At 64.1% G+C, this 57,671-nt stretch carries 50 protein-coding genes and 1 pseudogene (2 of these 51 only partly in view); 32 read left to right on the plus strand and 19 right to left on the minus strand.

The genetic code is table 11. From position 1 onward, the window contains the following. A protein-coding gene (locus ASG57_RS28010; RefSeq protein ID WP_024339900.1) for an ABC transporter substrate-binding protein crosses the window boundary here: on the minus strand, positions 1-8 show its 5' end (the start). It extends 1,252 nt beyond the left edge of the window; the window shows 8 of its 1,260 coding nt (coding positions 1-8); the start codon lies at positions 6-8; the stop codon falls past the left edge of the window. A gap of 169 nt (positions 9-177) precedes the next feature. Here ASG57_RS28010 and ASG57_RS28015 point away from each other — a divergent pair, with 169 nt between their 5' ends. The 3 genes from ASG57_RS28015 to ASG57_RS28025 are packed head-to-tail and all read left to right on the plus strand — an operon-like array spanning position 178 to position 4,249. Beyond that, entirely contained in the window at positions 178-1,671 is a 1,494-nt protein-coding gene (locus ASG57_RS28015; protein ID WP_057198538.1) for an AMP-binding protein, read from the plus strand. Continuing rightward, positions 1,668-2,315 carry a TetR/AcrR family transcriptional regulator gene (locus ASG57_RS28020; RefSeq protein ID WP_024339898.1) on the plus strand — a complete coding sequence of 216 codons (648 nt, stop codon included), beginning with the start codon at positions 1,668-1,670 and terminating at the stop codon, positions 2,313-2,315. Before ASG57_RS28015 ends, ASG57_RS28020 begins: the two co-directional genes overlap by 4 nt. Then, positions 2,312-4,249 carry a flavin-containing monooxygenase gene (locus tag ASG57_RS28025; RefSeq protein WP_024339897.1) on the plus strand — a complete coding sequence of 646 codons (1,938 nt, stop codon included), beginning with the start codon at positions 2,312-2,314 and terminating at the stop codon, positions 4,247-4,249. Before ASG57_RS28020 ends, ASG57_RS28025 begins: the two co-directional genes overlap by 4 nt. 117 nt (positions 4,250-4,366) lie before the next feature. Here the strand turns inward: ASG57_RS28025 and ald are convergent, their stop codons facing one another. Continuing rightward, entirely contained in the window at positions 4,367-5,482 is a 1,116-nt protein-coding gene (gene ald / locus ASG57_RS28030) for an alanine dehydrogenase (protein ID WP_024339896.1), read from the minus strand. 143 nt (positions 5,483-5,625) lie between these two features. Between ald and ASG57_RS28035 the strand changes: the two genes are divergently transcribed. The 6 genes from ASG57_RS28035 to ASG57_RS28060 all read left to right on the plus strand — a co-directional run bounded on the left by ASG57_RS28035 (position 5,626) and on the right by ASG57_RS28060 (position 12,993). Further along, positions 5,626-6,105 carry an Lrp/AsnC family transcriptional regulator gene (locus ASG57_RS28035; protein ID WP_024339895.1) on the plus strand — a complete coding sequence of 160 codons (480 nt, stop codon included), beginning with the start codon at positions 5,626-5,628 and terminating at the stop codon, positions 6,103-6,105. 138 nt (positions 6,106-6,243) lie between these two features. Continuing rightward, positions 6,244-6,735, plus strand: coding sequence for a (2Fe-2S)-binding protein (locus ASG57_RS28040; protein ID WP_024339894.1), 492 nt, complete (start codon positions 6,244-6,246; stop codon positions 6,733-6,735). Continuing rightward, positions 6,732-7,748 carry an FAD binding domain-containing protein gene (locus ASG57_RS28045; RefSeq protein ID WP_024339893.1) on the plus strand — a complete coding sequence of 339 codons (1,017 nt, stop codon included), beginning with the start codon at positions 6,732-6,734 and terminating at the stop codon, positions 7,746-7,748. The genes ASG57_RS28040 and ASG57_RS28045 overlap by 4 nt, the downstream gene beginning before the upstream one ends. 7 nt (positions 7,749-7,755) lie before the next feature. Next, complete coding sequence (locus ASG57_RS28050) at positions 7,756-9,957, plus strand: xanthine dehydrogenase family protein molybdopterin-binding subunit (RefSeq protein WP_024339892.1); 2,202 nt, start codon at positions 7,756-7,758, stop codon at positions 9,955-9,957. A 96-nt stretch (positions 9,958-10,053) separates the two neighbouring features. Further along, positions 10,054-12,411, plus strand: a complete 2,358-nt coding sequence (locus ASG57_RS28055) for an Orn/Lys/Arg family decarboxylase (protein ID WP_024339891.1) — start codon at positions 10,054-10,056, stop codon at positions 12,409-12,411. 6 nt (positions 12,412-12,417) lie between these two features. Continuing rightward, positions 12,418-12,993, plus strand: a complete 576-nt coding sequence (locus ASG57_RS28060) for a GNAT family N-acetyltransferase (protein WP_024339890.1) — start codon at positions 12,418-12,420, stop codon at positions 12,991-12,993. 3 nt (positions 12,994-12,996) lie between these two features. Here the strand turns inward: ASG57_RS28060 and ASG57_RS38470 are convergent, their stop codons facing one another. Together ASG57_RS38470 and ASG57_RS28070 are read right to left on the minus strand one after the other, a co-directional pair. After that, positions 12,997-13,209, minus strand: coding sequence for a hypothetical protein (locus ASG57_RS38470; protein WP_024339889.1), 213 nt, complete (start codon positions 13,207-13,209; stop codon positions 12,997-12,999). Positions 13,210-13,319: 110 nt separating this feature from the next. After that, on the minus strand, positions 13,320-14,369 hold the full coding sequence (locus ASG57_RS28070; RefSeq protein WP_024339888.1) for a hydroxyacid dehydrogenase: 1,050 nt from the start codon (positions 14,367-14,369) through the stop codon (positions 13,320-13,322). A gap of 232 nt (positions 14,370-14,601) precedes the next feature. Here ASG57_RS28070 and ASG57_RS28075 point away from each other — a divergent pair, with 232 nt between their 5' ends. From ASG57_RS28075 to ASG57_RS28085, 3 genes are all read left to right on the plus strand, one after another. Continuing rightward, the gene (locus ASG57_RS28075) at positions 14,602-15,168 is read left to right on the plus strand and encodes a thiamine pyrophosphate-binding protein (RefSeq protein WP_024339887.1); all 567 of its coding nucleotides are present in this window, start codon (positions 14,602-14,604) and stop codon (positions 15,166-15,168) included. A 10-nt stretch (positions 15,169-15,178) separates the two neighbouring features. Further along, complete coding sequence (locus tag ASG57_RS28080) at positions 15,179-15,787, plus strand: thiamine pyrophosphate-dependent enzyme (protein WP_024339886.1); 609 nt, start codon at positions 15,179-15,181, stop codon at positions 15,785-15,787. Between the two features lie 77 nt (positions 15,788-15,864). After that, complete coding sequence (locus ASG57_RS28085; protein ID WP_024339885.1) at positions 15,865-16,242, plus strand: VanZ family protein; 378 nt, start codon at positions 15,865-15,867, stop codon at positions 16,240-16,242. 43 nt (positions 16,243-16,285) lie between these two features. On the opposite strand, the gene ASG57_RS28090 is transcribed toward ASG57_RS28085, so the two are convergent. From ASG57_RS28090 to ASG57_RS28110, 5 genes are all read right to left on the minus strand, one after another. Further along, a complete protein-coding gene (locus tag ASG57_RS28090; protein ID WP_024339884.1) occupies positions 16,286-16,669 on the minus strand; it encodes a DUF1236 domain-containing protein in 384 nt (127 codons plus the stop codon). A gap of 235 nt (positions 16,670-16,904) precedes the next feature. After that, positions 16,905-18,374, minus strand: coding sequence for a tripartite tricarboxylate transporter permease (locus tag ASG57_RS28095; protein ID WP_196232378.1), 1,470 nt, complete (start codon positions 18,372-18,374; stop codon positions 16,905-16,907). Positions 18,375-18,403: 29 nt separating this feature from the next. Further along, positions 18,404-18,889, minus strand: coding sequence for a tripartite tricarboxylate transporter TctB family protein (locus ASG57_RS28100; RefSeq protein ID WP_024339882.1), 486 nt, complete (start codon positions 18,887-18,889; stop codon positions 18,404-18,406). Further along, positions 18,886-19,854, minus strand: a complete 969-nt coding sequence (locus ASG57_RS28105) for a Bug family tripartite tricarboxylate transporter substrate binding protein (RefSeq protein ID WP_024339881.1) — start codon at positions 19,852-19,854, stop codon at positions 18,886-18,888. The genes ASG57_RS28100 and ASG57_RS28105 overlap by 4 nt, the downstream gene beginning before the upstream one ends. A 305-nt stretch (positions 19,855-20,159) precedes the next feature. Next, positions 20,160-22,289: an acetate--CoA ligase family protein gene (locus tag ASG57_RS28110; RefSeq protein ID WP_024339880.1), complete on the minus strand. Its 2,130-nt coding sequence runs from the start codon at positions 22,287-22,289 to the stop codon at positions 20,160-20,162. A gap of 348 nt (positions 22,290-22,637) precedes the next feature. Between ASG57_RS28110 and ASG57_RS28115 the strand changes: the two genes are divergently transcribed. From ASG57_RS28115 to frc, 3 genes are all read left to right on the plus strand, one after another. Then, positions 22,638-23,333: a GntR family transcriptional regulator gene (locus tag ASG57_RS28115; RefSeq protein ID WP_162250091.1), complete on the plus strand. Its 696-nt coding sequence runs from the start codon at positions 22,638-22,640 to the stop codon at positions 23,331-23,333. A 74-nt stretch (positions 23,334-23,407) separates the two neighbouring features. Next, positions 23,408-25,141, plus strand: a complete 1,734-nt coding sequence (gene oxc, locus ASG57_RS28120) for an oxalyl-CoA decarboxylase (protein WP_024339878.1) — start codon at positions 23,408-23,410, stop codon at positions 25,139-25,141. A gap of 61 nt (positions 25,142-25,202) precedes the next feature. Next, entirely contained in the window at positions 25,203-26,480 is a 1,278-nt protein-coding gene (gene frc / locus ASG57_RS28125) for a formyl-CoA transferase (protein ID WP_024339877.1), read from the plus strand. 777 nt (positions 26,481-27,257) lie between these two features. Here the strand turns inward: frc and ASG57_RS28130 are convergent. The 3 genes and pseudogenes from ASG57_RS28130 to ASG57_RS37245 form a co-directional block, all read right to left on the minus strand. Beyond that, on the minus strand, positions 27,258-29,207 hold the full coding sequence (locus ASG57_RS28130) for a TRAP transporter permease (RefSeq protein WP_024339876.1): 1,950 nt from the start codon (positions 29,205-29,207) through the stop codon (positions 27,258-27,260). A gap of 121 nt (positions 29,208-29,328) precedes the next feature. Then, positions 29,329-30,489, minus strand: coding sequence for a TAXI family TRAP transporter solute-binding subunit (locus ASG57_RS28135; RefSeq protein WP_024339875.1), 1,161 nt, complete (start codon positions 30,487-30,489; stop codon positions 29,329-29,331). 285 nt (positions 30,490-30,774) lie between these two features. Further along, positions 30,775-30,991, minus strand: a pseudogene (locus ASG57_RS37245) (integrase core domain-containing protein); the annotation flags it as partial. Between the two features lie 325 nt (positions 30,992-31,316). Between ASG57_RS37245 and ASG57_RS28140 the strand changes: the two are divergent. The 4 genes from ASG57_RS28140 (at position 31,317) to ASG57_RS28155 (ending at position 34,768) form a co-directional block, all read left to right on the plus strand. Next, on the plus strand, positions 31,317-32,006 hold the full coding sequence (locus ASG57_RS28140; protein WP_024339874.1) for a hypothetical protein: 690 nt from the start codon (positions 31,317-31,319) through the stop codon (positions 32,004-32,006). A gap of 226 nt (positions 32,007-32,232) precedes the next feature. Continuing rightward, complete coding sequence (locus ASG57_RS28145) at positions 32,233-32,676, plus strand: SRPBCC family protein (protein WP_024339873.1); 444 nt, start codon at positions 32,233-32,235, stop codon at positions 32,674-32,676. Between the two features lie 257 nt (positions 32,677-32,933). Next, positions 32,934-34,193, plus strand: a complete 1,260-nt coding sequence (locus ASG57_RS28150) for a serine hydrolase domain-containing protein (RefSeq protein ID WP_230646502.1) — start codon at positions 32,934-32,936, stop codon at positions 34,191-34,193. A gap of 125 nt (positions 34,194-34,318) precedes the next feature. Further along, entirely contained in the window at positions 34,319-34,768 is a 450-nt protein-coding gene (locus tag ASG57_RS28155; protein WP_024339871.1) for a c-type cytochrome, read from the plus strand. Positions 34,769-34,813: 45 nt separating this feature from the next. Here ASG57_RS28155 and ASG57_RS28160 read toward each other — a convergent pair whose 3' ends face one another. Beyond that, entirely contained in the window at positions 34,814-36,118 is a 1,305-nt protein-coding gene (locus tag ASG57_RS28160; protein WP_028145911.1) for an Hsp70 family protein, read from the minus strand. Between the two features lie 345 nt (positions 36,119-36,463). On the opposite strand from ASG57_RS28160, the gene ASG57_RS38860 reads away from it, so the two are divergent. The 4 genes from ASG57_RS38860 to ASG57_RS28175 all read left to right on the plus strand — a co-directional run bounded on the left by ASG57_RS38860 (position 36,464) and on the right by ASG57_RS28175 (position 40,187). Further along, positions 36,464-36,601 (plus strand): hypothetical protein, encoded by a 138-nt coding sequence (locus tag ASG57_RS38860; protein WP_196232374.1) that lies wholly within the window; start codon positions 36,464-36,466, stop codon positions 36,599-36,601. Positions 36,602-37,058: 457 nt separating this feature from the next. Beyond that, positions 37,059-38,066, plus strand: a complete 1,008-nt coding sequence (locus ASG57_RS28165) for a Bug family tripartite tricarboxylate transporter substrate binding protein (protein ID WP_024339870.1) — start codon at positions 37,059-37,061, stop codon at positions 38,064-38,066. A gap of 86 nt (positions 38,067-38,152) precedes the next feature. Beyond that, positions 38,153-38,644 (plus strand): tripartite tricarboxylate transporter TctB family protein, encoded by a 492-nt coding sequence (locus ASG57_RS28170; protein WP_024339869.1) that lies wholly within the window; start codon positions 38,153-38,155, stop codon positions 38,642-38,644. Between the two features lie 43 nt (positions 38,645-38,687). After that, positions 38,688-40,187 (plus strand): tripartite tricarboxylate transporter permease, encoded by a 1,500-nt coding sequence (locus ASG57_RS28175; protein WP_024339868.1) that lies wholly within the window; start codon positions 38,688-38,690, stop codon positions 40,185-40,187. A 259-nt stretch (positions 40,188-40,446) separates the two neighbouring features. Here ASG57_RS28175 and ASG57_RS38200 read toward each other — a convergent pair whose 3' ends face one another. Then, positions 40,447-40,605: a hypothetical protein gene (locus ASG57_RS38200; RefSeq protein WP_155248477.1), complete on the minus strand. Its 159-nt coding sequence runs from the start codon at positions 40,603-40,605 to the stop codon at positions 40,447-40,449. Here ASG57_RS38200 and oxlT point away from each other — a divergent pair. From oxlT to ASG57_RS28220, 9 genes are all read left to right on the plus strand, one after another. Then, positions 40,595-41,884 (plus strand): oxalate/formate MFS antiporter, encoded by a 1,290-nt coding sequence (gene oxlT, locus ASG57_RS28180; protein WP_024339867.1) that lies wholly within the window; start codon positions 40,595-40,597, stop codon positions 41,882-41,884. The two genes, ASG57_RS38200 and oxlT, sit on opposite strands and share 11 nt — an antisense overlap. Before the next feature lie 222 nt (positions 41,885-42,106). After that, positions 42,107-42,532, plus strand: coding sequence for a CBS domain-containing protein (locus ASG57_RS28185; protein ID WP_024339866.1), 426 nt, complete (start codon positions 42,107-42,109; stop codon positions 42,530-42,532). Between the two features lie 161 nt (positions 42,533-42,693). Next, complete coding sequence (locus ASG57_RS28190) at positions 42,694-42,945, plus strand: hypothetical protein (RefSeq protein ID WP_024339865.1); 252 nt, start codon at positions 42,694-42,696, stop codon at positions 42,943-42,945. Between the two features lie 186 nt (positions 42,946-43,131). After that, positions 43,132-43,335 (plus strand): hypothetical protein, encoded by a 204-nt coding sequence (locus tag ASG57_RS28195; protein WP_029674103.1) that lies wholly within the window; start codon positions 43,132-43,134, stop codon positions 43,333-43,335. 53 nt (positions 43,336-43,388) lie between these two features. Then, positions 43,389-44,039, plus strand: a complete 651-nt coding sequence (locus tag ASG57_RS28200) for a hypothetical protein (RefSeq protein WP_024339863.1) — start codon at positions 43,389-43,391, stop codon at positions 44,037-44,039. Between the two features lie 222 nt (positions 44,040-44,261). Then, positions 44,262-45,257 carry an NAD(P)H-dependent flavin oxidoreductase gene (locus tag ASG57_RS28205; protein WP_024339862.1) on the plus strand — a complete coding sequence of 332 codons (996 nt, stop codon included), beginning with the start codon at positions 44,262-44,264 and terminating at the stop codon, positions 45,255-45,257. A 25-nt stretch (positions 45,258-45,282) separates the two neighbouring features. Then, positions 45,283-46,251 carry a zinc-binding dehydrogenase gene (locus tag ASG57_RS28210; RefSeq protein ID WP_024339861.1) on the plus strand — a complete coding sequence of 323 codons (969 nt, stop codon included), beginning with the start codon at positions 45,283-45,285 and terminating at the stop codon, positions 46,249-46,251. A 196-nt stretch (positions 46,252-46,447) separates the two neighbouring features. Continuing rightward, a complete protein-coding gene (locus ASG57_RS28215; protein WP_024339860.1) occupies positions 46,448-47,821 on the plus strand; it encodes a cation-efflux pump in 1,374 nt (457 codons plus the stop codon). Positions 47,822-48,035: 214 nt separating this feature from the next. Continuing rightward, on the plus strand, positions 48,036-50,366 hold the full coding sequence (locus ASG57_RS28220) for a PAS domain-containing sensor histidine kinase (RefSeq protein WP_024339859.1): 2,331 nt from the start codon (positions 48,036-48,038) through the stop codon (positions 50,364-50,366). Between the two features lie 161 nt (positions 50,367-50,527). On the opposite strand, the gene ASG57_RS28225 is transcribed toward ASG57_RS28220, so the two are convergent. From ASG57_RS28225 to ASG57_RS28245, 5 genes are all read right to left on the minus strand, one after another. Next, positions 50,528-51,421, minus strand: coding sequence for a LysR family transcriptional regulator (locus tag ASG57_RS28225; protein WP_024339858.1), 894 nt, complete (start codon positions 51,419-51,421; stop codon positions 50,528-50,530). 148 nt (positions 51,422-51,569) lie between these two features. Next, positions 51,570-54,539 carry a bifunctional [glutamine synthetase] adenylyltransferase/[glutamine synthetase]-adenylyl-L-tyrosine phosphorylase gene (locus ASG57_RS28230; RefSeq protein WP_024339857.1) on the minus strand — a complete coding sequence of 990 codons (2,970 nt, stop codon included), beginning with the start codon at positions 54,537-54,539 and terminating at the stop codon, positions 51,570-51,572. Further along, positions 54,536-55,996 (minus strand): sensor histidine kinase, encoded by a 1,461-nt coding sequence (locus ASG57_RS28235; RefSeq protein WP_024339856.1) that lies wholly within the window; start codon positions 55,994-55,996, stop codon positions 54,536-54,538. Before ASG57_RS28235 ends, ASG57_RS28230 begins: the two co-directional genes overlap by 4 nt. Continuing rightward, positions 55,980-56,660 carry a response regulator transcription factor gene (locus ASG57_RS28240; RefSeq protein WP_029674102.1) on the minus strand — a complete coding sequence of 227 codons (681 nt, stop codon included), beginning with the start codon at positions 56,658-56,660 and terminating at the stop codon, positions 55,980-55,982. Before ASG57_RS28240 ends, ASG57_RS28235 begins: the two co-directional genes overlap by 17 nt. Positions 56,661-56,932: 272 nt before the next feature. After that, positions 56,933-57,671 carry the final stretch of a Do family serine endopeptidase gene (locus ASG57_RS28245; protein WP_024339854.1) on the minus strand. Its footprint extends 845 nt past the window's final position, so only the last 739 of its 1,584 coding nucleotides appear in the window; its start codon lies off the right edge, out of view; it ends in the stop codon at positions 56,933-56,935.

A 57,671-nucleotide genomic window follows, 5' to 3' on the forward strand; every position in this document is an offset into this window, starting at 1 on the left:
TTCGTCATTTTCCCCTCCCTCTTTCGGGTCGGCGTTTCCTGATCCCTGTCGGAGATCGTCTCGTCTCCGTGTGTTCAAGGATTTCAGAGGTAGGGGGGTGACGTCAAGCCAAAGATGAATTACGAGTCAGAATTCATCGAGAGCAAATCAGGCCGCTGGACGGCTCGAAAACTGCGCATGATCAACCTGTCGAGCTTCATCGCCTTTCATGCCCGGCGCACGCCAGACCGGCCTGCGCTGAAATATCGCGGCGATCAGATTTCCTACGCGGTGTTCGATGCGCGCATTCGGAAAGTGGCGGGGTGGCTCGCAGCGGAAGGCGTCGGCGCAGGCGATGTCGTAGCCGTTCTGATGAAGAACAGCGCGGCGTTCCTCGAGCTCCTGTTCGCGACCAGTCATTTGGGCGCGGTTTTCTTGCCGATCAACTTCCGCCTCTCGCGCGACGAGGTTGGCTACATCGCAGGCAATGCCGGCGCGCGCCTGCTGATCGTCGACGAGGAGCTAACGGCGAGCGCCGGGGGCGCGCGCACTGTCGTGCTCGATGAAGCCGCCCAGCTCAGCGTCACGGGTCTTGCGAGCAGCGCTGCGCCCGCCCCGATGCATGTGCGCCAGTCATCCGACCTGATGCGGTTGATGTACACCTCGGGTACGACCGATCGACCAAAGGGCGTGATGCTCTCCTACGACAATTTCTACTGGAAGTCCGCCGACCAGACGATTGCGCTCGGGCTTAGCTCCGAGACGCGGCTTCTGGTCGTCGGTCCGCTCTATCATGTGGGCGCACTCGATCTGCCCGGCATCGCCGTGCTCTGGCATGGCGGATTCATCCGCATCGAGCGCAATTTCGAGCCCGAGGCGGCGCTTGCGGCGATCGCGGAGGACAAGCTCGACGCTGCCTGGTTCGCACCGGTCATGACCACGGCGATGCTCACCTGCCCGACCCGTCACGGCTACGACGTCTCCAGCCTGAGATGGGCAATCGGCGGCGGAGAAAAGACGCCGGAGGTGCGCATCCGCGCCTTCTCCGAATATTTCCGCAACGCTCGCTACATCGATGCCTATGGCCTCACCGAAACCGTGGGCGGCGACACCTTCATGGAGGCCGGCCGCGAGATCGACAAGATCGGCTCGACCGGGCGCGCCATCGCCCATGTCGAGATCGAGATCCGCGACGAGAACGGCAAGGTGTTGCCGCCGAACGTCAACGGCGAAATCTGCCTGCGCGGGCCGAAGATCACGCGCGGCTACTGGAAGGCCCCCGAGAAGACGGCGTCGGCCTTCTTCGGCGACTGGTTTCGCAGCGGCGACGTCGGTTACCTTGACGAAGAGGGCTTTCTGTACCTGACCGACCGCAAGAAGGACATGATCATCTCCGGCGGCGAGAACATTGCCTCGTCCGAAGTCGAGCGAGTCATCCACGAATTGCCCGAGGTGCGCGAAGTCGCCGTCATCGGCCTGCGCGATGCGCGCTGGGGCGAGCGGCCGGTCGCGGTCGTCGTGCTGGCGGACGGCGCGAGCCTCGAGCTCGCTGCATTTACCGAGCACTGCCGCGCACGGCTTGCGAGCTTCAAGGTGCCGAAGCAGATCGTCATCCGCGACAGCCTGCCACGCAATCCATCCGGGAAGATCCTCAAGCGCGTGCTGCGCGCTGAATTGGAGGCTGCGGAATGACGCAAAGCTCCGCCACCGCCAAGGTAACAAAGCTCAAGCGCGTCGAGCGCAACGCCTGGACCAAGCAGAGGATTTTTGAGGCGGCCACGAAGGTCGTGGGCAAGCATGGCTATGCGGAAGCTTCGGTGGCGCGCATCACCGAGGAAGCTGGCGTCGCGCAAGGTACCTTCTACAATCATTTCGAGAACCGCCAGGAATTGCTCGACCAGCTCCTGCCCAAGATCGGCCTCGACATGGTCGAGTTCATCCGCGCCCGCACCGGCACGGCGGATGCGGCACGGCAGGAGATCGCGCGGTTCTGCGCCTTCTTCGACTTCATCCGCGAGGTGCCGGAATTCCTGCGCATCCTCAACGAGGCCGAGTTCTTCGCACCGATCGGCTACCAGAAGCATCTCGACAACATCGCGACGGCCTATGTCCGCATCCTGCGCCGCGCCCGGCTTGCCGGCGCGATCGAGGACTACAGCGACGAGGAATTCGAGGCGATCGTTCACATGCTGATGGGCTCGCGCGGCTATCTCAGTCGCCGCTATTCCTATTCCGAAAACGGCGTCACTGCCGTACCGGACCACGTCATCTCCGCCTATCGCAAGCTGATGACGCGCGGCCTCTTCACTGCGTTGGAAGATCAGGACACGCCATGAACATCGTATCACAACACAAGCCGCTTGATCTTGCCTCCGCAATAGCCGAGGGCGATATCCGCTGCCTGCTGATGGTGCTCGTGCACATGACGGGCGACGAGAAATGGCTCGCACCGCTCTATCTGCCCAAGCGTGACATCCGCCTCATTCCTGATCCGGAGGCCGGCGTTCCCCGCGAGATCCAGGACGAAATCCGCGCCGCCGTGGTCAAGCTCTTCGCAGACGGAACGCCGAATCCTGTCATCAACGATCCCGGCGAAGAGCTATTGCTGAGGATGATGCGAGCCTGTCTCGGCGAGAACGTCGCGCCGGAATATGCGCCGCTGATGCGCGAGGAGATGGGCTTCGTGCCGCGCGAGGCGCGCTGGACGACACGCCCTTCCGACCACAAGCTCGCCGACCAACATGTGCTGATCGTCGGTGCGGGCGTCTGCGCGATTGCGCTGGGCGTGGCGCTCGGCCATCTCGGCATCCCCTACACCATCGTGGAGAAGAACGAAGAGCTCGGCGGCACCTGGTGGATCAACCGCTATCCCGGATGCGGCGTCGACACGCCGAACCACTCCTATTCCTATTCATTCGGCTCGCGCAACGCATGGACGCGCTACTTCTGCCAACGCGAGGAGCTGCTCGGCTATCTGCTGAAGGTCGCGGACGAATACGGCATTCGCAATCATCTGCGCGTCAACACCGAGCTGACCTCGTCGCGCTGGGACGAAGGCAAGCGGCGCTGGATCTCGACGCTCAGTACGAAGGATGGCGAGGAAGCCTTCGAATCCACCGCGCTGGTCTCGGCCATCGGCCAGCTCAACGATCCCTCCCGCGCGCACTTCAAGGGCGAGGAGAGCTTCAGGGGCACGATCCTGCATTCGGCGCTGTGGACCGACGACATCAGACTCGACGGCAAGCATATCGCCGTGATCGGCACCGGCGCCACCTCGATGCAGCTCGTGCCCTCGATTGCCGGCCGCGCCGCGTCGGTCACGGTCTATCAGCGCAGTGCGCAATGGGCTCGCCCGGTCAAGGGCTATGCCGATCCGATCAGCGAGGGCGCACGTTGGCTGCTGGCGCATCTGCCATTCTACGCGCAGTGGTACCGCTTCAACATGTTCTGGCGCTACGGCGACGGCCTCCTTCCTTTCCTGCGCAAGGACCCGGCCTGGCCCCATCCCGAGCGCGCCGTCAACAAAGGCAATGACCGGCACCGTCAGGAGCTGACCGACTTCATCCACTCCGAATTGCAGGGCCGGCCGGATCTGATCGAGAAATGCGTGCCGACCTATCCGCCCTACGGCAAGCGCATCCTGCTCGACAACAACTGGTTCAAGACCTTGAGGCGAGACAATGTCGAGCTCGTCACCGATGCGATCGACCATTTCGATGAGAATGGCATCGTCACCGCCGACGGCAAGCAGCGTGGGGCCGACATCATTGTCGTCGCGACCGGCTTCAAGGTGACGGAGATGGCGGCGCGCCTCAACGTCACCGGCCGTCACGGCAAGGATTTGCGTGAGGCCTGGGCCAACGACAATCCGACCGCATTCCTTGGGCTGACCGTACCAGGCTTTCCGAACTTCTTCTGCATGCTCGGTCCCAACTCCGGGCCAGCGCATGGCGGCAGCGTCATCTTCCAGTCCGAATGCCAGAGCCGCTACATCTCCGCGTGTCTGGTCGACATGATCGAGCGAGACATCGCGGCGATCGATGTCCGCCAGGACGTGCTGGACGATTATGTCCAAAAGGTCGACGCCGAGCACGAGGCGATGATTTGGACCCATCCGGGCATGAGCACCTATTATCGCAACAGCAGCGGCCGCGTGTTCTCGGCGATGCCGTGGAGGTTCGTGGATTACTGGCGCATGACTCACGATCCGGACCTGGGGCAGTACAGGCTGACGAAGCGTGACTCCAGTGCCGGCGCGGATCGGCTTTAGGTTCAGAGCAATCCTTGCGCCGCATCGTCATCGCGAGCGGAGCGATGCACTCCGGAATCTTTGCGCGGTGACACTCTGTTGCTTCGCTGCGCTCGCAATGACGGACCGGACGGCTGGTCAGGCCGCGAGCCCGCTCTCCACGGGAGCAAATTCCAGCCCGAGGCTCTCCGCGACTGCCTTGTTCGTGATCCGGCCGCGATGCACGTTCAGCCCGTTCCGCAGATGCGGGTTTTCCAGCACCGCCGCAAACCCCTTGTTCGCGAGCATCAGGCCGAAGGGCAAGGTCGCATTGTTGAGGGCCTGGCTCGATGTCACCGGCACCGCGCCCGGCATGTTGGCAACGCAATAATGCACGACGCCGTCGACCTCGTAAGTTGGATCCGCATGCGTGGTCGGATGCGAGGTCTCAAAGCAGCCGCCCTGGTCGATCGCGACGTCCACCAGCACCGCCCCGGGTCGCATCGATTTCAGCATCGCGCGCGTGACCAGCTTCGGCGCACTCGCGCCCGGCACCAGCACCGCGCCGATCACGACGTCGGCGGCAAACACTTCGTCCTCGACCGACTCGATGGTCGAGAAACGCGTGCGCATGCGTCCGGCAAACAGATCGTCGAGTTCGCGCAGGCGCGGGATCGAGCGGTCGATCACGGTGACCTCGGCACCGAGGCCGGCGGCCATGCGCGCGGCCTGCGTGCCCACGACGCCGCCGCCGAGAACGACGATTCTTGCCGGCTGCACGCCGGGCACCCCGCCCAACAGCAGTCCGCGGCCACCGGCCGACCGCCTGAGCGCGGCGCCGGCGGCCTCGATGGCGAGGCGGCCGGCGACTTCGCTCATCGGCGCAAGCAGCGGGAGGTGACCGCTCGCGTCCGTGACCGTTTCATAGGCGATCGCGGTGCAGCCGGAATCAACCAGGCCCTTGGCCTGCTCAGGATCCGGCGCAAGATGAAGGTAGGTGAAGAGGATCTGGCTTTCACGAAGCTGGACCCATTCGCTCCTTTGCGGCTCCTTGACCTTCACGATCATCTCGGACTTGGCAAAGATCTCGCGCGCCGTCTCGGCGATGGACGCCCCTGCCCGCCGATACACCTCGTCGGGCGCGCCAATGCCATTGCCGGCGCCTGTCTCGACCGTGACCTGGTGCCCGGCGGCAACATATTCGCGGACCGCGCCCGGGGTGAGCCCGACGCGATATTCCTGCACCTTGATCTCCTTGGGCACACCGACGCGCATCTTGATCTCCCTTGCCAACGCCTTGATTCCGCTCTTCATCGTAGCGAGAGGCCTGGTTTGGTTTCGTGCAAATATCCGCTAGTCTGAGCGGGCCCGCGCCGGTTTCCGGCGCCGAAATACCTATTCGCGCTGGAAACCAAACCTTGGCCCTCGACCGGAAAGACCTCGCCATCCTGGCGGAACTGACTACGAATGCGCGGGCCAGCCATACCGAGCTTGCGAACAAGATCGGCCTGTCGAGCACGGCGCTGGCGCGGCGGCAGAAAACGCTAGAGGACGACGGCTACATCCAAGGCTACCAGGCCGCGCTCGACCTCGCCCAGTTCGGCCTGACCACGACGGTTCTGGTTCGAATAGCCCTGGAGAGCCAGAGCGATGACGCACTCAAGGCGTTCGAGGCGGAGGTGGTGAAATGCCCCTCCGTCGTGCGGTGCTTCCTGATGTCCGGTACCGACGACTACATCCTGATCGTGCTGGCCCGCGACATCCAGGACTTCGAGCGCATCCACCGCACCGAGCTATCCCGCCTGCCGCGCGTCGCGCGCGTGCAATCGAGCTTCGCATTGCGCGAGATCGTCAACCGAGCGGTGCCGACCGTGGTGTTCGGCGAGACGAAGCGCTGACCTCGACCATCGGACCGGACGGATCAGTCGGGAACCAAGCACGCCGCTATCCGTTAGGCGCTATCGGCCAGCGGCGGCAACGCATCCTCGCGTCACATCCACATTTGCCCGGCTCGGCCTTTCCGCAGGGAACACGCCATGGCCGACATCACGGATCAGATCCCCGAACGCATTCCGATCAACCTCGTTGTCAATGGCGCAAGGCGCACACTCGAGGTCATGCCGTGGACCACGCTTCTGGATGCCCTGCGTGACCGTCTGGACCTGACCGGCACCAAGAAGGGCTGCGATCACGGCCAATGCGGCGCCTGTACCGTGCTGGTCGAGGGAAGACGGGTCAATTCCTGCCTGACCCTCGCCGTCATGAAGGATGGGGCCGAGGTCACGACAATCGAAGGCCTGGTCAAGGATGGCGCGCTGCATCCCCTGCAACAGGCCTTCATCGACCATGATGCCTTCCAGTGCGGCTATTGTACGCCCGGACAGATCTGCTCCGCCGCAGGCCTGCTGGCCGAGGGCCGCGCGCGGGATGCCGACGAGATCCGGGAGCTGATGAGCGGAAATCTCTGCCGCTGCGGCGCCTATCCCAACATCGTGGCCGCGATCGAGCAGGCAATGAGCCGGTCATGAACAACTTCCAGTATTCCCGCGCAGGCGACGTCGCAGATGCCATTCGCCTGCTCGCCGCCGATCCAGGCGCGAAGCTGATTGCCGGCGGCACCAACCTGATCGATCTCATGAAGGAGAATGTCGAACGGCCCTCCCGGCTGATCGACATTTCCCGTCTGCCGCTCCGCGACATCGAGGAGACGGCCGACGGCGGCTTGCGCATCGGCGCCTTGGTGCCGAATTCGGACCTCGCCTACCATCCTTTGATCAACCAGCGCTATCCCCTGCTCGCCAGCGCCATCCTGGCCGGAGCCTCCGCGCAGCTGCGCAACATGGCCTCGGTCGGCGGCAACCTGATGCAGCGAACGCGCTGCCCCTATTTCTATGACACGGCGACGCCTTGCAACAAGCGACGTCCGGGCACGGGCTGCTCGGCACTCGACGGCCTCAACCGCAACCATGCCATCCTCGGCACCAGCAAGTCCTGCATCGCGACGAACCCATCCGACATGAGCGTGGCCTTGGCCGCACTCGGCGCGCTCGTGCACATTGCGGGGCCCATGGGTGCGCGTAGCGTTGCGCTGACGGACTTCCACCGGCTTCCCGACGACAAGCCAAATCTCGATACGATACTGGGCCGCAGCGAGATCATCACCGCGATCGAGCTGCCGCCGCACAGCTTTCCGAGGAACTACAGCTATCTTAAGATCCGCGACCGGCTGTCGTACGCCTTCGCTCTCGTATCGGTCGCGGCCGCAATCGAGCTGGAGGGCAACGCGATCAGCGAGGCCCGCCTCGCGCTCGGCGGCGTGGCTCACAAGCCGTGGCGAAGCATGGAGGCCGAGGCGGCCCTGCGCGGTCAGGCGGCAACGCCGGATCATTTTGGGCATGCCGCCGACTTGTTGCTGCAGGGAGCAACTCCTCGCGCGCATAACGGCTTCAAGATCGCGCTCGCGCGCAGAGCCGTCGTGCGTGCGCTGATCCAGGCGGCAAGCGCCACACCACAATCACAAGCTCACAAGAAGATCGCGTGAGGACCCGATGAACGCCTATGTCGGAACACCAACGTCGCGAATCGACGGCCGCGCCAAAGTCACTGGCGCCGCGAAATATGCCGGAGAATTCTCCGCCGATGGCCTCGTCCATGGGTTTGTGGTGGAGGCTACCATACCGCGCGGTCGGATCGTGCGGCTGGATGCCACCGAGGCGCTGAAGGTGGCCGGAGTGCTCGAGGTGCTCACGCACGCCCATCGTCCTCCCCTCGCCGACAAGGATGAGGCCTGGAAGGACGAGGTGGCCCCGGAGGGCTTGCCGTTCCGGCCGCTGTATGACGACATGATCAAGTTCAACGGGCAGCCGATTGCTCTTGTGGTCGCCGAAGAATGGGAGACCGCGAAGTTCGCCGCCACGCTCGTGCGGATCGACTACGAGCAGGATGGGTTTGCCACCGACCTCGAGGCCGAGCGCGGCAGGGCAAGCGAAATGGACAAGCCGCACAAGCCCCGCGGCGACGCCAAAGCAGCGCTTGCGGCCGCAGCCCTGCGGCACGAAGCGGACTACCTCGTTCCGACCGAGCATCACAACCCGATGGAGCTTTATGCGACGACGACGGTCTGGGAAGGCGGCGGCAAGCTCACCGTCTACGACAAGACGCAAGGCGTCCAGAACGTGCAAAAGTTTCTCTGCGCTGTGTTCGACAAGAAGCCCGAGGAGATCCGCGTGCTTTCGCCCTATGTCGGCGGCGCGTTCGGTTCCGGCCTGCGGCCGCAATACCAGGTGGTGTTGGCGACGCTGGCCGCGCTCGCACTCAAGCGCTCCGTCCGCGTCGTGCTGACACGGCAGCAGATGTACGGGCTTGGATATCGGCCGATGACCATCGAGCATGTCGCACTGGGGGCGAGGCCCGACGGCACGCTCGATGCGATCAGCCATGAAGCCATTGCCGTAACCTCACGCTACGAGGACTTTTCCCGCAATGACACCGGCTGGGCCGAGCAGCTGTACAAAAGCTCCAACAGCCACTTTTCCCACAAGCTGGTCGACCTCGACGTCTCGACACCTTGCGACATGCGCGCGCCGGGTGCGGCTTCGGGCGTCTGCGCGCTCGAATGCGCGATGGACGAATTGGCTGTCGCGCTCAAACTCGACCCGATCGAGCTGCGTCTGAAGTGCTACTCGGATCGCGACCAGAGCGAGGGCCTGCCCTACACCAGCAAGCAGTTGCGCCAATGCTACGCCCGCGGCGGAGAAGCGTTCGGCTGGGCGCGGCGTAACCCTGCGCCACGTTCCATGCGCGAGGGCAAGGAACTCGTGGGCTGGGGCATGGCGACGGGGGTGTGGGAGGCGCTGCAGATGCCGGTCGCCGTCCGGATCGTGCTGACGGCCAACGGCCATGCCGAGGTCTCGTGCGCGGCATCCGATATCGGCACCGGCACCTACACCATCGTGGCGCAGGTAGCGGCCGATGCCCTCGGGCTGCCGATCGAGAACATCAGCGTCCGGCTCGCTGATTCGACCCTGCCGCAGGCGCCGGTCGAGGGCGGCTCCTGGATGGCGGCCTCCAGCGCGCACGCCGTGTTGGGAGCGGCGGAAGAAATTCGCCGGGAACTCGTACACCTCGCCAAGGCAATCCCGGGCTCGCCACTCGCCGACCTCGACGCGGCCGCCGTCACCCTGGTCGATGGCATGATCGCCGGTAACGGCAAGAGCGGGGCTGCCGTCTCGATTCCGGATGCCATGCGCCACAGCAAGCTCGAGCGGATCGAAAAGGAGAAGCTCAACCAGTTCGCGGAAGACAAATCACACGCCCGCAACACGCATTCGGCGGTTTTCGCCGAGGTGAAGATCGATGAGGAGCTCGGCGTGATCCGCGTCACGCGTGTCGTGAGCGCGGTTGCGGCCGGACGCATCCTGAACACCAAGACCGGCCGCAGCCAGATCATGGGCGGCGTGGTCTGGGGGATCGGGATGGCGCTGCACGAAGAGACGGTGATGGATCACCGCTTCGGCCGCATCATGAACGCGAACATTGCCGAGTACCACATTCCCGTGAATGCCGACATCCGCGACATCGACGTCATTTTCGTAGACGAGCCCGACGACCGGATCAACAGGCTTGGTATCAAGGGGCTCGGCGAAATCGGCATCGTCGGCGTGCCTGCAGCGATTGCGAACGCCGTCTATCATGCCACCGGCAAGCGCATCCGGCGCTTCCCCATCACGCTGGACAAGCTGCTGGACTGAAGCCGCAGACGCTCGAAGCTCCGCGGCACTCCGCCTGTCATCCAGCTGTCATCGAATGTGCGGAGAGCTGTGTCTTCGCCATATTCGGGACCCGACATGGACTATTTCAAGCGCTTCAATTTCCTGTTCGCCGCACCTGTGTTCGACAGCGACGACCTCGAAGGCATCCGCTTCAACCAGATCATCGAGGAAATCCAGCGCTCCGGCTTCGAAGTGGTCCGTGCCCGCAAGCTGGAAGATGCCGAGATGGCGGTGCAGACCGATGCAGCGATCGGTTGCATGGTGGTGGATTGGGGCAAGAAGGGGCTCGAAGGGAAGACCTCGGCGCTGATCAATCTGATGCGCCGCCGGGGCCTCGACTTCCCCATCATCCTGCTGATCCGCCGCAAGCGGTTCGAGGATCTGCCGGTCGAGGTGCTCGATTTCATCGACGGCTATGTCTTCCTCTCCGAGGAGACACCGCCCTTCATCGCCAAGAACCTGATCAGCCGCCTCAAGCAATATGCCGAGACGCTGAAGACGCCATTCTTCGGCGCGCTGGTCGATTATGCCGAGGAAGGCAACCAGCTCTGGACCTGTCCGGGCCACAACGGCGGCGTGTTCTATAACCGCAGCCCGATCGGACGCGTCTTCGTCGAGCATCTCGGCGAATCCGTGTTCCGCGACGACCTCGACAATTCCGTGCTCGACCTTGGCGACCTCCTCACTCATGAGGGCCCGGCACTGAAGGCGCAGAAGGAAGCGGCGGCAATCTTCGGCGCTGAGAAGACCTATTTCGTGCTCAACGGCACTTCGACCTCAAACAAGGTGGCGCTCGGCGCCCTGGTCACCGACGGCGATCTCGTGCTGTTCGACCGCAACAACCACAAGGCCGCCCATCACGGCGCGCTCATGATCAATGGCGGCATCCCGGTTTACGTCCCCGCCGTCCGCAATGCCTGGGGCCTGATCGGGCCGATGCGTTGGGACATGCTGGACGAGAAGGCCCTGCGCGAGGCGATCCGCAGCCATCCTCTCGTGAATGACCGCGATGCCTGGCGCAAGGAGCGGCCGTTCCGCGTGGCCGTGGTCGAGCAGTGCACCTATGACGGCTCGATCCACAGCGCCGAGATGATCATCAAGCGCATCGGCCATCTCTGCGACTACATCCTGTTCGACGAAGCCTGGGCCGGCTTCATGAAGTTCCATCCGCTGTATGCCGGCCGCTTCGCCATGGGTCTTGCCAATCTCCCTCCGGAAGCGCCGGGCATCATCGCGACCCAGTCGACCCACAAGCAACTCGCGAGTTTTTCGCAGGCTTCCCAGATCCACATCAAGGATCGGCATATTCGGGGCCAGAAGCGACGGGTGGAGCACCGCCGCTTCAACGAAAGCTTCATGCAGCATGCATCAACGTCTCCCTTCTATCCTTTGTTCGCCTCGCTCGACGTCGGCGCACAGATGATGAAGGGCCGCTCCGGTGAAGTGCTGTGGGACGACACGATCCGGCTGGGCATCGAGCTGCGCAAGAAAATCCGCGCGATGCGGCGGGAGTTCGAGGAGAACGAGCAGAAGCCGGATCGCCGCTGGTTCTTCGAGCCCTTCGTTCCCGATCGTGTCGCCATTCCCGACGTAAGCCGCCCCGGCGCCGCCCATAACGTCGCCTGGGAGACGCTCTCCACCGACGAACTCGCGAGCAATCCCGCGCGGTGGCAGCTCTCTCCGGTCAGCAACTGGCACGGCTTTCCCGATCTAGAGGAAGGCTTTGCCATGACCGATCCGAACAAGCTGACCTTGCTCACGCCCGGATTTGATCGTGCATCCGGCGCTTATGCCGAGCACGGCATCCCCGCCCCCGTCGTCGCGCAGTACTTGCGCGAGAATCGTATCGTCCCGGAGAAGAACGACCTCAACTCCCTGCTCTTCCTGCTTACGCCCGGCGTCGAGGCGAGCAAGGCCGGCACGCTGATCTCCGGCCTCGTCGCGTTCAAGCGTCTGCACGACGACAATGCGCTGCTGGCCGAGGCGATCCCGGAATTCCATCAGCGGCGGCAGGCGCGCTACGGCGGCGTTCGCTTGCGCGATCTCTGCGGCGACATGCACCGCTTCTTCCGCGCTGCCGATGTCAGCGCGCTCCAGGCGCGGCAGTTCATGCCCGAGCACATGCCCGAGATCGCAATGTCGCCCCGCGATGCCGCGCGCCATCTGTTCCGCAACGATGTCGATTATCTGCCGATCGAGGCCCTCGCGGGCCGCATCGCCACCACGCCGTTCGTGGTCTACCCGCCCGGCATCGCCACCATCGTGCCCGGCGAGAGGCTGACGGAGCGGGCCAAGCCCATGATCGATTATCTCAAGATGTTCGAGACCTGCTTCAACACGTTCCCCGGCTTCGATGTCGAAATCCAAGGTGTCTACAAGGAGGTCGATGCGAAAGGGCGCATCGGGCTCTACACTTACGTCGTTGCCGAGTAGGTGCCGATGAACGAAACGGCTGTGCGCGCGAGTGACGAACCCGTTCTGGTCAGGTCGTCTCGGGAAAGCGATGTCGAGGCCATGCTGGCGATCTACCGCCATCACGTCCGCGCTGGCGTCCCACGCGATGTCGAGGGAACCGGTGCGCCGGAGCCGGACGATCTGCGCGACCGGCGCAAGAACCTGAAGCAGACCCGCCTGCCGCACCTGGTCGCGACCTATCGCGGCGACATCGTCGGCTATGCCTATGCCGTGCTGTTCCGCAAGCGTCCGGCCTATCGCTACACGGCCAAGCATTCGATCTACGTCCACCACGCGCATCTCGGCCGCGGAGTCGGACGGTTGTTGCTCCAGGAATTGATCGATTGCTGTGCGGCAGCCGGCTTTCGCCAAATGATCGGTTACATCGACGCCGACAACGCCGCCTCGCTGGCACTGCATCAAAAATTCGGTTTCACACGCGCCGGCCTGCTCTGCGGCGTCGCCTATCGCCACGGCCGCTGGTCGGACACGGTGATGGTGCAGCGATCGCTCGGCGCAGGCACGACGACACCTCCGCCAAGTGCGACGCCGGGCCGGTGAGCCTCAGGACGGAAAGTCCGCCGGTTTCACATGAATGCGGTCGGCATGCAGCGACCAGTGATGCAATGCCTGGTCCTTGCAGAACTTCGCCTTGGCCCGTTCCCTGGCCTCGTTCTCGTCGGCGGCCTCGATCTCGAGTGTACCCTGGCAGATCTCGCTCTGCCGGCCATACTCGCCGAGCACGTCCTTCATGAACCTGACGACATAGAGAGACATGGGACCTCCTGCTGCCCCGGCAGCACTCTAGCCCCATTTAGGTGGGACTGGGAAAGGGGATTTTGACGCGGATCAAGCCTGGAGCGCGATTTCGCGCCCGCCGGGTCCGCTTATCCCGGGGTCACGCCGAAGGCCTGCTTGAAGCGCTCCGCATAGCGCGGCCAGACTTCGGGATTGATGATGCGAGGCGGACGTTTGCCGTCGAGCACGTCCAGCACCTGTTCGGCCGCGATGCGACCCATGTTCTGGCGGGCCTCGATGGTGACGCCCGCAGTGTGCGGGCTCGCCAGCACGTTGTCGAACTGAAGCAGCGGATGGTCCGGCGGCGGCGGTTCCTTGGACCAGACGTCCAGGCCGGCACCCGCGATGCGCTTGTCGCGCAACGCCTGGAGCAGCGCGTCCTCGTCGTGGATGAAGCCGCGCGCGGTGGTGATGAAATAGGCATGCGGCTGCATCAGCGCGAATTCTCGAACGCTGATCATGTTGCGGCTACCCTTGTTGAGTGGACAGGAGATCGATACGAAATCGGAGCGGCGCAGCAGCTCGTCGAGCTCGACCTTTTCGCCGCCCCGCTCGGCCATGACCTCGGCCGAAAGGTACGGATCGTAGGCCAGCACCTTCATGCCGAGCAGCCCCTTGCACAGAGCGGCAATGCGCCGGCCGACATTGCCGAGACCGATGATGCCGACGGTCTTGTGCTCGACCTCGTTTCCGACGAGTTCGTTGCGGTTGACATCGCGCTCACGGCGCAAGCGACGGTCGGATTGGATGATGCGCTTGGAGAGGGTCAGCATCATCGCCAGGGCATGCTCGGCGACCGAATGGGCGTTGCCGCCGGACTGATTGACGACCACGACACCCGCGTCCGTGCAAGCCTCGACATCGACCGGGTCGAAGCCGGCGCCGTTGCTGGAGACCAGCAGCAGGTTCGGCGTCCGCTTCAGGAAGGCCGCGTCCACGTGGAAATGCGGCGCCAGCTCGTCACGGGCCGCGCCGATCTGGTAGACATGGGCGGCGCTCAGGATCGGCGCGTAGAAATCTTCCGGGCTCTCGTTCTCGATCCGATCGAGCCTGACGTCGGGCCGCGCCTTCAGGATGTCGATATAGATCGGATTGGCCAGGTATTTGACGTAGAAGACGCGTTTGTTGTTGACGGACATCAGGACCCTTCCGGCTCGCTCGCGAGGGACTTCGGAAGATCGACGCGCGATGCGCTCCCTCCACTGCCGCCTCCCGTTTTTCGTTGCCGCACCTATGACATGGCGGTACCGGCCGCGGCAGGCCATCTGGCGCAGATCACGGTGCAGGCCCGGACATGTTGACAATCCCACTGCCTGCGTCAAGTTCGAAGGATCGCTGCCAAGAAGCATGCGCGGCCGAAGGGAGAACGCAATGGCGGTTGCGGAACAGCAGACCTCGCGCCAACCGACACAGGAATCCGGCGGAAGAAGCTGGCACACCATCGTCCTGCAAACCCTGAAGCGGAACGAGATCAGCCTCATCCCCTACGTGCCCGATCGCGTTCTGACGCCGCTGATCAAGAACCTGCATGCTGATCCCTTCTTCACCACCTTTGCCACCGCGCGCGAGGAGGAAGCCGTCGGCATCGTGTCGGGCGCCTGGATGGGCGGCCGGCGCGGCGCGGTGCTGATGCAGACGTCGGGCTTTGCCACGCTCGCCAATGTGCTGGCCTCGCTCGCGGTGCCCTACCAGATTCCGCTCATCATGTTTGTCTCCGAGCGCGGCACGCTCGGCGAGTTCAACTACGGCCAGTCACTGGTCTGCCGCACCATGCGTCCAGTTCTGGATTCTCTGGCGCTGGAGCACCACACCATCACCCGGCTCGACGAGCTCGAATTCATCGCCGACCGCTCGATCAAACAGGCCGTCACCACGCAGGCGCCGGTGGCGCTGATCCTCAACCCGCTGCTCACCGGCGGCAAGGTGTTCGACAAGTGAGGCCGGCCACATGAATACAGACGTGAGCGCGCGCAATACCAAGGTGATGAACCGCTTCGATGTGACCTCGCGGCTGATCACGAAACTCAAGCACGAAGAAGCGGTGATCGGCGGTATCGGCAACACCAATTTCGACCTCTGGGCCGCCGGCCACCGTCCGCAGAATTTCTACATGCTGGGCAGCATGGGGCTTGCTTTCCCGATCGCCCTTGGTGTCGCGCTGGCGCAGCCCGAGCGCCGGGTCTTTGCGCTCGAAGGCGACGGTTCGCTACTGATGCAGCTCGGCGCGCTCTCGACGATCGCCACCCTGAAGCCGGAAAACCTCACGATGATCGTGATGGACAATGGCATCTACCAAATCACCGGTGCGCAGCCGACGCCGGCAGCGAACGTCGCCGACATTGTAGCCATCGCCATCGGCTCCGGGCTCGCCAACAGCGCCTGGGCCGCGGACGAGGAGGATTTCGAGCGGCTGGTCGAAGAGGCGTTGGCCGCCAGGGAGCCCCGCCTGATCGCGGTCCGGATCGATGACAAGCCAGGCGTCGGCACCACCCGCCGCGACCCCGTGCAAATCCGGGAACTGTTCATGCACGGCCTCGGCGTGCGCGAGCCACTTTAACGTTTCGTCATTAACTACACGTCGATCTGATCGCGGCACTGCACCGGGCCGTTGCATATCTGTGCTAAGCGGGCCCGATGTCCATTTTGGTTCGTTCCACTGCCTGGCTGCTGGCAGCCGCCGTCACTTTCGCAACCCTCGGCCCGCCGGGCCTGCGACCCCATTCCAATCTTGGCCAGGACGGCGAACATGCGCTCGCCTTCATCCTGGTGGGACTTGCCTTCGGCCTCGCATATCGGAGGCGACGTTTGCTGATTGCGGCGGCATCGGTCATCCTCATCGGCTTGCTGGAACTGATGCAATTCTGGGCACCCGGGCGTCATGCGCGGCTGGAGGACTTTCTGGTCGATGCATCCACGGCCTGCCTCGGCTTTGCCCTCGCTGCCGCTGTCGACTGGGCCATGACCCGGCTTCGCCCAAATTCGACCCTGACGAGCGAAGGCCCCGCGGAGTGACTCGCCGCAGGGCCCACCTTCTCAGCACTCAGGCAAGCGCAGATCAGTCGATGATCTTGACCACGCGGCGCGTGCGCGGCTCGACGATCACGCGGCGATCGTTCACGACCGCATAGCGATACTCGGTGTAGTTCGGCACCGGGCGCAGCACGACCGTTGAAGGAAGCGGTTCGCCGACGACGACGCGCTCCTGGACCACGACGGAGTCACTGCGCGGGATCCCGCCCAGAATCGCATTCGGGATTTCGAGACCTGCGCCAACGGCTGCCCCAACGGTCCCACCGACCATCGCACCGATCGGTCCACCGATGTCACCCCCCGCGCGCGCGCCGTCCGCGGCGCCCTGGGCGGTCGTCGACTGGGCAAAGGCTGAGCTCGACGCCAGCAGCGAGGCGGCAGCCAACGAAATCGCAAGACGGGTTTTCATGTCCTTGAGTCTCCAGTTTGTCATGCGCCTTCAACCGCGGGGCCAAAGCATTGTTCCAGTTCCCAGGGGCCAAGGTACGCCAAAGTCCAGAGACTGTTACGCCGGAACAGTTCAAGCTGCGGATCTTGTGCCTCGCCCCGAATTTCAACGCGCGGCAAGGGGCGAGCGATGTTCGAAGGGCATGGCATTGTCCACGGGATGAACGCCGCGTGAGATCGTGCCTGCGTCGGAACGGCTAATCTTCGTTCGCCTTGAACCGCCCGAGCCCCTTCAAAACGAAGGGCGCCAGCAGCGCGATCAACGCGACTGCAAGCAGCGTCGCCGAGATCGGGCTCTGCGCCAGCGTCATGGGATCGCCGAGGCTGATTGCGAGGGCTCTGCGCAACTGGCTTTCGGCGATCGGGCCGAGGATAAGACCCACGACGACGGGCGCGATCGGAAAATCGAACCGGCGCATCAAGAAGCCGAGCACGCCAAAGCCCGCCAGCATCGACAATTCGATTGCCGACGGCTTCGCGGCGATGGTGCCCATGGTTGCGAAGACGAGGATGCCCGCATAGAGCCAAGGCTGCGGAACTGCGAGCAGCCGCACCCACAGGCCAACCAGCGGTAAGTTGAGGACCAGCAGCATGCAATTGGCGATAAAGAGACTCGCGATCAGGCCCCACACCAGGTCAGGACGCTCAGCGAACAGCAGCGGTCCCGGATTGAGGCCGTATTGCTGGAAACCTGCCAGCATCATCGCGGCGGTCGCGGAGGTCGGCAACCCCAGTGTCAAGAGCGGCACCAGCGTGCCGGCGGCGGAGGCGTTGTTGGCCGCTTCCGGCCCCGCCACACCTTCGATCGCGCCCTTGCCAAATTCTTCGGGATGTTTGGTCAGGCGCTTCTCGGTCGAATAGGAGAGGAAGGTCGGGATCTCCGCACCGCCCGCCGGCAGCGCGCCGATCGGAAAGCCAAACATCGTGCCGCGCAGCCACGGCTTCCATGACCGCTTCCAGTCTTCTTTCGTCATCCACAGCGAGCCGCGCACCGGCTCGAGCTTCTCCTCGGTGTGGCGGCGGCGCGATGCGACGTAAAGGGCTTCACCAACCGCGAACAGGCCGACAGCAAGCGTGGTCACCTCCACACCATCGAGCAACTCGGGGACGCCGAATGCAAGCCGTGCCTGACCTGTCAGCTTGTCAATTCCCACGAGGCCCAGCGTCAGGCCAATGAACAGGCTGGTCAAACCGCGAACCGGGGAATCGCCGAAGGTTGCCGACACTGTGACGAAGGCAACGCACATCAGTGCGAAATAATCCTCCGGTCCAAAGCGCACGGCGACATCGACCAGCCATGGCGCGAGGAACGCCAGCCCGATCGTGGCGATGGTCCCGGCGACAAAGGAGCCAATCGCAGAGGTCGCCAGCGCCGGGCCGCCGCGGCCGGCCTTCGCCATCTTGTTGCCTTCGAGCGCGGTCGCCATCGACGCGCTCTCGCCAGGCGTATTGATGAGGATCGCGGTCGTCGATCCGCCATACATGCCGCCATAATAGATGCCGGCGAACATGATGAGCGAGCCGCCGGGATCGAGCTTGTACGTGACCGGCAACAGCAGCGCGACGGTCAAGGCCGGGCCGATGCCGGGCAGCACGCCCACGGCCGTGCCGAGGAACACGCCGATCAGGGCATAGAGCAGATTCATCGGCTGGATGGCGACCGCCATGCCGTGGGCCAGCGCGGCAAAAGTGTCGATCACAGGAGGCGCTCCAGCGGGCCGGCCGGAAGGCTCAGCGTCAACAACCGGTCGAAAACGAGATAGATGAGCGTCGACATCACGAGGGCAATAATAGAATCGACCAGGATCGCTCGGCGTCCGAAGGCTGCCGACGTCGTGACGAACAGTGCCGAGGTCGCCAGGATGAAGCCGCCGCCGAAGCCGATGACGGCAATCAGCAGCGCCAGGCCGACGAGGATCAGAAGCACCGGAACTGGATCGGCGCTCTCACGCGCTGGCAGATTGCCGCGCAGCGCGTTGATGAAATTGCCGATCGCGAGCAGCGCGAGCCCGGTGGCGACCACGATCGGCATGGCCTCCGGCCCCATCCCGTACATCGCGACAGATTGCAGGCCTCGTGCATCCCAGACCAGCACCGCGGCGAGACCTGCTAGCAGCGCAGCGATGACGAGGCCGGCGGGATCGACGCGCCGGGGCGATTGGGTGGAATCGCCTGAGGTCACGATTTGACGAGGCCGACCGATTTCAGCACGTCGGTGACGCGCACGGCTTCCTTCTTCAGGAAATCGGCGAAAGCATCGCCGCCGAGATAGGCGTCCTCCCAGCCCTTCTGCTTGAGGATCTCCTTCCAGGCGTCGGACTTCACCATCTTCTCGACCGCATCACTCAAGGTCTTGCGCTGCTCCGGCGTGATGCCGGGAGGCGCGACCACCGAACGCCAGTTGGCGATCACGAGGTCCACGCCTTGCTCCCGAAACGTTGGAATATCGCTGCCGGCAATGCGCTTCTCCGATGTCACGCCGAGCGCGCGCAGCTTGCCGGACTTGATCTGCCCTTCGTATTCGCTCAGCCCGGAAATGCCAGCGGTGACCTTGCCGCCGAGAATCGCGGCCAGCGACTCGCCACCGCCGGAGAACGGAATGTAGTTGATCTTCTTCGGGTCGGCGCCGACAGCGCCGGCGAACAATGCAGCCATCACATGGTCGACGCCGCCAGCCGAGCCGCCGGCGAAAGTCACCTTGGCGATATCAGCTTTCACCGCGGCGGCCAGATCCTGCGCATTCTTGATCGGCGAATTCGCGGGCACCACGATGACCTGGATCTCCTCGGTGAGCCGGGCGATCGGCGTCACCTGCTCCAGCGTGACCGGCGACTTGTTCATGGCAAGCGCGCCCACCATGACGAAGCCGTTGACCATCATCTGGTTGCCGTCGCCCTTGGCTCCGTTGACGAACTGCGCGATGCCGACACTGCCGCCCGCGCCGGGAACATTGGTCACTTGCACGCTGCGCGCGACGCCAGAAGCCACCAGAGCCTGCTGCATCGAGCGCGCGGTCTGGTCCCAGCCCCCGCCCGGAGCCGCCGGCGCCATCAGCTTGAGCTCGAGCTGTTGGGCAAAGGCCGGATTGGCTGCCGCAAGGCCCAGCGCGACGGCTGCGCCGAGAAGGCGCGTGGGAAATCGGAACATGGGGGCATCTCCAGGCTCACGCGGACATTTGCCGCATTGTGTCGTTTGGTCGCATATCAGCCAAAACGGCCGATGCTGTCCAGCGACAACTCCCGGGGTTTGTTCAACGGGGTTTCGGACTCACCCGGCCGAATGCGGCCGTTGCGCCTCCTGCCGGCTTCTGATCGGGGCTCAATCGTTCTGCGCAGGGATCACGTTCTTGATCATCGCGACCTGCGCTGGGGAACGCGGAGCGGGCCTGACCTGGAATTAGAGATCCCGGGTCGATGCTTCGCATCGGCCCGGGATGACGGGAGAGATAGTGATCAGAGCAGCCCTGCCCCGCGCGCCCATCTGTACTTGGCGCCCAACACCTCGACCGGGAGCTCGGTCGAATAGGCATAGGCCGGGATGCCGTTCTGGTAGAGATATTCGGCGGCTTCCTCGACCTCGACGTCGCCGGCGAGCGAGGCAACCATCGGCTTCACGAAGCCCTTGGCCTCCATCTCCTTCTTCACCTCAACCATATTGCGGGCGAACACCATCGGCGGGGTGACGATGGTGTGCCAATAGCCGAGGATCAGCGCGTGGATGCGCTCGTCCGACAGGCCGAGCTTCACCGTATTGACGTAGGTGATCGGCGGCTCGCCGCCGGTGATGTCCACAGGATTTCCGGCCGCACCAAACGGCGGGATGAACTTGCGGAAGGCAGCATCGAGATCCGGTGGCATCGACATCAGCGACAGACCGTTGTCGACACAGGAGTCCGACAGCAGCACGCCCGAGCCGCCGGCCCCCGTGATGATCAGCACGTTCTCCCCCTTCGGCGTCGGCAGCACTGGCACGCCGCGGGCGAATTCGAGCAGCTGACGCAAGCTCCGCGCGCGGATCACGCCGGACTGCTTGAACACGTCTTCATAGATGCGGTCGTTGCCAGCAAGCGCCCCGGTGTGCGAGGAGGCCGCCTTCGCCCCCGCAGACGTGCGGCCGGCCTTCAGCACGACCACTGGCTTCTTCTTGGATACCCGTTTTGCCGCTTCAGCAAAGGCGCGTCCGTCCTTGAGGTCTTCGCAGTGCTGCGCGATCAGGTTGGTGTTCGGATCCTGCTCGAAGAACGCGAGCAGATCGTCCTCGTCGATGTCGGACTTGTTGCCCAGGCCGACGATTGCCGAGACGCCCATTTTCGCCGAGCGCGAGAAGCCGATGATGGCCATGCCGATGCCGCCCGACTGCGACGACAGTGCCGCGTGGCCTTTCACATCGTAAGCCGTGCAGAAGGTCGCGCAGAGATTGGCCGGCGTATAATAGAAGCCGTAGATGTTCGGCCCCATCAGGCGGATGTCGTACTTCTTGCCGACCTCGACGATCTCGGCCTGCAGCTCCGGCGCACCGGCTTCGGCGAAGCCCGACGGAATCAGCACTGCGCCCGGAATTTTCTTCTCTCCGCATTCGGTGAGCGCCGCGGCGACGAACTTCGCGGGAATCGCGAACACCGCGACGTCGATCACACCTGGCACGTCCTTGACGCTCTTGTAGGCCTTATAGCCGAGGATCTCGGCGGCCTTCGGATGAATAGGATAGATGTCGCCCTTGTAACCGCCGTTGATCAGGTTCTTCATCACGGAGTTGCCGATCTTGCCGTCTTCGGCCGAGGCGCCGACCACGGCGACCGCTTTCGGCTGCATGATGCGGTTCATGGCCGCGACGATCTCTTCGGTCGGGCGCGGCTTGGGCTTGGGTACATAGGCGAAGTCGACGACGATACGGACGTCGGCGGCCGTCGCATCCTTCGGCGTTGCGAACACGGGGTTGAGATCGAGTTCTACGATCTCAGGGAAATCGGTGACGAGTTGCGAAACCTTGACGATGACGTCAGCGAGGGCGTTGCGGTTCACCGGCTCGCCGCCGCGCACGCCCTTCAGAATCTCATGTGCCTGGATGCCGTCGAGCATCGAGAGCGCGTCTTCCCTGGTTGCTGGCGCGAGGCGGAAGGTGATGTCCTTGAGGACTTCGACCAGGACGCCGCCAAGGCCGAACGCCACCAGCTTGCCGAACGAGGCGTCGGTGATCGAGCCGACGATCACTTCGGTGCCGCCGGCCAGCATCTGCTGCACCTGAACGCCTTCGATCTTGGCGTCGGACTTGTATTTCTTGGCGTTGGAAAGAATGGTCTCGTAGGCCTTCTCGGCTTCTTCAGTTGTCTTGAGGCCGACGATCACGCCACCGGCCTCGGTCTTGTGGAGAATGTCCGGCGAGACGATCTTCATCACGACCGGGAAGCCCATCGACGAGGCCATCTTCCCAGCCTCGCCGGCCGATTTCGCCACGCCCTCTTTCGGCACCGGAATGCCGTAGGCGTCGCAGACCAGCTTGCCTTCCGGCGCCGTCAGGCTGGTGCGGTTGTCCGCCTTGACCTGGTCAAGCACCTTGCGGACGGCATCTTTGGAATTGGACATGTGGCGTCTCCCTGGACCTGAGTTCGTTCTTTTCAAAGCGCGCGCGTGGTGCGGCTGCCTGTGATGCTTGCCATTTGCCGCGCTCTGTTCCATGCGGCGGAACGGAGTGGCATAAGCCCAAGACTACTCCGCCGGCTTGGATCAAAAATGGCTGGCGATGGCATTTGGTATGCCAGAAGCCAACTTGTCAAGGCGATGCTTCTCTTGGAACGCCGCAAAAAATCGCCAGCTTGACATTCTGGCATGTGGTATGCCAAAAACTTTCCCATAGATATTCCTGTAAAAGACGACTCCCACTGGAGGAGATTCGTCGTGTCACTACGGAAACCAACCAAGGCATTGCCGAACATGGCCGAGGCAGACATCGCAATCGTTCGTATTGCCCCGGAGAGCAGCTTCAAGAACAAGGCGTACGACGCGTTGAAGGAAGCCATCCTCAAGATGGACATCTATTCGACGCCCGAGCCGGTCATGCTCGACGAGCGCGCGTTGTCCGAACGGCTCGGCGTCAGCCGCACCCCGATCCGCGAAGCGATCGCGATGCTCGAGCAGGACGGTTTCGTGAAGACGGTTCCGCGCCGCGGCATCATGGTGGTGCGCAGGACCAAGAGCGAGATCGTCGACATGATCCGCGCCTGGGCGGCGCTGGAGAGCATGGCCGCGCGCCTGATCACCACCACCGCGCGCAAGAAGGACATCACGGCGCTGCGCGACTTCTTCAAGGATTTCGGCAAGGACCGCCTGCCCGAGGATCACGTCGAGGAATATTCGCGCGCCAACATCGCATTCCACCAGGCGCTGATCTCGCTGTCGGAATCCCCCGTGCTGGTCGATCTCACCAACGACCTCCTGCTGCACGTGCGCGGCTATCGGCAGCTCACCATCGGACGCAAGGACCGCACCGCGACGTCGCTGCCCGAGCATCTCGGCATCATCGAAGCGCTGGAAGCGCGCGACACCGAGCTCGCCGAGAAGCGCGCCCGCGATCACACCCTCGGGCTTGCCGCTTACGTCGAAGCGCACGGCCAGGAACTGTTCACTTAGTTTTTTTGCTAGCAGACGCTCACCAGAAGGGCGAACCACTCGCCCCATGACTTGAGACCAGGGAGACAAAGCCCATGCTGAATACCGCGACCAAGTCCGAGGCACCGGGCACCGAGCAGGAACTGACGGATGGCTTCCATCTCGTCATCGACGCGCTCAAGCTGAACGGCATCAACACCATTTATAATGTGCCGGGCATCCCGATCACGGATTTGGGCCGTATGGCGCAGGCCGCCGGTATTCGCGTGATCTCCTTCCGCCACGAGCAGAACGCCGGCTACGCAGCAGGCATCGCCGGCTATCTCACCAAGAAGCCCGGCGTCTGTCTCACCGTCTCGGCCCCCGGCTTCCTCAACGGCCTTACCGCGCTCGCGCACGCCACCACCAACTGCTACCCGATGATCCTGGTCTCCGGCTCCTCCGAGCGCGAGATCGTCGACCTCCAGCAGGGTGACTACGAGGAAATGGACCAGCTCGCGATCGCAAAGCCGCTGTGCAAGGCGGCCTATCGCGTGCTGCACGCCCAGGACATCGGCATCGGCTTTGCCCGCGCCATCCGCGCCGCGGTCTCGGGCCGTCCGGGCGGCGTCTATCTCGACCTGCCGGCAAAGCTGTTCGGCCAGGTCATGAACGCAGAGGCCGGCCAGAAATCGCTGGTCAAGGTCATCGATGCTGCGCCCGCGCAGATCCCCTCGCCCGCTTCGGTCAAGCGCGCGCTCGACGTGCTCAGGAGCGCCAAGCGTCCGCTCATCATCCTCGGCAAGGGCGCGGCCTACGCGCAGGCGGATGAAGAGATCAAAAGCTTCGTCGAGAAGAGCGGCGTGCCGTTCCTGCCCATGAGCATGGCCAAGGGCCTGCTGCCCGATACCCATCCGCAATGCGCCGGCGCCGCGCGCTCGACCGTGCTGAAGGATTCCGACGTCGTCATGCTGATCGGCGCGCGGTTGAACTGGCTGCTCTCGCACGGCAAGGGCAAGAGCTGGGGCGAGGCGCCCAAGAAGTTCATCCAGGTCGACATCGAGCCGAAGGAGATGGACTCCAACGTCGAGATCGTCGCGCCCGTCGTCGGCGACATCGGCTCGGTCGTCTCCGCCTTCAACCAGGCGCTTGCGTCAGGGTGGACTGCGCCGCCCGCCGAATGGACCAAGGCCATTTCGGCCAAGCGCGAAGAGAACGTCGCCAAGATGGCGCCGAAGCTCATGAACAACAAATCGCCGATGGACTATCACGGCGCGCTCGGCGTGCTGAAGAACGTCATCAAGGAGTACCCCGAAGCGATCCTCGTCAACGAGGGCGCCAACACGCTCGACCTCGCCCGCGGCGTCATCGACATGTACCGCCCGCGCAAGCGCCTCGACGTCGGCACCTGGGGCGTGATGGGCATCGGCATGGGCCAGGCGATCGCGGCCGCGCTCGAGACCGGTCATCCCGTGCTCGCGGTGGAAGGCGATTCCGCCTTCGGCTTCTCCGGCATGGAGATCGAGACCATCTGCCGCTACAACCTGCCGATCTGCGTCGTCATCTTCAACAATGACGGCATCTATCGCGGCACCGACGTCAACAGCGCCAACGCCGACCCCGCGACGACGGTGTTCGTCAAGGGCGCGCGCTACGACAAGATGATGGAAGCTTTCGGCGGCGTCGGCGTGAATGCGACCTCGCCGGACGAGCTGAAACGCGCCGTGAACGAGGCCATGAAGTCCGGCAAGCCGACGCTCATCAACGCGGTGATCGATCCCGCCGCCGGCTCGGAGAGCGGCCGCATCGGCAACCTCAACCCGCAGAGCGTTCTGCAGAAGAAGAAGTAACTCCACCCCGCAACCCTTTTCCCTGCCGGGTGCAGGGGCAGACAGAGTACGGAGCAACACGATGACCAAAGCGCTCGAGGGCGTTCGCATTCTCGACTTCACCCACGTCCAGTCCGGGCCGACCTGCACGCAGTTGCTCGCATGGTTCGGCGCCGACGTGATCAAGGTGGAACGCCCCGGCGTGGGCGATATCACGCGCGGCCAACTGCAGGACATCCCGAACGTGGACAGCCTGTATTTCACCATGCTCAACCACAACAAGCGTTCGATCACGCTCGACACCAAGAACCCGAAGGGCAAGGAGGTCCTCACCGAGCTGATCAAGAAGTGCGACGTGCTGGTCGAGAATTTCGGCCCCGGCGTGCTCGACCGCATGGGCTTCCCCTGGGAGAAGATCCAGGAGATCAACCCGAAGATGATCGTCGCCTCGATCAAGGGCTTTGGCCCCGGACCGTACGAAGACTGCAAGGTCTATGAGAACGTCGCCCAGTGCACCGGCGGCGCCGCCTCGACCACAGGATTCCGCGACGGCGTGCCGCTCGTCACCGGCGCACAGATCGGCGATTCCGGCACCGGCCTGCATCTGGCGCTCGGCATCGTCACCGCGCTCTTCCAGCGCACCCACACCGGCAAGGGCCAGCGCGTCACCGCGGCGATGCAGGACGGCGTGCTCAACCTCTGCCGCGTCAAGCTGCGCGACCAGCAGCGTCTCGCCCATGGCCCGCTCAAGGAATACAGCCAATTCGGTGAAGGCGTGCCGTTCGGCGATGCCGTGCCGCGCGCCGGCAACGATTCCGGCGGCGGCCAGCCCGGCCGCATCCTGAAGTGCAAGGGCTGGGAAACCGATCCCAACGCCTACATCTACTTCATCACCCAGGCTCCGGTCTGGGAGAAGATCTGCGACGTGATCGGCGAGCCCTCGTGGAAGACCGATCCGAACTACGCCAAGCCGGCGGCGCGGCTGCCGCGCCTCAACGAGATCTTCGCCCGCATCGAGCAGTGGACGATGACCAAGACCAAGTTCGAGGCGATGGAGATCCTCAACAAGGACGACATCCCCTGCGGCCCGATCCTGTCGATGAAGGAGATCGCCGAAGACCAGTCGCTGCGCGCGACCGGCACGGTCGTCGAGGTCGACCATCCCACCCGTGGCAAGTACATCTCGGTCGGCAACCCGATCAAGCTGTCGGATAGCCCGAGCGACGTGCAGCGCTCGCCCCTGCTCGGCGAGCACACCGACGAGATCCTGCGCTCCGTGCTCGGCTTCTCCGACCACCAGGTCGCCGAGATCCACAAGTCCGGCGCCCTCGACCCGCCGCAGAAGCAGGCGGCGGAGTAAGCGGGCCGCCATGAGCCAGACGAAAGGGCCGCCCGAAGGGGCGGCCCTTTTTGCTAGGGAACGCCGAGCATGACAGGCGCCAATTCAAAGAGCCGAAAAACAACCCCATGCACAGTAGCCATCCCATTGGCACGCAACGATATTTCTGATTCGACGAAAAAATCCTGACCCGTCGGGCAAAACAGGGGTATTGTGCCATCGTGGATGTTGTGCCGGGAGCGGAGCGCTCGCTGTTGCCACATCGGAACGGATCCCCGAACACACCGTCGACGGAAGCGGACGCGCCGGATTGGCCTCCGGCTAATCGAGCCCCTCAGCGATCTCCCGCAGCCCGTTGCTCGCGAAAACACTTCACCACCGTCGCATTGAACTCGCGATGAACCATGAACTGGTCCCGGTTGTCTGAACAAAAATTCCGCGTCGATAAGTGAAGTCTCAGCCAGGGCTAGGCCGCCGCGCGGAGCAGAGGAAGATCAAAAGTAGGCTTCTTGATCGGGGGTACGGTCGTCAAGACTCGAGTGAGGTCGTTGTCCGTTGTACTACGAGGTTTAAGAAGGCGTACAGATGGCGAAGGCGATCAGGGATCTCGCCGACAACTTGGACAAGCGCTTCGGTGCGCTGATGGCCGACGGCCGCCGCAGCGCCGGGAGCAGTAGGACTCGGCGCACACCGTCGATTGCGAGTTTGCAGGTGCCAGCTCAACATCGAGCGCCGAGGCGACGGCTGCACAAGAAAGACCGGAGCCTCGCTGCACCCCGACAGGCGTGTCGGTCGCGCCTATGTCCCTGGCACCGTGCGCCAGCCTGAAACGAGCCTGGTTAGCACGAGCGCCCCGACGCAGATCGCAAAGCCGATGAGATCGGTCATTCCCTCGGGCACCAGCATCAATAATCCGCCAGCCCCGACGATTATCCGCGACCAAACGGGCAGCCGCCCGGCCCAGTAGAAGTATCCCTCGAACGACGCTGCGAGGAGAACGACGGCTGCGACGGCCGTGGTCGCCACCTGGAGAATCTCCATCAACTCGCCCTTGAGGATGAGCGCCGGCTGCAACACGAAGAGCACCGGCAGCAGGAACAGGAGACACCCGATCCGGATGGCGCGCAGTCCGACCTGGATCGCGTCAGCCTTGGCGATCGACGCGGCGGCGATCGCTGCCAGGGCTACCGGCGGCGTGATGAAAGACACAAGTCCCCAGTAGAATACATAGAGATGTACGGCCATAGGATCGAGGCCGGTCGTGATCAGCGCGGGCGCGAGCACGATGGCGAGGAAGATGTAGCAGGCGGAGGCCGTCATGCCCATGCCGAGGATGAAGCTCGTGAGAGCGCCGGTAGCAAGCAGCAGCACGATATTGTTGCCGGCGTACTGCACGAGTTCGCGCGAGAACGAGTTGGCGACACCGGTGATCGACAATGCGCCGATGATCAAACCTATGCCGGCAATCAGTCCGACGATCTGCGCGACGGTCTGGCCGACATCGACGACAAGCCCGGCGAAGTAGCGGGGCGTGAAGCCCAGCGCGGGTGCTCGAAAGATCGCGATCAGCACCAGGAAGAGCGAAACCCAGAAGGGCGCCTCGCCCTCAAGACGCCAGACGAGCAACAGCAGGGTGAGCGCAACCAGCGCGCCAATGTAGTACCAGCCGCCGATCAAAGTACGCGTGAGGGGCGGCACGTCGTCGGCACCGGTTCCACGCAGCCCGTTGCGCGCCGCGTAGAAGTCCGTTTGCATGAACAGTGCGAAGAAATACAGCACCGCCGGCAGGAATGCGGCGACGACGACATCGGCGTAGGGCACGTTCAGGAAGTTGGCCATGATGAAGGCCGCCGCTCCCATGACAGGCGGCATCAGCGCGCCACCCGTCGACGCGCAGGCTTCGACGGCGCCGGCATAGGCCGCCGGGTAGCCGCAGCGCTTCATGGTGGGAATAGTGAGCGTGCCCGTGGTGAGCACGTTCGACGTTGGGCTGCCGGACAGCATCCCGAAGAATCCCGATGAGATGATTGCCACTTTGGCAGGACCGCCGCGCGCCGTCCCCAGAAGGGCGGACGCAAAGTCCATGAAGAAGGCGCCGCCGCCGGTCGACGCCAGGACCACACCGAACACGAGGAAGCCGATCAGCGTGTCCGCAACGACCTGCATCGGAATGCCGATCAGGCTCTCGAGGCCATAGACGTGTTCGCTGAGGGTCTGGCCGAGATCGAGTTGCACGCCCCAGAGAAAGCCGGGCATGTGGCCCGCATAGAGCGGGAACGACGCAAAGATGAGACAGAAGACGAAGAGAATGGTCTCGCCCGTGCGCCGGAGCCCTTCGAGGACCAGAGCAGTGACAACGCCCGCCACGATCTGCGCTTCGAGTGGCCCAGTCGTGTTCCAGCCCGCGTCGATGACGTATTGCGCCCGCGAGGCAATCCAGATGGTCAGGCCCAGCAGGGCAGCACCGCAAATCCAATCGTACCAGGGCACGGGACCGTGCCACGGCTTGCGCGCAGGAAAGGCAAGGAAGCCGATCGCACCAAAAATGCCGATGATCAGGTAGTAGTAAGCCGTGCTGATCGGCCGAAAGCCGCCGATGCCCAGATTAAAGACCTGATTGACCGAGAGCGCTAGTCCAAGCAACGTCAGGACGAACGTTGCCCAAAATGCGCGCCCCTCCAGCCGCGCCGAGCGGGCTTCGGGGTCTTCAACTATCGGTGTCGCGACCTCAGCCTGTTCGGTCGTCATCGCATTTATCCCCTATAGATCCGCCGTCGATCACAAACGAGGACTTCGAGTGGCGTACTGCAAAAAGAAGGACAGGCGCGTCGGCGCAATCGACCGCAACGCCTGCCTCATCGTGTCGGAGCTAGAGGGACTTGAGAACCTCGGCACGACGCGGCATCCAAAGCTCACGCAGCTTGGCGGCATCGGCCTCCCTTGCGGCGGGCTCCTTGGCCATCATGTCGGCCCAAGCCTGCCGGAGCAGTGCGTGCCGCTTCACGATGCCGTCCTGCCACTTCTGGTGATCGGGAGTCCAGACGTTCTTCTCCTTGAGGAGCTTGATGGCACCCTCGTGGAAGGGCGCGTCCATCGGGTAGGCGCCGGAGTTCTTGACTTCCCAGCGCTCCATGATGGGTGAGGCGGCCTTGTAGGTGTCATAGGTGTCGACGATCGCCTTCGTAACCGCGTAGACCTCGTCCACCTTGGCATCGCCGTAGACGGTAATCATGGGATACCTGTAGCCCATGACGGCCCGGGGATTTTCCTTGGACACGCCCGAGCCGAACGTCTCGGTGTAGGGCGCCGCGAGCGGAATGGCGCGCTGGATCTTGCTCCACAGATCCTTGTCGGTTGCTGGAAGCTCGATCCAATCGATGCCGTAAGAACTCGCCTCAAGTTCCTTGAGCGACACGGTCGTCAGCGCCGCACCGGCGGCATCCGCACGACCCTCGATGAGCGCCTTAAGCGAAGCGCCGTAACTCGGGAACTCGACGACCTGCATATCGCTGTAAGAGATGCCACCAGCGTCGAGAATAGGCTCGATCTTCGCGTTGACGGACGTATTCGCCTTTGCGATCGCGTACCGCTTGCCCTTGAGATCCTTCAGTGTCTTGATGCCGCTCGTCTTCGTCACGCAGATGGACAGCGAATTCACGCGACCCAGCAGACAGCGCAGATCCTGCGGCCCCCAGTTCGGCGCGGCATACTCGTAAAGACCCTCGGCGGCGAAGAAGACCTCGGTCGCCAGCCAGCCATGTGTTACGCGACGGTCCTTCACTGGCTGGATGCGGCCGATCGATGTGCCGGAGGGCTGGAGGCGTACGCGCGTGCCATACGTCTTGCCGAGTGCATCCGCTATGGCCGAGGCCTCCACGTAGCCGGAGGCGCCAACGTCGTAGACGCTCCAAATCATGGTCGGCGGTAGATCGGGCAGCGATTTCGTCTGCGCTGCAGCGAGGTCCGGAAGCAGTCCGGCACCCAGAACAGCACCCATCCCGCCGAGATAGGCTCTGCGATCAATCTCCATCAACGCCTCCTCATTCTTACTGGTTTTTCTACTTGTGTCGGCTCGCGCCCTGTAAACCACCTCGGTCACGGGAGTACAAGGCGGCACTTCTTCTAGCACAGGAGGTCGGATTTTTCTTGCACCACGGCCGGTGGGGGGCACCCGGCGGCCTCGGACGCGCCTGCGAGGTAAGGATCGACGACGGGTCCGACCGGGACACGGGAAAAGCAGTCCCACGAAGCCGGGCCTGCCCCTCCGGCCAGAGCTTCTCATCCAGAACCTGCCAGGTGCCCAGCGATTCCCGGCTCAACCCTCGCGGAGCGGAGGAAGATCAAAGTAGGCTTGATCCGGGGTACGGTCGTCAAGACTCGTGAGGTCGTTGTCCGTTGTAGAAGTCGAAACACCGACCAATCGAGCTTCGGGCGTCGCCGACGGTTTCGTAGGATCGCAGATAGACTTCCTCGTATTTGACGCTGCGCCATAACCGCTCGACGAAAACGTTATCCCGCCACGCGCCTTTGCCACCGGCCGGATCGCCCGGCAGCGGAATTGTGGCTTCGGCCTCCAAGGGCACACGTTGCTTCCGCTGTCGGTGTTGAGGCAGAGTGTCCACGAGAAATCAGAGGCTATCGCATTTGACTGGTGGCGGCTTGCGCGCATGCCTTGTCCTTCGAGGCGGCGCTCACGCGCCTCCTCAGGATGAGGCTCATCGGCGTCAGTGCTCGTTGAAACTGTTGCCGCGCACTCGGTCCTCAGCCTGAGGAGTCTGCCTGAAGCGGGCGTCCGAAGGATAGCCGCAAGGAAACGCTATCAAATGCGATAGCCGGCGAAAGAACATGGAGATCAGCATGGCACTGCTCGGCAAGGCCGCCGTTGCGATGTGGTGGAGTGTTCGCGCCGAGCAGCGCGGCGAGTTCGGCGATTGGCATTCGCATGAACACTTCCCCGAGCGGATGAGCATTCCCGGCTTCCGGCGGGGATCGCGCTGGAGCAGCACGACCGATGCCGAAGGCTTCTTCGTGCTCTACGAGCTCGAGCAATACGAAGTGCTCACGTCGAAGGGATATCTGGACCGGCTCAATGCGCCGACACCGTGGTCGAGGAAGATGATGCCGCATCATCTCGGCATGGTGCGCAGCCAGTGCCGGATCGTGGCGAGCTTTGGCGGTGGGATCGCGGACTCGCTTGCCACCATCAGGCTCTCGCCGCGCGCGGGACTCGCGGCAGAGCTACAGGCACATCTCATCGATACGCTCGTCGCCCTCCCCTCGAAGCCGGGATTGACGGGCGCGCACCTTCTCCTCACCGACACGCCCAGGACGAGTGCGCCCACCACCGAGCAGCAGATCCGTGGCAACGATGATGCTGCGGACTGGATCGTGCTGCTGTCCGGGTACGATGCCGACGCAATCGAGGACGTGATCGCCGGCGGGCTCTCGCCGCCATCGCTTCACACGGCCGGCGCTTGCGACAACTCCACAATTGGTCACTACAGGCTGGCATTCACGATGACGTCTCAGGATGCCGCAACCATCTAAACGCATTTTGCCGCGGCTCGTTCACCTCTCCCGCGAGCAAACAGGAGAAGGAGCACACCTCCGCCGTTGCAGCGACCAAGCGTCCCACTTTGCTTTGGTGAGCGCCAAACAAGGCGCGAAAAAAATCGGGCGCACCTGTCGGATCGGCCGCTTCTCCGTCGTCCTCGTGACATGAATGGGACATAGAGGCCAACTCGGGCCCGTCAATCACTCAAGGATAACAAACATGCCCAGCACTGTCCGCCTGCACCGCGTTTTCGCCACCAGCCCGGAGAAGGTCTATCGCGCGTTCCTCGAGGCCGACGCGATGGCGAAATGGCTTCCGCCAAACGGCTTCACCTGCAGCGTGCACCACTTCGAGCCCAAGGTCGGAGGCACCTTCAAGATGTCGTTCCGGAATTTCACCACGGGCAACAGCCATTCCTTTGGCGGCGAATATGTCGAGCTCGTGCCCGGCGAACGCATCCGCTACACAGACAAGTTCGACGATCCCAATCTGCCGGGCCTGATCGAGGTGACCGTGGTCCTGAAGAAGGTCTCGGTCGGCACCGAAATCGACATCACGCAGACCGGCATCCCGGATGTCATTCCGCCGGAGGCCTGCTATCTCGGCTGGCAGGAATCGCTGCGAAATCTGGCGAAGCTCGTCGAGCCTGAGATCAATCAATAGGTGATCCGAGACGCGGGCCGTTCAGCCACCCGCCTGGGCCGACAATCGCGTTTGAAGGCGATTTCTCCATGACCATCCCTGGGGACGCCCGCCGTAGGCGGGCCCCTCTGGGCAAGGAGTGTGCGGCGGTCCGCGGCGGACCGCCCCCGCCTGCGACAGACGCTCCCCGCAATTCGATGCCCCTTGTGCCGGTCGAGCGGACGGCTAAACTCGGATCGAACCAAGGGGGGTTGATGAGACCATTCCAGACGTTGCGGATGCTTGCCTGTAGCGCGCTGCTCGTTGCGGCTACGGGTCCGGCCTGGGCCGAAGGGACTTTCGAGATTCCCGCCGGGGCCCGTTTCAACAAGGACAAGCTGGCAAAAATCGACGAGTTTTTCCGCAACGAAGTGGCGACTGGGAAAATCCCCGGCGCGATCCTGCTCATCCAGCAGCATGGAAAGCCGGTTTATCACCAGGCCTTCGGCGTGCAGGACGTGGTGTCGAAGGCTCCGATTACCGACCACACCATCTTCCGCCTGTTTTCCATGACCAAGGCCATCACCAGCGTGGTCGCGGTGCAGATGCTGGATGAGGGAAAATTCTCCCTCGACGATCCCATCGCGAAATATATCCCATCGTTCGCGAACGTGAAGGTCGGCGTCGAGAAGCAAGCGAGCGACGGGACCAAGACGCTCGAGCTGGTGCCGCCGGAGCGTGCGCCGACTGTGCTCGACCTGATGCGCCATACTTCGGGCATCACCTACGGCTTCTACGGCGACAGCCTCGTGCGCAAGGCCTACAGGGCGGCCGATATTTATGCCGGCGACTTCGACCTCGCCGAGTTCGCCGAGCGGATCGCAAAATTGCCGCTGCACAATCAACCCGGCGCGCTCTGGCAGTATGGCCATTCCACCGACGTCCTGGCGCGGATCATGGAAATCGCAGCCGGCAAGTCCCTGATCGAGATCGAGAAGGACAAGCTGTTCGAACCGCTCGGGATGAAGGATACCGGCTTCCTCGTCACCGACCCCGACAAGCGGAAGTTGCTCGCCGAGCCGATGCCGAACGACAGCAATTTCCGGGTGGGCCGGGAGAACGACCCGACAAAGCCGAAGAAGATGATGTACGCCAGCGGCGGCATGGTCTCCACGATGGCCGACTACGCTCGCTTCGCTCAGATGCTGCTCAATGGCGGCACATACGAGGGCAAGACCATTCTCAGTCCCAAGGCGTTCAAGCTGTTGACGACGGATTATGTCGGGCCGGATTCGGGCGTCGAGCGGGACTTCTTCTATTTTCCGGGCGACGGCTTCGGCTTCGGGCTGGGGCTCGCCGTCCGCACCGATCCGGGCAACGCCAAACCGCCGCCGCCGGGCAATCTCGGCGAGTTGAAATGGGACGGCGCCAGCGGCTGTTATTTCGTGATCGACCGCAAGCAGGACATGTTCTTCATTTTGCTCCAGCAGACCCCCTCGGAGCGCCAGCGCATCCAGAAAACCGTGAAGCAGCTGATCTACGAGGCCATGGAGAATTGAGGGCGCCACGCCAGCGAGCGAATGCGCAAGGTGTGCGCGCTTCGGCTCTGGCTGCGCCCTTGATATGCTGTCAACGAACAAAGTGGCCGGACGCGGGAGTCTTCCCAGCCGGCATCGGAGGCGAGATGATGAGATCTGCTGTCGAATGGTTGATCATTACCGGTCTTGCCGTCGGTTTCGCTGCTTCCGCTCAGGCCGAAGAAGTCGACATCGGCAAGGCGGAGTTCCAGTCTTCGTGCGCCAGTTGTCACGGCGCCGACGCGAAGGGGAAAGGACCGGTCAGCAGTCAGCTCAAGACGCCGGCTTCGGACTTGACCCTGCTGGCCAAGAACAACAACGGGGTGTTTCCTGCCAACGCCGTCTATGAGATCATCTATGGATCGAAATCAGTTCCGGCTCACGGCTCGCGCGAAATGCCGATCTGGGGCGAACGGTTCAACCCGATCGTCAGCCTGCCTCACGCCGTCGATCCCTCCTATTGGCAAAAGGCCGGCCCGCAGCAGAGCCCGGAAGTCGTGGTGCGCACTCGCATCCTCGCGGTGATCGATTACCTGAACCGAATTCAGCAGAAGTAGCGATAGAACAGCGTCACCGCTTCTCGCCTGCTGCGCGGCCGCCGCCTAACTTGCCGTCCAGCGGTCCGGGTCGGGACTATGCCCGATCAATGCGAGGCCGTAGGCGATCGACTCGAACTGGTCGCCCGACATCAGCCGCTCGTTGCCGAAGCGCTCGGCGAACAAGCGCCGTACGGCCGGCACAAAGGACGTGCCGCCGGTCAGGAACACTTTCTCGACGTCGCGCGCGGTGATGCCGGCCTCCGCCAGCACCTTGTCGACGGTGGCTCCCAGCCGGGCGATGTCGTCGCTAATCCAGGATTCGAACTGCTTCCGCGTGATGTCCGCGCCGATCTCGACGCCGCCGCCCTTGAAGCGGAAGTCCACCTCGTCCTGCGCCGACAGCGCGACCTTGGCGTCGGACACGGAACGGTAAAGCGCAAAGCCGAGGTCGAGATCGACGATGGTGATGAAATCCTCGAGCAGCTCCGGCTTCAACGCGGTGCGCGCAAGCTCCCTCAGTTCGCGCAAATCGCCGTTGCTCTTCATCATCGCGAGCTGATGCCAACGCGCGAGGTTGGTGTAATGGCCACTGGGGACCGGGAGCACCTTGTCGAACGAGCGGAAGCTCGAGCCTTTGCCGAGGCGCGGCGAGACGATGTGGTCGACGATGCGATAGTCGAACGTGTCGCCGGCGATGCCGATGCCCGCATGCCCGAGCGGCTCGGCGCGAAGCCGACCTCCCGCGCGCGAGAAGCGCATCACGGAGAAATCGCTGGTGCCGCCGCCGAAATCGGCAACCAGCACGGTGGCATCGCGCTCGAGCCTTCGTGCGAACGAGAACGCCGCACCCACTGGCTCGTAGACATAGCGCGCGTGGCCGGCGCCCAGGCGCTCGAACGCGGCCCTGTAGCGCTGCATCGCAAGCGCCTCGTCGGGATTGCCACCGGCGAAGCGCACCGGACGGCCGACCGTGATGTTCGCGGCCTCGAAGCCGAACTTCTCCCCGCCATGGCGCGCCAGCGTGCGCAGGAACGCCGCCAGAATATCCTCGAACTTGTAGCGCTGCCGAAACACCTGGGTGGTGTTGAAGCTGCTGCTCGCTGCGAACGTCTTGAACGACTGGAGAAAGCGGTAGACATGGCGCCCTTCCAGAAACTGCTCGATCGCCCATGGGCCGCCCTCGGCCTGGGCCCCGGCGCCCGGCCGGTCCTCCCAGAAGCACAGCGCCGACACATAGACGCTGTGGCGCTGTCCGCCATGATCGAAACGGATGGCCTCGACCCGACGATCGTCCGCCGCGAGCGCGACGACCGTATTGCTGGTCCCGAAATCGATGCCGATCGAGACGGCGGACGAGGCGCTCGACATGAACCACTCTGACGATTGGATTGGATAAGGGGGCGGACCACTAGCCGCTTTGCAGGATCATGCCAAGTCCGCCTGTTGCAGTGCGGCCGAGGCTCGACAGGCCACCGGTGCGGCGTCGTTGGTCCGCCCATGCTCTCCGATAGACCGCGCACAGAAAAAACCGTACCGCCAACCCCACGCCGGCAACTTTATGTCGGAAACTCCCCTGCCAACCCAACATTATGCTGCAATGCGAGATGTCGCATGCTGCTATGCAAACAAGAATGTGGATATTGGCATCTGGTATACATAAACTGGCCTCTAGATGAGACGGCAAGGCTGACTGTCTCGAGAAAGGGATTTCCGATGTCAAAGACCGCTTCCGCTGCGCTCGCCCCCTCCTCCTCGCTTTTCGCCCGCCTGGTGGCCGCGATCGACGGCCTCCTGATGGCCAGCGCCGAGATCTCGAACCGCAACGGCGACCTGCCGCGCTTTGGCCTGTAGAATAGGCACTTCCAGTCCGGAGCGGGCTGGCGGATTCCCGCCGCGCACGGATCGACCCATGGCCCCCAAGTCGGGGCCATTTTCTTTTGGGAAGCCCGCTGAACCGACCGCAAGTGCGACAATTTGCCCACCAATGCGCCCGGCGATCCGATTGTGAGCCTGCTGGCATCTCGCATACCATTCGACAAAGAAGAAGGATTGCCAGCTCACAAAGCGGGAAGGCGGGGAAAGGTATCGAGGGCACAGCGACGGCCGAGAGTGCACGTCTTCCGAGCAACCTTGGCAGAGCCTTGTCCGAAAGAAGTGGATGCCGCACGTTGTCCCTGCCCATAGAGTTTCTAGCGGGACTGCCGTGGGAGAATCGACCACACGGTGACTCCGGGCATGTGACTTGAGATGGGCTAACGCAAGCCGACAAAGAGCGGCTGCGTCGAGGGTTCGACAGGGAGAGAAACAGATGAAGCCGTTCGTTCTGAATGTCGCTTTGGCGGCAATCGCGATGTCATGCGTTGGCAGTACCGCAAGCCACGCAGCCTGGGAGCCCGTCCGTCCGGTCGAGTTCATCGTGCCCGCGGGCACCGGCGGCGGCGCCGATCAGATGGCACGCACCATCCAGGGCATCGTCACCAAGCACAATCTGATGAAGCAGCCGCTGGTCGTCATCAACAAGGCCGGCGGGGCGGGCGGCGAAGGTTTCCTCGACGTGAAGACGTCGTCAGGCAATCCTCACAAGATCATCATCACGCTGTCGAACCTGTTCACCACGCCGCTGGCGACGGGAATTCCGTTCAACTGGAAGGATCTGACGCCGGTGGCGATGCTGGCGCTCGACGAATTCGTGCTCTGGGTGAATGCCGAGAAGCCGTACAAGACGGTGAAGGATTACGTCGACGCTGCGAAGCAGGCACCAAGCGGCTCATTCAAGATGGGCGGCACCGGCTCCAAGCAGGAAGACCAGATCATCACGGTCGGCATCGAGAAGGCGATCGAGGCGAAGTTCACCTACATTCCTTACAAGGGCGGCGGCGAAGTCGCCGTCCAGCTCGTGGGCAATCACGTCGATTCCACCGTCAACAATCCGATCGAGGCGGTCGCGCAATGGCGCGGCGGCAAGCTCCGTCCGCTCTGCGTGTTCGACGCCCAGCCAATGGCCTATGACGAGCCGATCGCCGACGGCAAGGCCTGGAAGGATGTTCCGACCTGCAAATCGCAGGGCCTTGCGATGGAATATCTCATGCTGCGCGGCGTCTTCATGTCGCCCAAGGCGACGAAGGATCAGGTCGAATATTATGTCGAACTGTTCAAGAAAGTCCGCGCCACGCCGGAATGGCAGGATTTCATGAAAAACGGCGCCTTCAACACGACCTTCCTGACAGGCGCCGACTACGCCAAGTGGGTCGCGGCGGAGGAGAAGCGCCACGAAGGCCTGATGAAGGATGCAGGCTTCCTCGCATCGGGAAATTGAGCCGCGACGTCGACGACGGCTGAAGACGCTGGTCGTCCTCCCGTCGGCCGTGACCGCGCACCATCGCCATTCCGCCTGGAGATCCCATGACTGAACGATCCGAATCTGGCCCGGCGCACAAAACGCTGGAAATCGGGATGGCGCTGCTGATCGGTGTCTTCGGCCTCGTCGTGATCTTCGGCAGCGTGAAGGCCGGCATCAGCTGGGGCGCGGAGGGCCCGCGTGCCGGCTTCTTCCCCTTCTATGTCGGTGCCACCATCGTCGTCGCAAGCGCCATCAACCTCTGGCATGCGCAGCGCGACGACGACGGCCGACTGTTCGCCGAATGGGGACAGCTGCGCCAGGTCATGAGCGTCGTCGTGCCGACCGCGATCTATGTCGGCTCGATGCCGTTCATCGGCCTCTACGTCGCCTCGACGGTCTTTATCGCCTGGTTCATGCGCTGGCTCGGCGGCTATCGCTGGCTGACGACCGTCGCGGTCGCGATCGGGATGCCGGTGTTGACCTATCTCGTGTTCGAGCGCTGGTTCCTGGTCCCGCTGCCCAAGGGCCCATTCGAGGAATGGCTCGGTCTGTAAGAGCTGCGCCGCATCTTTCGTTACCGCTGCAGGACATATCGACATGGAAGAGTTGGCCAATCTGTTTCACGGCTTCGCGGTCGCCCTGCAGCCCTACAACATCATGCTGATGATCATCGGCATCACGCTCGGCGTCATCATCGGCGTGCTGCCGGGGCTTGGCGGCGCCAACGGGGTGGCGATCCTTCTCCCCCTCACCTTCAGCATGCCGCCGACATCGGCGATCATCATGCTGTCCTGCATCTATTGGGGCGCCTTGTTCGGCGGCGCCATCACATCGATCCTCTTCAACATACCCGGCGAACCCTGGTCCGTGGCGACCACCTTCGATGGTTATCCAATGGCGCAGCAGGGCAAACCCGGCGAAGCCCTGACGGCCGCCTTCACCTCCTCCTTCGTCGGCGCGCTGTTCGCGGTCATCATGATCACGCTGGTTGCCCCGCTCGTCGCGGGCTTCGCACTGCGGTTTGGCCCGGCGGAGAAGTTTGCGGTGTATTTCCTCGCCTTCTGCTCCTTCGTCGGCCTCAGCAAGGAGCCGCCGTTCAAGACGATCGCGGCGATGATGATGGGCTTTGCCCTCGCGGCGGTCGGCCTCGATTCGATCACGGGCCAGTTGCGGCTGACCTTCGGCGTCACCGAGCTCCTCAACGGCTTCGACTTCCTGATCGCCGTGATCGGCCTGTTCGGCATCGGCGAGATCCTGCTGACAATGGAGGAAGGGCTGGCGTTCCGCGGCGGCAACGCCAGCATCAACCTTCGCGTGGTGCTGCATACCTGGCGGGAACTCCCCGCCTATTGGATGACCTCGCTGCGCTCCTGCCTGATCGGGTGCTGGATGGGCGTCACGCCCGCCGGTGCTACGCCCGCATCTTTCATGAGCTACGGTATCGCCAAGCGCCTGGCGCGACGCGGCAACAATTTCGGCAAGGGCGAGATCGAAGGGGTGATCGCGCCGGAGACCGCTGCCCATGCCGCCGGCACTGCCGCGCTGCTGCCGATGCTCTCGCTCGGCGTGCCGGGTTCCCCCACCGCAGCAGTCCTGCTCGGTGGATTGTTGATCTGGGGTCTGCAGCCGGGTCCGATGCTGTTCGTCGAGCAGAAGGAATTCGTCTGGGGCCTGATCGCGTCGATGTATCTCGGCAATCTCGCCGGCCTCATCGTCGTGCTCACCTGCGTGCCGATCTTTGCCGCCATCCTCCGCGTGCCCTTCGGCATCATCGCGCCGCTCATCCTGGTGCTGTGCGCGATCGGCGCCTATTCGGTGCACAACAGCACCTTCGACGTGATGCTGATGCTGGTGTTCGGCGTGCTCGGCTATCTCCTGAAGAAGTGCAACTACCCGCTCGCGCCGCTGGTGCTCGCCATCGTGCTCGGCGACAAGGCGGAGGAGTCCTTCCGGCAATCGCTGCTGGGATCGCAGGGCTCGCTCGGCGTGTTCTTCTCCAACGGTCTCGTCAGCACGATCATGGCGCTCGGCCTCGTCGCCCTGTTCTGGTCCGCGATCCAGGAAGGCTACAGCCGCCTGCGCACGTCGATGGCCTGAGGCGCGGCCGGACCAATCGGTACCGCGAGCAGTGCCAAACCGTCGCAGGCCGGACTTCTGGAATATAGAATTCCAGCCGCCGCACGGTGAGGAAATGACCGCGCGTCAGATCATGCGACCAGCGCAAAGCCTCAAAGATCCGCAAGCGCACTGGCCCTCCGCTGAGATCCAGCAGTCCGACATCAGAATATAACTACGTAAATTCAATTGCTTATATGAATTTCACGATCCCGCCGACGGGATCGCGGCGATGGGGGCTTTACAAGCCCGCGCTCATGGCGCATGTGAAGAAGGCTGCGCCATTTCGCCGCACCTCGCCGCCCTTCGCTTGAATCTTGGCATAATGCATACCAAGCTGCGCGCCGGCGCAGGCATAAAAATGATCGGCGCGTTCGGGAGGGTTTTGAATGACGGACATGGTGCAGTCGGCTGCGGCCCCTAGTGCAACACGTGTGAGCGATGCCTATCGCTGGTTGCAATTGTCGATCGGCGTGGCGGCGATGGTGATGATCGCCAACTATCAATACGGTTGGACGTTCTTCGTCCCGGACATTCAGAAAACATTCGGGTGGGATCGCGCCTCGATCCAGTGGGCTTTCACCCTCTTCGTGTTGTTCGAGACCTGGCTGGTGCCGATCGAAGGATGGTTCGTCGACAAATACGGCCCGCGGATCGTGGTGCTGGTCGGCGGCGTGCTCTGCGCCGTCGGCTGGGCGATCAACGCGCAGGCCACCTCGCTCAACGGCTACTATCTCGGCATGATCATCGCAGGCATCGGCGCCGGCGGCGTGTATGGCACCTGCGTCGGCAATGCGTTGAAATGGTTTCCGGACAAGCGCGGTCTCGCCGCGGGCATCACCGCCGCGGGCTTCGGTGCCGGCTCAGCGCTGACCGTCGCGCCGATCCAGGCCATGATCAAGGACAGCGGCTTCCAGGCCACATTCCTCTATTTCGGCCTCGGGCAAGGCATTGTCATCTGCATCCTCGCCTTCTTCCTGCTCGCGCCCAAGGCGGGACAGGTGCCGAACGTGGTCGCGAACGCCAATCTGCTCCAGACCCGGCGTAACTACCAGCCGACCGAGGTGCTGCGTCAGCCGATCTTCTGGCTGATGTACTTCATGTTCGTGATCGTCGGCGCCGGCGGGTTGATGGTGACGGCCAACCTGAAGCCGATCGCGGCCGACTGGAAGGTCGACAACGTGCCGGTCACGCTGATGGCGGTGACGATGACGGCGGTGACCTTCGCAGCCACGATCGACCGCGTGCTCAACGGCCTGACGCGTCCGTTCTTCGGCTGGATCTCCGACATGATCGGCCGCGAGAACACGATGTTCATCGCCTTCGGCATGGAAGGCTTCGGGATCTGGATGCTCTACCTCTGGGGCCACGATCCGGTCTGGTTCGTGCTGCTCTCGGGCTTCGTGTTCTTCGCCTGGGGCGAGATCTACTCGCTATTCCCCTCGACCTGCACCGACACGTTCGGCGCCAAGTTCGCGACCACCAATGCCGGCCTGCTCTACACCGCGAAGGGCACCGCCGCGCTGCTGGTGCCGATCGCCAACTACATGCAGCAGTCTTCAGGGACATGGGACAGCGTGTTCATCATTGCCGCCGGCGCCAACATCCTGGCGTCGTTGCTGGCGATCGCCGTGCTCAAGCCCTGGCGCAAGATCGTGGTCGCGAAATCCACGATCTGACGCCTTCGCCCAGCTAGCGTGAGTTCGACGCCCGGCCTCGCGGCCGGGCGTTTTCGTTGGCCGCAAGGTCGCCGCCCAGGACCGCCGAGCATGCAAGCGCAGCGAAGCCGCCTTTGCGTCAGCACCGCTGCCGCAAGATTCTTCGGATCAGCCAAACCAGCGCTTGACGATTGGCATTATGTATACCAGACTATTCTCAACGTCAAAGTCAGGGAGGTTGAAATGCTGGTCGGAGACATCCTGCGCAAGAAGACGCCGCGTGTCGTCACGGTGCGCATGAATGAAACGGTGGGTATCGCCACCAAGCTGATGCGCACCAACAACATCAGCGCGCTGGTGGTGAAGGACGTCGTCCGCTCCGAGGGCAACACCGCGGTCGGCATGTTCACCGAACGCGACGTGGTACGCGCCGTCGTCGAGCACGGCGCCAATGCCGTCAACGTCAAGGTCTCGCAGCTGGTGTCGGTACAGCAACTCGTTTCCTGCACCTCGAGCGATACGATCGAGCACGTGCGCCATCTGATGAACCGTCATCACATCCGTCACCTGCCCGTAATCGACGATTACAGCCTCGTCTCGGTGATCAGCATGCGCGACATCGCCGCCGCGCTCGACGAAGCCACCAACTCGACACCGCAAGCAGCCTGAGCAGGCGCGGTGCAAGATGCATCGGCAGCGCTGAATGCTTTCAAGGGCAGAGCTGTCGAAGTCGCAAGCCGACCTGGTCCTGCTCAAGGCTCAGCTGTTCGGCATCGAGGCCATGATTGCGGACTCGAACCGCGGGTCGCCTCCGCGCGACCAACATCCGCATGCGCATCCTCATCGCCATCCTGTTCGCCCTGATTGGCCTGGTCGCCGGCTGGTCCGCGCTGGCCGCGCTGGTGATTGCTCTCGCCGGACCGGGCAACGATGGCGGCATCGCCATGGGCGCGGTCTTCGCCATCGGTCCCGTCGGCGGCCTGGCCGGCCTGATCGCAGGCATCTGGCTGTTCAGGCGTTTCGGCCCAAGCAACGATCAGGATGCACCGCTGCCCGCGTCCCGCGGCGAGGACTCTGCCTGAGGACGACACGCCGCGTCGCCCTGCAAGCGATCTCCACCAATCCCTGCAAACATCACATCTGCGCGCGTCAGAGATATGCCGCCAACATGTCCCGTGCACGCCGCAACTTGGACGCATTCGGACGCCCATCTCTGCGGCGTGTCTGGGGGGCACGGCGCTGTCGTGTTGGACCAAACCTTCAGGGGTATGACTGTGAAGAAAATCGTAATCGCTCTGGGTGCTACGCTTGCTCTGGTGACGGCTGCAAACGCTGCGGATATACCGCGACGCCAGCCGGTGCCGGTCTATCCGGCCGAGCAGGCGCCGATCGGCAAGATGCCGATTGGCAAGAGCCCGGTTGGAAAGGCCCCGATCGGCAAGGCGCCCGGTCCCGTCGCGGCGCGCTACTGACGCGCAGCGGAATACGCGCATCTGCGTAGCAGCCGGCAGTCGAGGGGAATAGCGTGACGAAGAAAGCTGATCGATCGGGATCCTGCATCCTCGCGGGCTTCGCTCTTGCGGCTATGCTCTCGTGCACGACGCCCTCGGCTTCGGCCCACGAGGCAAACAAGCGCGTTGCCGATGCCAACGCGCTTGCGACGGCGGACACCGCCTCGCGACCTCAGCCGCAAGCGGCGCGGCGCTCCGTCGCGCGCGCGGAGAAGGGCCCCTACTACGTCGACTTCCGCGCGCGGACCGCCGCGAGCTGGGGCCATGCCTTCGTCTGGTACGGCAAGACCAGCGAGAAAGCGGTCGAGGTCGCGGGCCTCACGCCCGCCGGCGACACGCTCGCCTATGTGCTGGGTCACATCACCTTCGTGCCATCCGAGACCGGCGCAAGCTACGGCGATCTCGATCCGGAATATCTGACCGCGAACTATCGGGTCTATCTCAATGAGGCCGACGCCAAGCGCGTGTTCGCCTACATCAAGGAGTTGCAGGCCAGCTCTCCGGTGTGGAATGCCGAGACCATGAATTGCACCGGCTTCATCGGCGACATCGCGGAGTTCATGGGATTGAAGGTGCCCCATCGCTGGCAGCGCCCGGAAAACTTCGTCAACAGCCTGAAGCAAATGAACGGCGGCCGCCAGATGGTGCGGCTGTCGGCGGAGTAAGGGAAGCCCTGGAGCCCCTGGACGGAGCGGCACGGCCCAACCGTCGCACCGGAGAAGCTCCATGCACTCCAATTATCCGCCGCACGGAATCATCCGCATCCCCGCATGATCGCCCTGCCTTGGCCGCGCGCCGGCGCGATAGACATTTCCCGACCCGGGCGGCATCCTGCCGCGATCAACCGATAACAGAGAGCGCCACGCAGGGCGCGGGGGAAGCACATCATGTTGCAGACACGGTTCACCAAGCTCGTCGGCGTCGAGCACCCGATCGTCCAGGGCGGAATGCAGTGGGTCGGCCGGGCCGAGCTGGTTGCCGCCGTTGCCAATGCCGGAGCGCTCGGCTTCATCACGGCGCTGACCCAGCCCACGCCGGAGGACCTCACCAAGGAGATCGCGCGCTGCCGCGACCTCACCGACAAGCCGTTCGGCGTCAATCTCACCATCCTGCCCGCGATCAAGCCGCCGCCCTATGCCGAATACCGGGCCGCCATCATCGAGAGCGGCGTCAAGGTGGTCGAGACCGCCGGCAACAAGCCGCAGGAGCATGTCGAGGAGTTCAAAAAACATGGCGTCAAGGTCGTGCACAAATGCACCAGCGTCCGACACGCGCTGTCGGCCGAGCGCATGGGCGTCGACGCCATCTCGATCGACGGATTCGAATGCGCCGGCCATCCCGGTGAGGACGACACGCCCGGCCTGATCCTGATCCCGGCCGCCGCGAACAAGGTCAAGATCCCGATGATCGCCTCGGGCGGCTTTGCCGACGCTCGCGGCCTCGTGGCGGCGCTGGCGCTGGGCGCAGAAGGGATCAACATGGGCACGCGCTTCATGGCGACCAAGGAGAGCCCGATCCATCAGCTCATCAAGGAGAAGATCGTCGCCAACGACGAGCGCGAGACCGAGCTGATCTTCCGCACCATGCGCAACACCTCGCGCGTCGCCAAGAACGCCGTCTCGACCAAGGTCGTCGCCATGGAAAAGGAAGGCGCCAAGTTCGAGGACATCCGCGAGCTCGTCGCCGGTGCCCGCGGCAAGATGGTCTATGCCACCGGCAATTCCGACGAAGGCATCTGGTCAGCCGGCCAGGTCCAGGGCCTAATTCAGGACATCCCGAGCTGCGCCGAGCTCGTCTCCCGCATCGTGCGCGAAGCGGAGGCAATCATCCGCGGCCGACTGGAAGGCATGATCGTTCAGCCGCAACGCGAAGCTGCGGAATAATCACTGTAAGTCGCGAGAGCATTGCATGAAAGCTTATGTCTATGGTCCTGACGGCGCTCGGATTTCCGACGTCGCTCAACCAAAGCCCAAAGGCACGCAGGTGCTGGTGAAGGTCCGCGCTTGCGGGCTGAACCGGGCGGACACCGGCATGCGCAAGGGACACGCCCATGGGGCGGCCGGCGGCGTCGGCACCGTGCTCGGCATGGAATGGGCCGGCGAAGTCGCCGAGCTCGGGCCGGACGCCAAAGGCGTCAAGGTCGGCGACCGCATCATGGGCTCGGGCGGTGCGGCGTTCGCCGAATATACGCTGGCCGATCACGGCCGGCTGTTCCACGCCCCCTCGAACATGAATTTCGAGGAGGCCGCCACCCTCCCCGTCGCACTCGCGACCATGCACAACGCGGTCGTTACCGTTGGCGGAATGCAGGCGGGTCAGAGCGCGCTGATCCAGGGCGCCAGCTCCGGCGTCGGCCTGATGGCGATGCAGATTGCCAGGCTCAAGGGCGCAAAGCTCGTGATCGGCACATCGACCGATGCCTATCGCCGCGGCCGGCTGAAGGAATATGGCGCCGATCTCGCCGTCGACAGCTCCGATCCCAAATGGGTCGACGAGGTGCTGAGGGCGACGAACGGAGAAGGCGTCGATCTCATCGTCGACCAGGTCTCGGGCAAGGTCGCGAGCCAGAATCTAGCCGCGACGAAGATCAAGGGCCGCATCGTCAATGTCGGCCGGCTCGGCGGTACCCATGCCGATTTCAACTTCGACCTTCATGCGGCCCGGCGCATCGACTATGTCGGCGTCACCTTCCGCAGCCGCACCATCGAGGAGGTCCGTGAGATCTTCGAGGAGGTGCGCAAGGACATCTGGGGCGCTGTGGAATCGCGAAAACTGCAGCTGCCGATCGACAAGGTGTTTTCGTTCGACGACATTGAAAAGGCATTCGACCACATGGAGGCGAACAAGCACCTGGGGAAGATTGTGGTCGCGTTGTAGGAGCGGCGGACGGAACGACATGGCCCGCCTCCCTCCACGGCGTCATGGCCGGCTCGCCCCGGCCATGACCGAGGAAGAGGCACGGGTGAGCTTTCCATACAAGAGCAACCGCGATAGCTTCGCTCCTGCAAGTCACTCGCGACTACTTCTGTGGATCATTGCTTGATGTCCCACGCTGGGCTGCTAAATCCCCGCCATGACCTCCCAGCACAGCAAAACCTCGGTCGCGGCGATTTCGATCTTCGCCAGCGGCGGCATGGCGGCGGCGAAGTTCGCGGTCGGGATCGCAATCGGCTCGCTGGCGCTGATCTCCGAAGCCCTGCATTCCTCGATCGACCTGGTCGCCACCATCATCACCTGGGCGGTGGTGCGGGTGTCCGACAAGCCGGCGGACGAGGAGCATCATTACGGCCACGGCAAGCTGGAGAGCATCTCTGCCCTTGGCGTCACCGCCCTGCTCTACGTGCTTGCCGGCGGCATTCTGGTCGAGGCCTATAGCCGGCTGAGCGAGGGAACCCCGCCGCCGACCATCTCGGCCGTGCCCTTCGTCGTGCTGGTGATCGACATCGTCGTCAATCTCTGGCGCGCCCGCGCCCTGCAGCGCGCCGCGCGAGAGACCAGGAGCCAGGCGCTGGCGGCGGATGCGCTGCATTTCGCCTCCGACGTCATGGGCTCATTCGCGGTAATCGCGGGCCTGATCCTCGCCGCGCTCGGCTTCTGGTGGGGCGACGCGGCGGCCGCGGCCGCGGTCGCGGTCATGATCGCAGCTCTCGGCCTGCGCCTGGCCGGCTCAACCGTGCAGACACTGGTCGACCGCGCGCCGGAAGGCGCGCAGGAGAAGGCCACCGCCGCGATCCGCGGCGTGCCGGGCGTGATCGACGTCGACCGGCTGCGCGTGCGCATGGTCGGAGCGACCACGTTCATCGACACCATCGCAAAGGTCCCGCGAACCTATCCGATCGACCGCGTCGAGGAGATCAAGCGCAACGCACAGGCCGCAGTGACCAAGGCATTCGGAGACGCCGACCTCACGTTCGCTGCGGTGCCTGTCGCTCGCGACAACGAGACCGTCCACGACCGCATCATGGTGATCGCGCATAATTCCGGCCTCGCGGTCCACCACGTCACCGTGCACGACCTCGGCGCCAAGCTGATCGTCAGCATCGATCTCGAGGTCGACGCCGCAATGCAGCTCGAGGCCGCCCACGACATCGCCAACACGCTGGAGCGCAAGATCAAGGAAGAGTTCGGCGAGGACGTCGAGGTCGACGTCCACATCGAGCCCATGGAACCGGAACTGCCGTTCGGGGTCGATGCCGCACCTGACAGGGTGCAGACCATCGCGGCTGCTCTGACGGAATACGCCGCCGGCAGCGAGATCCACGACATCCATAACGTGCGGGTCCGCAACACGGACGCCGGCGAGATCGTCAACTTCCATTGCCGCGCAGCGCCGTCGATGAGCGTGATCAAGGTGCACGAGCATGTCGACGCGATCGAGCGCGCGTTGCGGCGTGCATTCCCGAGCGTGAAGCGCGTCATCAGTCACGCGGAACCGCCGCGCGCGTGATGAAGGACGCATGGTGAGACACACGTTCCCGTTTCGGACTCCTCGCGTCCGTGGGTTTGCGGACGCCCGATGCACAAACTGCGTGTTGGATAAGAATAATTTCGCGTTAACGATTCGTTGACTCTCGACAGCCCGCGAAAACTGGATTCAAATCAGTGTGATTCGAAAGCGACGTGGGGCTGCTTTCGAAGCTCGTTTTCAGGGGGCCGAAGGCATGGCGCGCGCAGACGCCGCGAACGCGTGCGTCCAATCCGATTCGATCAAGGGATTGGCGCAATCGATCGCGAAACCTGCCTATCATCGGCTGCTGGTCGCAGAGCCGGCGCTGCGCCGCGCCGTTCCGACGCTCATCATCGCCTTCCTGATCACGATCTGCCTCGGTGCCTTTGTGCAGGTGGTCGATCAAACGCGCCAGAAGCGGCTGGTGATCCGCCAGGATATCAGCGCGCTCGCCGACCTGCTCGCCGAGCGCATCGACCGCCTCACCTCGGTGCGCCACGACCGACCAAAGACCATCGACAGCCTGCCGGCGATGTTGCCGGATCTCATTCCGTCCTGGGGCATGGCCTCGGGCCGCCACGTCATCGTCACCTCGGCTGGCATCGACCGCCGCGTCCTCGCCCGCATCCCGATCGACAGCGATCCCTCCGGCAACGACCGGCTGCTCGATGCGATCACGACCGCCCAATTGCTCGCGGCGCCGACGCGCGACGGCAACATCTCCGACATGACATTGCCGAACGGCAATGCGGCGATGGCGACCTCGCGGCAGATCAAGTCGCTGCCGGGCTTCGTCACCGTGATCCAGGAGCGCAACGAGCCGATCTGGGGCTCGGACGCCGCGCTCTCGGTGACGCTGTCGGCAACCACCGGCTTCGTCGTGCTGATCCTCGGCTTCGCCTTCCACTGGCAGTCGACCCGCGCCCGCGAGGGCGACCTCATCAACGATGCCGTGCGCGGGCGCATCGACACCGCGCTCAATCGCGGCCGCTGCGGGCTGTGGGACTGGGACTTGTCGCGCGGCCGGATCTTCTGGTCGCAATCGATGTTCTCGATGCTCGGCCTCGACGGCCGCCACGAGCTCCTCACTTTCGGCGAAGTCAACGCGCTGGTGAAGTCCGACGACATCGACCTGTTCGAGATCGCCGACCAGCTCATCTCCGAGAAGATCGACCATATCGACCAGACCTTCCGGATGCAGCATGTCGACGGGCACTGGATCTGGCTGCGCGTTCGCTGCGAGAAGACGCGCGGGGCGACCGATTCAAGCGTTCACCTGATCGGGATCGCCGTCGACATCACCGAGCAGAAGAGCCTTGCGGAAAAGACGGTGGAAGCCGATCTACGCCTGCGCGACGCGATCGAGACCATTCCGGAAGCCTTCGTGCTCTGGGACGCGAGCGACCGCCTGGTGCTCTGCAACTCGCATTTCCAGCGCCTGCACAAGCTGCCCGACACGGCCGTCATTCCCGGCACCTCCTACGAGACGGTGCTCGAAGTCGGCCGCATGCCCGAGGTGCGCACCCGCCACAACGAGACCGGAGTCCAGGGCCCGGGCGCACGCACCTTCGAGGCGCAACTCGACGACGGCAGCTGGCTGCACATCAGCGAGCGCCGCACCAAGGACGGCGGCTACGTCTCGGTCGGTACCGACATCACCCGTATCAAGGAGCACGAGCAGAAGCTGGTCGACAACGATCTGCGCCTGCGCGCCACGGTCATCGACCTCAAGCGCTCGCAAGCCGCGCTCGAGCGCCAGGCGGTCGAGCTCGCCGACCTCGCCGAGAAGTACCAGCGCGAGAAGACCCGCGCCGAGGAAGCCAACCAGACCAAGTCGAAGTTCCTCGCCAATATGAGCCACGAGCTGCGCACGCCGCTCAATGCCATCATCGGCTTCTCCGAGATCATGGGCTCGGGCATGTTCGGGGAGCTCGGCTCGGAGAAATATCAGGAATACTGTCAGGACATCCTGACCAGCGGCCATTATCTGCTCGAGGTCATCAACGACATACTCGACATGTCCAAGATCGAGGCTGGCCGGATGAAACTCGACATGGAGGAGCTGGACCTCTCCAAGACACTTGCGGAATCCTTGCGGGTCGTCACCGGCCGTGCCCAGGACAAGCACCTGACGCTCGACGCCGACATCGCAAAATCGATCTCGGTCGTCGCCGACCGCCGCGCCACCAAGCAGATCATCGTCAACCTGCTCTCCAACGCCGTGAAGTTCACGCCCGACGGCGGGCGTGTCGTGGTGCGCAGCCGGCAGCTCGACGACAGGATCGTGCTGATGATCGCCGACACCGGCATCGGCATCGCGCCGCATTCGCTGGCGCGGCTGGGCCGCCCGTTCGAGCAGGTGGAGAGCCAGCTCACCAAGACCTATCACGGCTCGGGCCTTGGCCTCGCGATCGCACGCTCGCTGGCGCAGCTCCACGGCGGCTCGATGCGGCTGCGCTCCAAGCTCGAGGTCGGCACCGTCGTGCGCGTGACCCTGCCGCGCGACGCGATCAAGGCAGCGGCCGGGATCTCGGCCGCGGCTTGAGGTGGCGCCAGTTACGTGCTTGCGCCATCCTTCGAGACGCCCGCCTGCGGCGGGCCCTCAGGACGAGGATGAGTGCGCGGCAGCAGAGCGCGATGGGACGGAGCCTCATCCTGAGGAGCGCGCCCCTCGCGCGCCTCGAAGGACGAGGCGCCTGCTCGAATCTACAATTGCAGCGAAGGCGCGACCTCTCGCGCGACGTTGACCAGCGCCGCGATCAGCGGCGTCATCGGATCGCGTTGCGGGATCACCATGCCGATACTGTAGTTGACGTCGGGTTCGACGATCGGGATTGAGCGTACCGTGTCGGACAGGCCGAGCGTCTCGGCGAGCTTGGCGGGCATCACGCTCGCCCAGCGTCCTGTCTTCACATGCGTGAACAGCACCAGCAGCGAGTTCGAGGTCAGCGTCGGGGTTGCCTCCGCGCCGACCGAGCGCAGCGCGCGGTCGATGATGCGGCGGTTCTGCATGTCGGGCGTCAGCAGGCAGAGCGGCACCTGCCCGACTTCCTTCCAGGTCACCGTCTCGCGATCACCGAACATCGCGTCCGGCGCGGTCAGCAGGCGGTAGCTCTCATTATAGAGCGGAATGGTGCGCACCTTGCCGATCGGCTCGTTCTCGATGTAGGTCAGCCCCGCATCGACCTCGAGGTTTTCGAGCAGCCCGAGCACCTCGGACGAGGTGGTGGACTGGATGCGGAACCGCACCTCGGGATGCCTGGCGCGGAACGGCGTCGTCAGCGCGGCGACCATGCCGAGCACGGTCGGGATCGCCGCGATGCGGATCTCGCCGGAGAGCTGATGCTTCAGACCGTTGATCTCGTCGCGCATCGCGCGGGCATCGCCCACGATGCGCCGCGCCCAGTCGAGCGCCCGCTCGCCTTCAGGGGTAAAGCCCTGAAACCGCGACCCGCGCTGGACCAGCATCACGCCGAGAATCTCCTCGAGCTGCTTGAGCCCCGTCGACATCGTCGGCTGCGTCACGCCGCAGGCCTCTGCAGCGCGTCCGAAATGCCGCTCCTTCGCCAGCGCCAGCAATAGTTCGAGCTTGTCGATCAACCGGTCGTCCCTCGGATCAATGCGGTGACGCGCAGGCTAGCACGCCTGCTCCCTTCCAACACGGAAAAACCAGCCGCCTGAGCGGTGGATGCAGGCGGCGCGGGCCTCGCACCTGAAGTCCGCGAGGCCATTCCATCGCTGAAGCAGACTACGTCCCTTCCAGCAGCGCCCTGAACACGCGCCGCACTTCGCTCTGGGTTTCCTTCACGCGCGCCTCCAGCGACGAGAAATCCGGCGCATCGCCGGCGCGCGCCATCACGCGCTGGAGATCAGTGCCCGCCGTTTCCGGCTTGAACCGGTCGCTGACGCAGAGCCGCAGGATCTGCGTCAGGTCGTGATAGAGCCGGGCTGCTGCACGCAAGATCTCGGTCTCCGATTGCGGGAGCACGCCGATCCTGCATGCGTTCTCCAGCACCTGCACGGTGCTGACATCGAGGATGTCCGGCTTGTCGTGAGCGTGCACGAGCTGGAGATATTGCGCGATGAAGTCGATGTCGACCATGCCGCCGGCAGCATGCTTGAGATCCCAGCAATCGGCCTCGCCCTTTTCCTGGGCGATCGCGCGCCGCATGTCGGCGACGTCGTTGGCGGTGATGGCGGGATCGCGGCGGCGGGTCAGGACGTCCCGGATGACGCGCTCGATCCGCTCCCGGAAGGCGTCCGACGCCGACACCACGCGGGCGCGCGTCAACGCCATATGCTCCCAGGTCCAGGCCTCGTTGGCCTGGTAGTCCGCGAATGAAACGAGACTCGAGGCCACCGGGCCGGCGCGCCCCGACGGACGCAGCCGCATGTCGATCTCGTAGAGCACGCCGTAATTGGTGCGCGTCGTGAACGCGCTGATCAGGCGCTGCGTGAAGCGCGCGAAATAATGCGCGCCGTGCAGCGATTTGGGTCCGTCCGAGTCCGGATGCTCGCCGTCGAAATCGTACAACAGGATCAGGTCGAGATCGGACGAGGCCGTCATCTCGCGGCTGCCGAGCCGGCCCATCGCGATGATCGCGGTCTCCTGCCCCTTGATGCGGCCGTGCTGGGCGGCGAAGCGATCGGCGACGAGGCCATGCACGGTGTGGACGATGCCTTCGGCGACGTCGGCAAATGCCGTGCTGGCCTGTTGCGCAGAGACGGTGCCGGACAGGATGCGCGTGCCGATCAGGAACAGGCTCTCCTGCCCGAACAGGCGCAGCCGATCGAGGAACTCTTCGTATGAGCCGGCGTCCTGCACGGTCGCAGCCAACCGGCCCGACAATTCCTCCCGGTCGGGCATGGCGCCGAAGAAGCGCGGATCGATCAGACCGTCCATCAACTGCGGCTGCCGCGCCAGCATTTCGCCCAGCCGGGGCGCCGCGCCCAGCACCAGCGCCACCAGCGCGACGAGATCGCGGTTCTGGCCGAGCAACGTGATCAGCCGGCCGCCGCGCTGGAGCGCCGCGAGGAAATCATCGAATGCCACGACCGCGCGGTCCGGTTCCTCGGCATGGGCAAGTCCGTCGATAAGAGCCGGCACGAACTCGACGAAAGCATTCCGGGTCGCCTCAACCCGGAACACCCGATAGTCGCCGGTGATCCAGTCGCGCACCGTCTGCGCGACGGCGGCCGGCTTCTTGAAGCCGAGCGTCGCCAGGTGCTGAAGCAGGCGCGGGTCCTCGGGGCCGGCACTATAGTCGAGCGCCGGCAGCTTGGCCGTCCCGGTCGGATCATCGCCCTCGAACAGCTTTTCATAGTGCCCCTGCACGATCTGCAGCTGGTGCAAGAGGTCGCGCGCAAAGGCCTCGCGATCCGGATAGCCGAAGAACCACGCGAAGCGCTCGACTGCTTGCCTGTCCTCAGGCAACGTGTGGGTCTGCTCGTCAGCGATCATTTGGAGGCGATGCTCGACGCGGCGCAGGAACTCGTAGGCCGTGGTCAGCTCGTCGCGCGCCGCGTGGGTGATCCAGTTGCTGGAGGCGAGCACATCCAGCGCCTTCAGCGTCGGCCGCACCCGCAATTCCGGATGGCGGCCGCCCGCTATCAATTGCTGGGTCTGCGCAAAAAACTCGATCTCGCGGATGCCGCCGCGCCCGACCTTGACGTTGTGGCCTTCGACTGCGACCTCGCTCTGGCCGCGATAGGTCTGCATCTGCCGCTTCATGTCGTGCACGTCGGCGAGTGCGGCAAAGTCGAGATGCTTGCGCCAGACGAAGGGCGCGATCTCTGACAGAAGCGCCTCGCCCGCCCTGGCATCGCCGGCACAGGCACGCGCCTTGATCATGGCGGCGCGCTCCCAGGTGCGCCCCTCCCGCTCGTAATAGTTCAGCGCGGCGTCCCGCGAGATCGCCACCTGTGTCGAGGACGGATCGGGCCGAAGCCGCAGGTCGACGCGAAAGACGTAGCCGTCATAGGTGCGCTGCTGGAGGATGCGCGCCATCCCCTGGGTCACACGAACGAAGAACGGCTGCGGTTCGATATCGGGCGCGAGCGTGGTCGCCTCGGGGTCGAAGAACACGATGAGATCGATGTCGCTGGAATAGTTCAGCTCGCCCGCGCCCATCTTGCCCATCGCGAGCACGATCAGCCCGCAGCCCTCTTCGGGAGCCTCGGGATCGGACGGAGAGAGCTTGCCGCGTGCGGCTTCCTGCCGCAGCAGGTACCGAAGCGCCGCCTGCACCGAGAACACTGCAACGTCTGTCAGCGCCGCCGTCACCCGCATCACCGGCCAGACGCCGCCGATGTCGCATAGCGCGATCAGCAGCGCTGCTTCCGCCTTCATGCGACGAAGCAGGCGCATTACCTCGGCTTCGTCGGGGGCTGCGAGCACGGCGTCCCTCGCCTCCGCCATCAGCCCCGCCAGATGCACATCCGGATCGCAGTCGAGCAGACGGATCAGGCGCAGGGGATCGGCCCGCACGAGATCGAACAGGTAGGGCGAGAATTCCGCGATGCCGGTCAAGATATCCCGCGCGAAAGGATGAGCCAGCAGGGATTCGAGACGAGCCGATTGAGCCGGCTCGAGTTCGGCCAGCCAATTCTCAAGGCGTCTTTCGTCGGTTGCGGAAGCGGCAATATGGGGAGCTTCCGCAAAGCGCGCGGCCAGTCTCTCACCATGCTTGTCCGCGTTTCCCGGCGCGGAGTGGTTCATGCCACCTTCTGTGGCACATCCTGCAGCGGCGGAGCAACCCTGTCGCCCGCGCCCGTACGCGCCGGCAGGACGAGCGTGGCGACGAGACCAGGGTGGGCGGCGCCCAAGCGTAGTTCGCCACCGTGCAGGGTCGCAACCGCCGAGGCGAGGCTCAGGCCGAGGCCGGAGCCCGGCAGCGTGCGGCTGGCCTCCAGCCGAACGAATCGCTCGACGACGTGCTTGCGATCGGCTTCGGGAATCCCCGGGCCGCGGTCGGTGACGCTGAGCAGCACCTGCTCGCCTTCCCGCCTCGCCTCAATCGTGATCTGCCTGGCGTCCATGCTGACCACGGTTCCCGCTGCCTGTGCCGCCGGCTTGCCATATTTGATCGCGTTCTCGACGAGATTGGCGAGCGCCTGGCTGACCAGCTCGCGATTGGCGTGAACCGGCGTCGGCTCGGCTTTGACCTTCAGGGTCATGCCGTCCTCTTCGGCCAGCGGCTCGTAGAGCTCGTGGATGCCACCCGCGACTTCGGCAGCGTCGAAATCATCCATGTTTCCGCGCGCCTGGCCCGACTCGGCACGCGCGATCATCAGCAGCGCATTGAAGGTGCGGATCAGCCCGTCGGATTCCTCGATGGTCCGCTCCAGCGCGGCGCGGTAGTCCGCCTCGCAGCCGGACTTGGCCAGAGCCTCCTCGGCACGGTTGCGCAAGCGCGTCAGCGGCGTCTTGAGGTCGTGCGCGATGTTGTCGGAGACTTCCTTCAGCCCCGCCATCAGCGCTTCGATCCGCTCCAGCATGGCGTTGAGGTTCTCGGCGAGCCGATCGAGCTCGTCGCCGCTGCGCCCCACTGGCAAGCGCTCGCTGAGGTCGCCGCTCATGATCCGCTGCGTGGTGCCGGTCATGGCGTCGATGCGGCGCAAGACACGCCGCGCCACGAAGATGCCGCCGCCGAGGCCGAGCACGACGACGATCAGGACCGACCATTGCGCTGCCTTGGCGACGATGCCGAACAAACGACGCCGCTCGGCGAGGTCGCGGCCGATCAGAAGCCGGAAGCCGTTCTCGAGTTCGGTGACGCGCACCAGCGCACGATGATCGCGGTCATCGGCGTCCTCGAGCCGCCGGTAGGCGGTCTCGGACCAGCCGCGCGTCGCCATCACGCCGGGCGCGAGCGAACCGACATTGCCGGCGATCGCCTGCCCCGTCGGCGTCGTCACCAGATAGAGGTTGGCGCCCGGCCGCAGCGCCCGATACTCGATCGCGAGCACGAGTCCGCGCAAGCCGCGGCGACCGTAGATCTCGTTGATCTCCGAGGTCTCGGCGTTGACCGTCTGCGTGATCTCTTCGGTGATGAGCCGCCGCGTATTCCAGGCGAAATAGCCGAGCAGCGAAGCCGCGAACATCGCGAACAGCAGCAGGTAGACCAGCGTCAGCCGGAACGCCGTGGTGCGGACGAGTTTACCGAATGCCGTCACGGATCATGTATCCGGCGCCGCGGATCGTGTGCAGCAGCGGTCGATCGAAGCCCTTGTCGATCTTGGAGCGCAGCCGCGAGATGTGCACGTCGATGACGTTCGTCTGCGGATCGAAATGATAGTCCCAGACGTTCTCGAGCAGCATGGTGCGCGTCACCACCTGGCCGGCGTGCTTCATCAGGTACTCGAGCAGGCGGAATTCACGAGGCTGAAGCGTCAGCTCGTCCTTGCCGCGGGCAACGCGATGTGACAGCCGATCGAGCTCGAGATCGCCGACACGATACAGCGTATCCTCGGCAGGACCGCCGCGGCGGCGGGAGAGCACCTCGACCCGGGCGAGGAGCTCGGCGAACGAATAAGGCTTCGGCAGATAGTCGTCGCCGCCGGCACGCAGGCCCTTGATGCGGTCATCGACCTGCCCCAGTGCCGAGAGAATCAGCACCGGCGTCGTGTTGCCCTTGTCGCGCAGTGCGCCGATCAGCGACAGGCCGTCGCGCTTGGGCAGCATGCGGTCGACCACGAGCACGTCGTAATCGCCGTTCTCGGCCATGGCGAGCCCTTCCTCGCCGTCGGCGGCGTGGTCGGCAATGTGTCCGACTTCGCGAAACGCCTTGGCGAGATAGTCGGCGGATTCGCGGTCGTCTTCGATGATGAGGAGGCGCATCGTGCGTTCGGCGGCGGTCAAGGAGGTCAACCTTCTCTAAACATGGCGCGGGCGGCAATCGCATGCAAGCCGAGCGAGAGACGCCGGCATTGAGAAAAAGGCGGGCGGTGAAGCTGGGGGGACTTCACCGCCCTAGGCCTTCCGACGGAGGGGGGCGTATTCCACCGGAAGGTAGATAGGGGAAGCAAACGTTGCGCTGCTTCCCCGAAGGGCGCCGCGGCGGGGGCGACTGATGCCTGCGACACCCTTCATCTCGTGGCCTCCTGAAGCGCTCAGCCCTTGGCGAGGGGCACCGCGACGAAGCGCGACTGGCCGCCGCTCTTCACGCGCATCAGGACGCTGTTCTTGTTCTCGGTCCGCGCCGTGCTGATGGCCTCGCGGACTTCACTGGCCGTGCTCACGCTCTTGCCGCCGACTTCGAGAATCACGTCGCCTTCCTTGAAGCCGCGTTCAGCCGCGGCACTCTTCGGGTCGACTTCGGTGACCACGACGCCTTCCTTGCCGGCGCCGGCCACGGAATTGGCGGGCGCAACCGTCATGCCCAGCTTGGGCACGTCGGTGCCGCGGCTGGCACCCTTGCCGCTATCCTTGTCGGTGTCGGCCTTGGCCTCGACCGTATTCGGCAACTGGCCGAGGGTGAGGTTCACGACCTTGTCCTGGCCCTTGTGCAGCACGTTGAGCTTCACGGTCGCACCGGGCGCCATGCCGCCGATGGTGCGGGCAAGCTCGCGGGCATCCTTGACGGGTTCGCCGTTGACGGAGGTGATCACGTCACCGGATTCGATGCCGGCCTTCGCTGCCGGACCGTTGGCCTGCGGCTCCGCCACCAGAGCGCCCTCGGCCTTCTTCATGCCGAGGCTGTCAGCGATGTCCGACGTCACAGGCTGAATCTGCACGCCGATCCAGCCGCGGCTGACCGAACCCTTGTCCTTCAGTTGCGCGACCACGCTCTTCACGGTGTTGGCCGGGATCGAGAACGCGATGCCGACACTGCCGCCCGAGGGCGAGTAG

It is taken from the genome of Bradyrhizobium sp. Leaf396 (genome assembly GCF_001424605.1).
Classification (GTDB): Bacteria; Pseudomonadota; Alphaproteobacteria; order Rhizobiales; family Xanthobacteraceae; genus Bradyrhizobium; species Bradyrhizobium japonicum_C.

Excerpts from the sequence above, each read along its gene's own strand:
- ASG57_RS28095 (WP_196232378.1), bottom strand. The coding sequence starts at position 18,374 with ATGGCGGTCGCCATCCAGCCGATGAATCTGCTCTATGCCCTGATCGGC.
- ASG57_RS28190 (WP_024339865.1), top strand. The coding sequence starts at position 42,694 with ATGCGCATCCTCATCGCCATCCTGTTCGCCCTGATTGGCCTGGTCGCC.
- ASG57_RS28060 (WP_024339890.1), top strand. The coding sequence starts at position 12,418 with ATGAACGAAACGGCTGTGCGCGCGAGTGACGAACCCGTTCTGGTCAGG.
- ASG57_RS28155 (WP_024339871.1), top strand. The coding sequence starts at position 34,319 with ATGATGAGATCTGCTGTCGAATGGTTGATCATTACCGGTCTTGCCGTC.
- ASG57_RS28040 (WP_024339894.1), top strand. The coding sequence starts at position 6,244 with ATGGCCGACATCACGGATCAGATCCCCGAACGCATTCCGATCAACCTC.
- ASG57_RS28050 (WP_024339892.1), top strand. The coding sequence starts at position 7,756 with ATGAACGCCTATGTCGGAACACCAACGTCGCGAATCGACGGCCGCGCC.
- ASG57_RS28080 (WP_024339886.1), top strand. The coding sequence starts at position 15,179 with ATGAATACAGACGTGAGCGCGCGCAATACCAAGGTGATGAACCGCTTC.
- ASG57_RS28150 (WP_230646502.1), top strand. The coding sequence starts at position 32,934 with ATGCTTGCCTGTAGCGCGCTGCTCGTTGCGGCTACGGGTCCGGCCTGG.
- oxlT (WP_024339867.1), top strand. The coding sequence starts at position 40,595 with ATGACGGACATGGTGCAGTCGGCTGCGGCCCCTAGTGCAACACGTGTG.
- ASG57_RS38860 (WP_196232374.1), top strand. The coding sequence starts at position 36,464 with ATGTCAAAGACCGCTTCCGCTGCGCTCGCCCCCTCCTCCTCGCTTTTC.
- ASG57_RS28090 (WP_024339884.1), bottom strand. The coding sequence starts at position 16,669 with ATGAAAACCCGTCTTGCGATTTCGTTGGCTGCCGCCTCGCTGCTGGCG.
- ASG57_RS28070 (WP_024339888.1), bottom strand. The coding sequence starts at position 14,369 with ATGTCCGTCAACAACAAACGCGTCTTCTACGTCAAATACCTGGCCAAT.
- ASG57_RS28055 (WP_024339891.1), top strand. The coding sequence starts at position 10,054 with ATGGACTATTTCAAGCGCTTCAATTTCCTGTTCGCCGCACCTGTGTTC.
- ASG57_RS38470 (WP_024339889.1), bottom strand. The coding sequence starts at position 13,209 with ATGTCTCTCTATGTCGTCAGGTTCATGAAGGACGTGCTCGGCGAGTAT.
- ASG57_RS28015 (WP_057198538.1), top strand. The coding sequence starts at position 178 with ATGATCAACCTGTCGAGCTTCATCGCCTTTCATGCCCGGCGCACGCCA.
- frc (WP_024339877.1), top strand. The coding sequence starts at position 25,203 with ATGACCAAAGCGCTCGAGGGCGTTCGCATTCTCGACTTCACCCACGTC.
- ASG57_RS28210 (WP_024339861.1), top strand. The coding sequence starts at position 45,283 with ATGAAAGCTTATGTCTATGGTCCTGACGGCGCTCGGATTTCCGACGTC.
- ASG57_RS28230 (WP_024339857.1), bottom strand. The coding sequence starts at position 54,539 with ATGAACCACTCCGCGCCGGGAAACGCGGACAAGCATGGTGAGAGACTG.
- ASG57_RS28185 (WP_024339866.1), top strand. The coding sequence starts at position 42,107 with ATGCTGGTCGGAGACATCCTGCGCAAGAAGACGCCGCGTGTCGTCACG.
- ASG57_RS28020 (WP_024339898.1), top strand. The coding sequence starts at position 1,668 with ATGACGCAAAGCTCCGCCACCGCCAAGGTAACAAAGCTCAAGCGCGTC.
- ald (WP_024339896.1), bottom strand. The coding sequence starts at position 5,482 with ATGCGCGTCGGTGTGCCCAAGGAGATCAAGGTGCAGGAATATCGCGTC.
- ASG57_RS28025 (WP_024339897.1), top strand. The coding sequence starts at position 2,312 with ATGAACATCGTATCACAACACAAGCCGCTTGATCTTGCCTCCGCAATA.
- ASG57_RS28160 (WP_028145911.1), bottom strand. The coding sequence starts at position 36,118 with ATGTCGAGCGCCTCGTCCGCCGTCTCGATCGGCATCGATTTCGGGACC.
- ASG57_RS28110 (WP_024339880.1), bottom strand. The coding sequence starts at position 22,289 with ATGTCCAATTCCAAAGATGCCGTCCGCAAGGTGCTTGACCAGGTCAAG.
- ASG57_RS28195 (WP_029674103.1), top strand. The coding sequence starts at position 43,132 with ATGACTGTGAAGAAAATCGTAATCGCTCTGGGTGCTACGCTTGCTCTG.
- ASG57_RS28145 (WP_024339873.1), top strand. The coding sequence starts at position 32,233 with ATGCCCAGCACTGTCCGCCTGCACCGCGTTTTCGCCACCAGCCCGGAG.
- ASG57_RS28135 (WP_024339875.1), bottom strand. The coding sequence starts at position 30,489 with ATGGAGATTGATCGCAGAGCCTATCTCGGCGGGATGGGTGCTGTTCTG.
- ASG57_RS28220 (WP_024339859.1), top strand. The coding sequence starts at position 48,036 with ATGGCGCGCGCAGACGCCGCGAACGCGTGCGTCCAATCCGATTCGATC.
- ASG57_RS28105 (WP_024339881.1), bottom strand. The coding sequence starts at position 19,854 with ATGTTCCGATTTCCCACGCGCCTTCTCGGCGCAGCCGTCGCGCTGGGC.
- ASG57_RS28115 (WP_162250091.1), top strand. The coding sequence starts at position 22,638 with ATGGCCGAGGCAGACATCGCAATCGTTCGTATTGCCCCGGAGAGCAGC.
- ASG57_RS28165 (WP_024339870.1), top strand. The coding sequence starts at position 37,059 with ATGAAGCCGTTCGTTCTGAATGTCGCTTTGGCGGCAATCGCGATGTCA.
- ASG57_RS28085 (WP_024339885.1), top strand. The coding sequence starts at position 15,865 with ATGTCCATTTTGGTTCGTTCCACTGCCTGGCTGCTGGCAGCCGCCGTC.
- ASG57_RS28205 (WP_024339862.1), top strand. The coding sequence starts at position 44,262 with ATGTTGCAGACACGGTTCACCAAGCTCGTCGGCGTCGAGCACCCGATC.
- ASG57_RS28045 (WP_024339893.1), top strand. The coding sequence starts at position 6,732 with ATGAACAACTTCCAGTATTCCCGCGCAGGCGACGTCGCAGATGCCATT.
- ASG57_RS38200 (WP_155248477.1), bottom strand. The coding sequence starts at position 40,605 with ATGTCCGTCATTCAAAACCCTCCCGAACGCGCCGATCATTTTTATGCC.
- ASG57_RS28140 (WP_024339874.1), top strand. The coding sequence starts at position 31,317 with ATGGCACTGCTCGGCAAGGCCGCCGTTGCGATGTGGTGGAGTGTTCGC.
- ASG57_RS28240 (WP_029674102.1), bottom strand. The coding sequence starts at position 56,660 with ATGCGCCTCCTCATCATCGAAGACGACCGCGAATCCGCCGACTATCTC.
- ASG57_RS28215 (WP_024339860.1), top strand. The coding sequence starts at position 46,448 with ATGACCTCCCAGCACAGCAAAACCTCGGTCGCGGCGATTTCGATCTTC.
- ASG57_RS28175 (WP_024339868.1), top strand. The coding sequence starts at position 38,688 with ATGGAAGAGTTGGCCAATCTGTTTCACGGCTTCGCGGTCGCCCTGCAG.
- ASG57_RS28075 (WP_024339887.1), top strand. The coding sequence starts at position 14,602 with ATGGCGGTTGCGGAACAGCAGACCTCGCGCCAACCGACACAGGAATCC.
- ASG57_RS28170 (WP_024339869.1), top strand. The coding sequence starts at position 38,153 with ATGACTGAACGATCCGAATCTGGCCCGGCGCACAAAACGCTGGAAATC.
- ASG57_RS28130 (WP_024339876.1), bottom strand. The coding sequence starts at position 29,207 with ATGACGACCGAACAGGCTGAGGTCGCGACACCGATAGTTGAAGACCCC.
- oxc (WP_024339878.1), top strand. The coding sequence starts at position 23,408 with ATGCTGAATACCGCGACCAAGTCCGAGGCACCGGGCACCGAGCAGGAA.